This is a genomic window from Corynebacterium sp. HMSC27B11 (assembly GCF_001815985.1).
Taxonomy (GTDB): Bacteria; Actinomycetota; Actinomycetes; order Mycobacteriales; family Mycobacteriaceae; genus Corynebacterium.
The window spans coordinates 57672-114727 of record NZ_KV823552.1 but is presented as its reverse complement, the minus strand read 5'-3'; the positions used below and the strand labels follow the sequence as shown (position 1 = coordinate 114727).

46 protein-coding genes, 4 tRNA genes and 1 pseudogene (2 of these 51 cut by a window edge) are annotated in these 57056 nt (G+C 66.5%); 39 read left to right on the top strand and 12 right to left on the bottom strand.

Annotated elements, in window-relative coordinates:
• From HMPREF3097_RS04130 to rfbB, 13 genes are all read left to right on the top strand, one after another.
• Positions 1–1631 carry the 3' portion of a bifunctional uroporphyrinogen-III C-methyltransferase/uroporphyrinogen-III synthase gene (locus HMPREF3097_RS04130; RefSeq protein ID WP_070761135.1) on the top strand. Its footprint begins 154 nt before the window's first position, so the window shows 1631 of its 1785 coding nt (coding positions 155–1785); its start codon lies off the left edge, out of view; the stop codon is at positions 1629–1631.
• A gap of 89 nt (positions 1632–1720) precedes the next feature.
• On the top strand, positions 1721–4480 hold the full coding sequence (locus tag HMPREF3097_RS04125; RefSeq protein ID WP_246821268.1) for a multicopper oxidase domain-containing protein: 2760 nt from the start codon (positions 1721–1723) through the stop codon (positions 4478–4480).
• A 5-nt stretch (positions 4481–4485) separates the two neighbouring features.
• The gene (locus HMPREF3097_RS04120) at positions 4486–5028 is read left to right on the top strand and encodes a hypothetical protein (RefSeq protein ID WP_070761131.1); all 543 of its coding nucleotides are present in this window, start codon (positions 4486–4488) and stop codon (positions 5026–5028) included.
• Positions 5029–5153: 125 nt separating this feature from the next.
• On the top strand, positions 5154–6179 hold the full coding sequence (gene hemB / locus HMPREF3097_RS04115) for a porphobilinogen synthase (RefSeq protein WP_210398524.1): 1026 nt from the start codon (positions 5154–5156) through the stop codon (positions 6177–6179).
• A 73-nt stretch (positions 6180–6252) separates the two neighbouring features.
• Entirely contained in the window at positions 6253–7176 is a 924-nt protein-coding gene (locus tag HMPREF3097_RS04110; protein ID WP_070761125.1) for an MFS transporter, read from the top strand.
• 9 nt (positions 7177–7185) lie between these two features.
• Entirely contained in the window at positions 7186–9993 is a 2808-nt protein-coding gene (locus tag HMPREF3097_RS10035) for a heavy metal translocating P-type ATPase (protein ID WP_070761124.1), read from the top strand.
• 181 nt (positions 9994–10174) lie between these two features.
• Positions 10175–11518, top strand: a complete 1344-nt coding sequence (gene hemL, locus HMPREF3097_RS04100) for a glutamate-1-semialdehyde 2,1-aminomutase (protein ID WP_070761123.1) — start codon at positions 10175–10177, stop codon at positions 11516–11518.
• Between the two features lie 34 nt (positions 11519–11552).
• Positions 11553–12158, top strand: a complete 606-nt coding sequence (locus tag HMPREF3097_RS04095; protein ID WP_070758566.1) for a histidine phosphatase family protein — start codon at positions 11553–11555, stop codon at positions 12156–12158.
• 46 nt (positions 12159–12204) lie between these two features.
• A complete protein-coding gene (locus HMPREF3097_RS04090) occupies positions 12205–12885 on the top strand; it encodes a TlpA family protein disulfide reductase (RefSeq protein WP_070761121.1) in 681 nt (226 codons plus the stop codon).
• A complete protein-coding gene (locus HMPREF3097_RS04085; protein ID WP_070761120.1) occupies positions 12886–13710 on the top strand; it encodes a cytochrome c biogenesis CcdA family protein in 825 nt (274 codons plus the stop codon).
• A gap of 45 nt (positions 13711–13755) precedes the next feature.
• Entirely contained in the window at positions 13756–15468 is a 1713-nt protein-coding gene (locus tag HMPREF3097_RS04080) for a cytochrome c biogenesis protein ResB (RefSeq protein ID WP_070761118.1), read from the top strand.
• Positions 15469–15607: 139 nt separating this feature from the next.
• Positions 15608–16723, top strand: coding sequence for a c-type cytochrome biogenesis protein CcsB (ccsB, locus tag HMPREF3097_RS04075; RefSeq protein WP_070761116.1), 1116 nt, complete (start codon positions 15608–15610; stop codon positions 16721–16723).
• Between the two features lie 41 nt (positions 16724–16764).
• A complete protein-coding gene (gene rfbB, locus HMPREF3097_RS04070) occupies positions 16765–17868 on the top strand; it encodes a dTDP-glucose 4,6-dehydratase (protein ID WP_070761114.1) in 1104 nt (367 codons plus the stop codon).
• Between the two features lie 47 nt (positions 17869–17915).
• Here rfbB and HMPREF3097_RS04065 read toward each other — a convergent pair whose 3' ends face one another.
• On the bottom strand, positions 17916–19295 hold the full coding sequence (locus HMPREF3097_RS04065; protein WP_070761113.1) for an MFS transporter: 1380 nt from the start codon (positions 19293–19295) through the stop codon (positions 17916–17918).
• Between the two features lie 42 nt (positions 19296–19337).
• Here HMPREF3097_RS04065 and rfbC point away from each other — a divergent pair, with 42 nt between their 5' ends.
• Genes rfbC through HMPREF3097_RS04050 form a run of 3 tightly spaced genes read left to right on the top strand, consistent with a single transcriptional unit; the run spans position 19338 to position 22116 of the window.
• Complete coding sequence (rfbC, locus tag HMPREF3097_RS04060; RefSeq protein ID WP_070761111.1) at positions 19338–20042, top strand: dTDP-4-dehydrorhamnose 3,5-epimerase; 705 nt, start codon at positions 19338–19340, stop codon at positions 20040–20042.
• Between the two features lie 6 nt (positions 20043–20048).
• A complete protein-coding gene (gene rfbA, locus HMPREF3097_RS04055) occupies positions 20049–20927 on the top strand; it encodes a glucose-1-phosphate thymidylyltransferase RfbA (protein ID WP_070761109.1) in 879 nt (292 codons plus the stop codon).
• A 10-nt stretch (positions 20928–20937) separates the two neighbouring features.
• On the top strand, positions 20938–22116 hold the full coding sequence (locus tag HMPREF3097_RS04050; RefSeq protein WP_070761107.1) for a phosphotransferase family protein: 1179 nt from the start codon (positions 20938–20940) through the stop codon (positions 22114–22116).
• An 11-nt stretch (positions 22117–22127) separates the two neighbouring features.
• Here HMPREF3097_RS04050 and HMPREF3097_RS04045 read toward each other — a convergent pair whose 3' ends face one another.
• Positions 22128–22439, bottom strand: a complete 312-nt coding sequence (locus HMPREF3097_RS04045; RefSeq protein ID WP_070761105.1) for a hypothetical protein — start codon at positions 22437–22439, stop codon at positions 22128–22130.
• 178 nt (positions 22440–22617) lie between these two features.
• Between HMPREF3097_RS04045 and HMPREF3097_RS04040 the strand changes: the two genes are divergently transcribed.
• Positions 22618–22986 (top strand): DUF4229 domain-containing protein, encoded by a 369-nt coding sequence (locus tag HMPREF3097_RS04040; RefSeq protein ID WP_083317941.1) that lies wholly within the window; start codon positions 22618–22620, stop codon positions 22984–22986.
• Positions 22987–23085: 99 nt separating this feature from the next.
• Here HMPREF3097_RS04040 and HMPREF3097_RS04035 read toward each other — a convergent pair whose 3' ends face one another.
• Entirely contained in the window at positions 23086–23967 is an 882-nt protein-coding gene (locus HMPREF3097_RS04035; protein ID WP_070761104.1) for a 1,4-dihydroxy-2-naphthoate polyprenyltransferase, read from the bottom strand.
• Positions 23968–24080: 113 nt separating this feature from the next.
• Here HMPREF3097_RS04035 and HMPREF3097_RS04030 point away from each other — a divergent pair, with 113 nt between their 5' ends.
• Positions 24081–26072 (top strand): FAD/NAD(P)-binding protein, encoded by a 1992-nt coding sequence (locus HMPREF3097_RS04030; protein ID WP_070761102.1) that lies wholly within the window; start codon positions 24081–24083, stop codon positions 26070–26072.
• Here the strand turns inward: HMPREF3097_RS04030 and HMPREF3097_RS04025 are convergent.
• The 4 genes from HMPREF3097_RS04025 to HMPREF3097_RS04010 are packed head-to-tail and all read right to left on the bottom strand — an operon-like array spanning position 26069 to position 31379.
• A complete protein-coding gene (locus HMPREF3097_RS04025; protein ID WP_070761100.1) occupies positions 26069–27805 on the bottom strand; it encodes a dipeptide ABC transporter ATP-binding protein in 1737 nt (578 codons plus the stop codon). The two genes, HMPREF3097_RS04030 and HMPREF3097_RS04025, sit on opposite strands and share 4 nt — an antisense overlap.
• Positions 27802–28707 carry an ABC transporter permease gene (locus HMPREF3097_RS04020; protein ID WP_070761098.1) on the bottom strand — a complete coding sequence of 302 codons (906 nt, stop codon included), beginning with the start codon at positions 28705–28707 and terminating at the stop codon, positions 27802–27804. Before HMPREF3097_RS04020 ends, HMPREF3097_RS04025 begins: the two co-directional genes overlap by 4 nt.
• A 3-nt stretch (positions 28708–28710) precedes the next feature.
• Positions 28711–29688, bottom strand: a complete 978-nt coding sequence (locus HMPREF3097_RS04015; RefSeq protein ID WP_070761096.1) for an ABC transporter permease — start codon at positions 29686–29688, stop codon at positions 28711–28713.
• The gene (locus tag HMPREF3097_RS04010) at positions 29685–31379 is read right to left on the bottom strand and encodes a TIGR04028 family ABC transporter substrate-binding protein (RefSeq protein ID WP_070761094.1); all 1695 of its coding nucleotides are present in this window, start codon (positions 31377–31379) and stop codon (positions 29685–29687) included. The genes HMPREF3097_RS04015 and HMPREF3097_RS04010 overlap by 4 nt, the downstream gene beginning before the upstream one ends.
• A 113-nt stretch (positions 31380–31492) precedes the next feature.
• Between HMPREF3097_RS04010 and HMPREF3097_RS04005 the strand changes: the two genes are divergently transcribed.
• Positions 31493–33649, top strand: a complete 2157-nt coding sequence (locus HMPREF3097_RS04005; protein ID WP_246821267.1) for an FAD/NAD(P)-binding protein — start codon at positions 31493–31495, stop codon at positions 33647–33649.
• On the opposite strand, the gene HMPREF3097_RS04000 is transcribed toward HMPREF3097_RS04005, so the two are convergent.
• Positions 33646–34992 (bottom strand): AMP-binding protein, encoded by a 1347-nt coding sequence (locus HMPREF3097_RS04000; protein ID WP_070761090.1) that lies wholly within the window; start codon positions 34990–34992, stop codon positions 33646–33648. The two genes, HMPREF3097_RS04005 and HMPREF3097_RS04000, sit on opposite strands and share 4 nt — an antisense overlap.
• 108 nt (positions 34993–35100) lie before the next feature.
• On the opposite strand from HMPREF3097_RS04000, the gene HMPREF3097_RS03995 reads away from it, so the two are divergent.
• Together HMPREF3097_RS03995 and HMPREF3097_RS03990 are read left to right on the top strand one after the other, a co-directional pair.
• Positions 35101–36465 carry a cutinase family protein gene (locus HMPREF3097_RS03995; RefSeq protein ID WP_083317940.1) on the top strand — a complete coding sequence of 455 codons (1365 nt, stop codon included), beginning with the start codon at positions 35101–35103 and terminating at the stop codon, positions 36463–36465.
• Between the two features lie 86 nt (positions 36466–36551).
• Positions 36552–37493 carry an RluA family pseudouridine synthase gene (locus tag HMPREF3097_RS03990; protein ID WP_070761086.1) on the top strand — a complete coding sequence of 314 codons (942 nt, stop codon included), beginning with the start codon at positions 36552–36554 and terminating at the stop codon, positions 37491–37493.
• A gap of 19 nt (positions 37494–37512) precedes the next feature.
• On the opposite strand, the gene HMPREF3097_RS03985 is transcribed toward HMPREF3097_RS03990, so the two are convergent.
• Positions 37513–38469, bottom strand: coding sequence for a 1,4-dihydroxy-2-naphthoyl-CoA synthase (locus HMPREF3097_RS03985; protein ID WP_041628443.1), 957 nt, complete (start codon positions 38467–38469; stop codon positions 37513–37515).
• 45 nt (positions 38470–38514) lie between these two features.
• Here HMPREF3097_RS03985 and HMPREF3097_RS03980 point away from each other — a divergent pair, with 45 nt between their 5' ends.
• On the top strand, positions 38515–39687 hold the full coding sequence (locus HMPREF3097_RS03980) for an o-succinylbenzoate synthase (RefSeq protein ID WP_070761217.1): 1173 nt from the start codon (positions 38515–38517) through the stop codon (positions 39685–39687).
• Between the two features lie 206 nt (positions 39688–39893).
• A complete protein-coding gene (locus tag HMPREF3097_RS03975; RefSeq protein ID WP_168167011.1) occupies positions 39894–41648 on the top strand; it encodes an ATP-binding protein in 1755 nt (584 codons plus the stop codon).
• 239 nt (positions 41649–41887) lie between these two features.
• Here the strand turns inward: HMPREF3097_RS03975 and HMPREF3097_RS03970 are convergent.
• Positions 41888–42351: pseudogene (locus HMPREF3097_RS03970) on the bottom strand (NAD(P)/FAD-dependent oxidoreductase); the annotation flags it as partial.
• 232 nt (positions 42352–42583) lie between these two features.
• On the opposite strand from HMPREF3097_RS03970, the gene HMPREF3097_RS10070 reads away from it, so the two are divergent.
• The 6 genes from HMPREF3097_RS10070 to HMPREF3097_RS03940 all read left to right on the top strand — a co-directional run bounded on the left by HMPREF3097_RS10070 (position 42584) and on the right by HMPREF3097_RS03940 (position 48944).
• Complete coding sequence (locus HMPREF3097_RS10070) at positions 42584–43726, top strand: type IV toxin-antitoxin system AbiEi family antitoxin (RefSeq protein WP_083317397.1); 1143 nt, start codon at positions 42584–42586, stop codon at positions 43724–43726.
• A gap of 19 nt (positions 43727–43745) precedes the next feature.
• On the top strand, positions 43746–44264 hold the full coding sequence (locus HMPREF3097_RS03960) for a hypothetical protein (RefSeq protein WP_070761078.1): 519 nt from the start codon (positions 43746–43748) through the stop codon (positions 44262–44264).
• 192 nt (positions 44265–44456) lie between these two features.
• Entirely contained in the window at positions 44457–46436 is a 1980-nt protein-coding gene (gene menD / locus HMPREF3097_RS03955) for a 2-succinyl-5-enolpyruvyl-6-hydroxy-3-cyclohexene-1-carboxylate synthase (RefSeq protein ID WP_070761076.1), read from the top strand.
• On the top strand, positions 46429–47013 hold the full coding sequence (locus HMPREF3097_RS03950; protein ID WP_070761074.1) for a hypothetical protein: 585 nt from the start codon (positions 46429–46431) through the stop codon (positions 47011–47013). The genes menD and HMPREF3097_RS03950 overlap by 8 nt, the downstream gene beginning before the upstream one ends.
• Positions 47010–48215, top strand: a complete 1206-nt coding sequence (locus HMPREF3097_RS03945; protein WP_070761072.1) for a glycosyltransferase family 4 protein — start codon at positions 47010–47012, stop codon at positions 48213–48215. The genes HMPREF3097_RS03950 and HMPREF3097_RS03945 overlap by 4 nt, the downstream gene beginning before the upstream one ends.
• A gap of 36 nt (positions 48216–48251) precedes the next feature.
• Entirely contained in the window at positions 48252–48944 is a 693-nt protein-coding gene (locus HMPREF3097_RS03940; RefSeq protein ID WP_012359529.1) for a demethylmenaquinone methyltransferase, read from the top strand.
• A 146-nt stretch (positions 48945–49090) separates the two neighbouring features.
• Here HMPREF3097_RS03940 and HMPREF3097_RS03935 read toward each other — a convergent pair whose 3' ends face one another.
• Positions 49091–50527 carry a geranylgeranyl reductase family protein gene (locus HMPREF3097_RS03935; RefSeq protein WP_070761070.1) on the bottom strand — a complete coding sequence of 479 codons (1437 nt, stop codon included), beginning with the start codon at positions 50525–50527 and terminating at the stop codon, positions 49091–49093.
• A gap of 211 nt (positions 50528–50738) precedes the next feature.
• Here HMPREF3097_RS03935 and HMPREF3097_RS03930 point away from each other — a divergent pair, with 211 nt between their 5' ends.
• From HMPREF3097_RS03930 to HMPREF3097_RS03920, 3 genes are all read left to right on the top strand, one after another.
• Positions 50739–51749 (top strand): polyprenyl synthetase family protein, encoded by a 1011-nt coding sequence (locus HMPREF3097_RS03930; protein ID WP_070761068.1) that lies wholly within the window; start codon positions 50739–50741, stop codon positions 51747–51749.
• A 140-nt stretch (positions 51750–51889) separates the two neighbouring features.
• Positions 51890–51972 (top strand) — tRNA-Tyr (locus HMPREF3097_RS03925).
• Positions 51973–52124: 152 nt separating this feature from the next.
• Entirely contained in the window at positions 52125–52658 is a 534-nt protein-coding gene (locus tag HMPREF3097_RS03920; RefSeq protein ID WP_070761066.1) for a type 1 glutamine amidotransferase domain-containing protein, read from the top strand.
• Between the two features lie 117 nt (positions 52659–52775).
• Here HMPREF3097_RS03920 and HMPREF3097_RS03915 read toward each other — a convergent pair whose 3' ends face one another.
• Positions 52776–53552 (bottom strand): SPFH domain-containing protein, encoded by a 777-nt coding sequence (locus HMPREF3097_RS03915; RefSeq protein ID WP_070759798.1) that lies wholly within the window; start codon positions 53550–53552, stop codon positions 52776–52778.
• A gap of 507 nt (positions 53553–54059) precedes the next feature.
• On the opposite strand from HMPREF3097_RS03915, the gene HMPREF3097_RS03910 reads away from it, so the two are divergent.
• From HMPREF3097_RS03910 to rplA, 7 genes are all read left to right on the top strand, one after another.
• A tRNA-Thr gene (locus HMPREF3097_RS03910) sits at positions 54060–54132 on the top strand.
• Positions 54133–54199: 67 nt separating this feature from the next.
• Positions 54200–54273, top strand: a tRNA-Met gene (locus HMPREF3097_RS03905).
• 347 nt (positions 54274–54620) lie between these two features.
• Positions 54621–54693: transfer RNA gene (locus HMPREF3097_RS03900), tRNA-Trp, on the top strand.
• A 42-nt stretch (positions 54694–54735) separates the two neighbouring features.
• Complete coding sequence (gene secE, locus HMPREF3097_RS03895; protein ID WP_256374215.1) at positions 54736–55080, top strand: preprotein translocase subunit SecE; 345 nt, start codon at positions 54736–54738, stop codon at positions 55078–55080.
• Between the two features lie 225 nt (positions 55081–55305).
• Positions 55306–56190 carry a transcription termination/antitermination protein NusG gene (gene nusG / locus HMPREF3097_RS03890; RefSeq protein WP_070761064.1) on the top strand — a complete coding sequence of 295 codons (885 nt, stop codon included), beginning with the start codon at positions 55306–55308 and terminating at the stop codon, positions 56188–56190.
• Positions 56191–56333: 143 nt separating this feature from the next.
• On the top strand, positions 56334–56774 hold the full coding sequence (gene rplK, locus HMPREF3097_RS03885) for a 50S ribosomal protein L11 (RefSeq protein WP_070759796.1): 441 nt from the start codon (positions 56334–56336) through the stop codon (positions 56772–56774).
• A gap of 106 nt (positions 56775–56880) precedes the next feature.
• A protein-coding gene (gene rplA, locus HMPREF3097_RS03880) for a 50S ribosomal protein L1 (protein WP_070759795.1) crosses the window boundary here: on the top strand, positions 56881–57056 show its 5' portion. 541 nt of this gene lie beyond the right edge of the window; the window shows 176 of its 717 coding nt (coding positions 1–176); it begins with the start codon at positions 56881–56883; its stop codon lies off the right edge, out of view.

Genomic DNA, 57056 nt, shown 5'->3' with positions numbered 1-57056 from the left:
TCCTGGAAGGTGTGCGTGCCCTGGTTGGGGCCCAGGTGCCCGTCCCGCAGCACAAGATCGATGCCGCTGAGGCCGAGTGGCAGGCCAGGGTCGCCGCGGCGAAGGAGGCGGGAGCCCGCCGGAAGCCGCCCCGTCCCGCGCCGCCGACCGCCGCTGAGATCCGGATCGCCGCGCCCTTCGTCGGGGAAGGCGCAGTGGCAGAAGGGGAGGCCGAGCCCGTCCAGCAGCTGACCGCGAGCCAGATCGCCGAGGAGATGGTAGCGCTGGCCCGCGAGGGCGAGGACGTCATCCGCCTGGTGGCTGGCAACCCGCTGTCCAACCAGGCCGTGATGTTGGAGCTCCAGGAGGTCGCGAACCTGGGTGTGGACTTCCAGGTCGTCCCTGGCATGACGGGGTCTGTCGCGGTGCCCGCGTTCACGGGCATCGGCGTCGGTTCGGACTTCACGGAGGCCGACGTGCGTGGCGGGGCGGACTGGGACCAGCTAGCCTCCGCGGGGCTGCCTCTGATCCTCACCGCCGCGCCGAGCGACCTGGCCACCATCGCCACCGAGCTGAAGGAACGCAACATCCCGGGCTCGACCGCGGCCACCGTCACCCTGCACGGCACGACCCGTAAGCAGCGCAGCTACGACGTCACCCTGGACACCCTGAAGTCTGTTGCAGCGGCCTCCGGGCCTGCGGCGAAGGAAGGCGAGCTGCCGGAGCAGCTGCTGGTCACGATCGGCTCCCAGGCCGGCAACCGCAGCAAGTACTCCTGGTGGGAGAACCGCGCCCTCTACGGTTGGACCGTGCTGGTGCCGCGCCCGAAGGCGCAGGCCGCCCCGATGAGCACGCGCCTGGCGAGTCATGGCGCGATTCCCGTGGAGGTGCCGACGATCTCCGTCGAGCCGCCGCGCACCCCGGCGCAGATGGAACGCGCCATCAAGAACCTCGTGGATGGTCACTACCACTGGGTGGTCTTCACCTCCGTCAATGCGGTGAAGGCGACCTGGGAGAAGCTCCAGGACTTCGGCCTGGACGCCCGCGCTCTGGCTGGTGTGCGGGTGGCCGCGGTGGGTCCGAAGACGGCCAGCGCGGTGCAGGCCCTGGGCATCACCCCGGAGCTGTTGCCCAAGGACGACGCCCGCAATGCCTCCGGTATCGTCGACGTGTTCCCGGCCCGCGATCCGGACCTGGACCTGGTCGACCGGGTGCTGCTGCCGCGCGCGGATATTGCGACGGAGGTGCTGGTCGAGGGGCTGTTGAAGCTGGGTTGGAAGGTTGACGACGTCGTCGCCTACCGCACCGTCCGCGCCGCCCCGCCGGCACCGGAGATCCGAGACATGATCAAGTCCGGCGGCTTCGACGCGGTGTGCTTCACCTCCTCTTCGACCGTGAAGAACCTGGTGGGCATCGCTGGTAAGCCACACTCGCGCACCATCATCGCCTGCATCGGCCCGATGGCTGCCCAGACCGCCCGGGAACACGGGCTGCGGGTGGACGTCATGCCGGAGGTCGCCGGCGTTCCGGAGCTGGTGGATGCCCTGGCCGCCCACGTGGCGGACCTGCGAGCGAAGGGGCAGCTGCCACCGCCGCGCAAGCGTCGTCGCCGTCGGAAGAAGACGAGCGAGCAGAACGCAACGGCGAAGTAGGGGGAGAAGCCATGACACCCGTCGGCACGTGATGCCGGCGGGTTTGCGCGTCCCAGTAAGCTAGAAACATGGGAAAAGGAGTATCTGGGATGCATGATAGTCGGCGGTCGTGGCACCGGCGGGCCGGGCGCCCGGTCAACATTTGGCTGAGTCTCCTGCTGGTCGCCGGGTTCGTGCACCCCGCTTTGCCCGAATACCGCTGGGTGCTCATCCACCTGCTGACCTTGGGTGCGGTGACCAACTCCATCGTCGTGTGGTCCCAACGCTTCACCGAACAGCTGCTAGACCAGCGATGCCCGGATTCCGCTCGGCCGCGCCAGCTGAGGCGCATCTGGGTGCTCAACACAGGTATTGCGTTGACGATGATCGGTCAGCTCGGCAAGGGGGCCGAAGGTGCTTTCGATGCCGCGTTAACGATCGCGCACAGCATCACCGTCGCTGGTGCTGCGATCGTGGGGCTGAGCTTGTGCTCGCACGCACTAAGCCTGCTGCGGCAGGCTCGCACAGCCCGGGCACACATGGAGCACAGCCTGCCGCTGGTGCCCGTCAGCGCATATATTCTTGCAGCCCTGTTCCTACCGATTGGCGCGATCGCGGGCGCACTCCTGGCAGTGGGCATGTCCTCACCGTGGCAAGAACGCCTCCTGCTGGCACACACCGCGGTGAACGTGCTGGGCTTTTTGGGCTTTGCTGCGTCCGCCAGCCTGACATTCCTCGCCCCGCAACTGCAGAGCGCGCTGGACAGCGACAAGACACGCGACGGACGTCCTGGGGTGGGGCATGCGGCTCGGCGGCTGTGGGGCGTGATCATCCTGCAGGGGATTGGAGTCCTCAGCATCGGCGGTGGCGCGCTCCTTGACCAGCGCTTCGTGGTCCTTGGCGGGCTTGTCGCTTATGTGGCCGCCTGGGGGATCCTGTTGTCTACCTATGCCCCAGCGGTTCTGCAGGGGATCTTTAATGGGAACGCACCGGTGTTTGCGGGCGTAGCCATGGTGGCTGCCCCGCTGTGGCTCATCGGCGGCCTGCTGTGGCTCGCAGGTCAGATCGCCATCGGCACCCCGGCCAGCGAGGCCACGCTGCCAACGCTGGCGTTGACCGTGGGCTTTGCGGCCCAGCTGTTGCTGGGGGTGATGAGCTATCTGCTGCCGACCACGATTGGTGGCCCACGCCCCGCCGTTACCGCGGGGCTGAAGGCTTTGGATTGGGCTGGACCATTCCGCACGGTGCTGCTGAACCTGGGTTTGGCGGTGTGGCTGCTGCCGATCAGTAGCTGGCTGAAGGTTGCCGTGTCGGTGCTGACCCTCCTGCCACTCGCTCTCGTGGTGCCCCTGATTCCTAGGGCGGTTAAGGCTCAAGGCGCACGCCTGGCGGCCATCGCGCGTGGGCGCCGAGAGACAGTGGCCGAGCGCCCCGAGAACGAGCCCGCAGAGCAACCCGACGAGGCAACCACAGGGGTGTCAGAAAACCGCGAGAACCCGGTGGGCAGCACACGGCGCGGTGGCGTCGCCGAAGTAGCCGCTGCCATCGCGACGATTGCCCTGGTGCTCGCCAGCGGGGCAGCTCTTGGGGGATCCGGTGGTGCCACGAACACGACCGCCGACTCGCAGATCGTCCCCACGGGCAACACCGTGCGGGTGGAGGTGTCCGCCAAGGGCATGGCCTTCCACCCCGACAGTGTCACCGTAGAACCCGGCGACAAACTCGAACTCGTGCTCACCAACGATGACAAGCAGGACCACGACCTGAAACTCGCAACCGGGGCCGAAACGGGGCGCGTGTCCCCGGGCGACACTCGTGTGCTCGACGCCGGAATCATCAGCGCGGACGTGGAAGGGTGGTGCACCATTGCGGGGCACCGCATGCAGGGCATGACCTTCATGGTCCACACCAGCGGCGATGGCGATGCGTCACAGACTTCCGGCGGAGGAACCCGGTCGGGACACACTGCTCATGGTGCCGGCTCCGGGAGCCCAGGCGAGGAAATCCCCGATACACCGCTCGACCCGGCCTGGATGCGGGACCCGGAACTCGCACCGGCGAGCGCGAACCGCACCCACCGGATCACGATCGACGTCCAGCAGGTCCAGGGAACCCCGCACGAAGGCGGAGCCACCCGCGGTTGGTGGACCTTCAACGGCAAACCGATGGGACCAACCCTGCGTGGCAAGGTCGGGGATACCTTCGAAATCGTGCTGAAGAACTCCGGCACGATGAACCACTCCATCGACTTCCACGCGGGCATCGTCTCCCCGGATGAACCCATGCGAGACATCGCCCCGGGGGAGCAGCTGACTTACCGTTTCACTGCAGATAACGCCGGGATTTGGATGTACCACTGCGCGACAATGCCGATGAGCTTGCACGTGGCGGCCGGCATGTTCGGCGCAGTGATCATCGATCCGCCGGACTTGGATCCGGTGGACAAGGAGTTCCTGCTGGTGCAGTCGGAGGTCTACGGCCTGGACTCAGACTCGGAGCAGCCGGTAGACGAGGAGCTCCTGCAGGCCGCCCAACCGAGCGCGGTGGTGTTTAACGGGCTGGAGAACCAGTACGTTCAGTCCCCGTTGCGCCTGGAGCCAGGGCAGCGGGCACGGTTCTGGTTGCTCAACGCTGGCCCGAATATCGCCGAGAGTTTCCATATCGTGGGGACGCAATTCCCGGTGATGTACAAGGAGGGCGCCTACACAGTGCGTAATCAGCCTTCCGGTGCTGGGCAGGCGCTCGACCTTCAGCCCGCACAGGGTGGATTCGTGGAGGCGGAATTCCCGGAGGCGGGGACGTACACCTTCGTCAACCACCGTTTTGTGGACGCCGAACGCGGCGCGACGGGGCATGTTGTGGTGAAGTAGGGGCCATGGCAGCAAAGAAGAAGCACGGCGGTTCCAGCCCAGCTGGCGGCACACCGCCGCAGGACACCCGCAACGTGGTCCCAGTGCGAGCTCTTACGGACTTCGACGGTCTTCCGGAGGCTTTCGCCCAGGGTGAGGACGCCCCGATCCTCGCGACGAGCGCGTGGGGCGGAGCCAAGGGGCAGAAACAGCAGATCGGACTGGTGGCCTGGGGTGAGCTGCCCGCGGTGAACGCGGCGGACCCGTTTGTGATCGCCAGCCCGCACGTGCCCAGCGAGGTTCGGCTGTACGTCCGCGGCGAGGTGGGCACCCCGGACTTCAAGGAGCCGCGCGAGCCACTGCTCATCGCGGAGGCCGGCGAGGCGCGCGCCGGGGCCGAGGTGCGGCGCACGCTGCTCGGAACGATGATCCATCCGCCGGCGGAGCTGCTCGCTGAGGTGGAAGGTTCGGCGGGGCTGCGGGCCACCGTCGAGGCCCTGTGGATCACGGAGGACGGCGACGAGACCGTGACCTGGGCCGTGCGCCTATCCGAGGACACAGCCGAATAAAAACCCGTCCAGGAGGCTCAGCCGGCACCGGGAATCCCTGCGCAGCCGTCGGCGCCGCACAGCCTGCCAGAGCGCGATGGGCAGAGGCAACGGTGGTGTCTGCCCCGTGGCGTACCATCGGTGCTATGTCTGAATCCGCACAGAATTCCCAGCTGCAGTTCAATATTCCCCGCCGCCCGCGCCGCCTGCGCACCAACCCGGTGATGCGCGATTTCACGGCGGAGACCAGCCTGAACCCGAGCCAGCTCGTCCTGCCGATGTTCGTTGCGGACGGCCTGACCGAGGCCAAGCCAATCAGCTCCCTGCCTGGGGTCTACCAGCACACCACCGACTCTCTGCTGCGTGCCGTGGAGGAAGCCGCGGAGGCGGGAGTGGGCTCCATCGACCTCTTCGGTGTCCCGCTGGACGAGGATAAGGACGCCACCGGCTCAGTGGGGGTGGACCCGGAGGGGATCTTGAACAAAAACCTCCGTGCGATCCGTAAGGAATTCGGCAACGACATCCTCGTCATGGCCGATACCTGCCTCGATGAATTCACCGACCACGGCCACTGCGGGGTGCAGGGCGAGGACGCTTTTGGCCAGCAGATCGTGGACAACGACGCCACCCTGGAGCAGTACGCCGCCCTCGCGGTCGCCCAGGCGGACGCCGGCGCTCACATCGTTAGCCCGTCCGGAATGATGGATGGCCAGGTCGCGGTCATCCGCGCGGCCCTGGACGCCTCCGGCCACGAGGACGTCTCCATCATGGCCTACTCCGCGAAGTACGCCTCCGCCTTCTACGGCCCGTTCCGCGAGGCCGTCGGCTCCAGCCTGACCGGCGACCGCCGCACCTATCAGCAGGACCCCCGCAACCGCCGGGAATCCCTGCTGGAGACCCAGATGGATATCGACGAGGGCGCGGACATGGTGATGGTCAAGCCCGCGATGCCGTACCTGGACGTGCTGCGGGAGGTCGCGGACATGTCCCCGGTTCCGGTGGCCGCTTATCAGGTGTCCGGTGAATATGCGATGATCAGTGCAGCAGCCCAGAACGGTTGGATCGATCTGGAGCCGGCGATCATGGAGTCCCTGACGGGGATTCGCCGCGCCGGTGCGGACATCATCCTGACCTATTGGGCAACGACCGTCGCGAAGATGCTGCGCGGCTAGCCGAAGGATGTGCCGACAATCCCGCTGATTGTCGGCATGTATTTTCTCCCCACGACCCCTTGATCTGCGATTTATGAGCAATTCTTCTTCTCCCACTCCCTCCGGGCAGTCCCGTCCGCCGCGGCCGCGCGGCCAGCAGGGCCGGCAATGGGAGGCCAGCCCCGATAACGGGCACATCCCCGGCTACCCCAAGCCGGAGGACGGCGGCCCGGTCGGGCCCGGTTGGAACAACCCTCAGGGGCGGGACAATCAGTGGCAGTCTGGCAATGGCTCTAAGAATCAGGGAAGCCCGAACCCGGGCATGCCCCCGGAGCTGCCGAAGCCACCGAAGGTGGGCCGCCCGGATGGCCTGGCGCCGAGCCTCAAGGGGGCCCCGGAGAACGTCCGCCTGGGCGTGCGCGCCTGGCTGGCGGTCAGCGGCCTGCAGATCTTCTACGCCCTGGTCCAGTTCGCCGCGAACTTGAGCGACGACCGCGACCTGCGCCGCACCGTCACCAAGACGATTGAGGAGGGGGCCGGTGTTCCCGACGAGGTGACGGAGAACGTCTCCATCGACACCCTCGTCCTGGGGACGAATGCCCTGACGACCGCCTGGCTCATCATCGCGGCCCTGATCTGCGCGTGGCTCACGCTGCGCGCCGGGCGAGGCGCGGTGTATTCCCGCATGTTCCTCAACGTGGGCTCGGTCTACCTCATGCTCACCGCGGTGCTGATGAGCCTGTCCTCCGGGCCATCGACGATGGCGGTCGGCTTCGTCCTCGCCCTCGGCGTGCTCAGCATCCTGGCCGGCGTGACCGCGGGCGTGGGCATGTGGTTCATGTCCCGCCCCGGTAACGAGGAGTGGTTCGGCATCCCGAGCCGCGAAGAGGTCGAGCGCTATGCCGAGGAATACGAGCAGGCCCGCCGCGAGCGCGATAAGCACAAGAGTGGAAAGAAGCGTCGCATCCCCTGGGGGAAGTCCCAGGATGAGAGTGCCGATAGCGAAGATAAGGCCTAAGCTGAGCCGATGGCGGGAAAATTCTCCACACCCCAACCCGGGCGGGGCGACGACATCCAGGAACTCGACCTGGCGATCGCGCAGGCCCGCAGCGCGGCCGAAGCGGCCGGCGTGGACGTCGAAAAGTACGACGCCGAAGAACACAGCAACGTGCTCAGCACGGGCAACGGACTTTCGTCCTACGCCTTCCACCTGGAAAACCTGGAGTCGGCGGCGCAGGCGACCTCCCTGGAGTACGAGCTCAACGCCATCGACGGGGTCGAGGCAGTGGTCGTGTACTCCGCCAACATGGTGTGGATCTCCGCGCTGGATAGCGTGCGGCCCGACGAGGTGCAGCGCCACCTCGAGGACGCCGGGATCCGCGGGCATCTCACCGCCTCCTCGCTGCGCCGCCGCGCCACGCGACTGACGAAGCAGGACCCGCGCATCCGGTCCCGCCGCGAATCCGCCCGCGAGCGTGCCATCATGGCCGCCCGGCGCCGCAAGGAGGGTGCGGGGGCGCGCCGCCGTGGGGAGGCCCGCGCCGGTGAGGTGCTGCACACCGCCCGCGAGCTGGTGACCGCCTGGCGGCTCATCATCGCGGTCGTCTTCGGCCTGCCTGTCGTGGCGATGCAGATGATCCCCTCCCTGCAGTTCGACTGGTGGCAGTGGGTCTGCCTGGCGCTGTCCACGGTCGTCGTCGGCTGGTCGGCCTGGCCCTTCCACCGCGCGATGGTCGCCGGTGTGCGCCGCAGCATGTCCGCCCTCGACGGGGCGAGCAGCCTAGCGATCCTGCTGGCCTACGGCTTCTCCGTGCTCTCCCTGATCACGACCTCCGCCTCCGACCCGACGTGGCGGGCCAACACCGTGTGGCTGGCCCGCACCTGGTCGGATCCGAGTTTCGAGGGTGCGATCTTTTTCGACGTCGCGTGCGGCGTGACGATCCTGCTGCTCTTCGGTCGCCTCCTTTCCCGGCGGAACCAGATCCGCACCCGGGCCGTGCTGGCGGTGCTGCAACCGCCGAAGAACGAGCCGATCACCGTCATTCGGAAGAACAAGTCGGAGAAGAAGGTCATCTCCACCGCGGAGATCAGGCGCGGCGACGACGTCCTGCTGGAAACGGGAATGACGTGCCCGGTGGACGGCGAGGTTATCAGCGGCCGCGGCGTCGTGGACATGGGGCCGGTCGGGGGAGTGGACCGCAAGAAGGAGCTCGTGGTCGGCGACCGGATTTACGCCGGGGCGACGAATCACGGGCAGACGCTCAAGGTGCGCGCCTACGCCACTGGCTCGCACACCCGCCTGGCCGCGATGGGGCGCTGGTTCACCCACGCCGCGCAGGACGAGAACCGGATGGCGCAGATCACCAACCGCTCGGCCGGCCTGCTGGTGCCGTGGGCTTTTGCCATCGCGGTGGTGAACTTCTGCATGTGGCTGATCTTCAACGGCTCCCTAGACGCGGCCGTGGCGACCAGCCTCTCCGTCCTCGCGGCGGTGGGCCCGGTGGCGCTGGCACTCTCCGCGCCTCTGGCCCTGCGCCTGGGCCTGGCTCGGGCGGCGAATTACGGCATGTTGCTGCGCGATAGCGCGACGATCCATCGGCTCTCCGGCGTGGACTCGATCATCTTCAACCGGCTGGGCACGCTCACCCGGGCACCGATGAACGTGGTGAACCTGACGGTCGCGCACGGGGAGCACCCGGAGCTGGTGCTGCGCGTCGCGGCCTCGCTGATGATGGAGTCCGAGCACGCGGTCTCCAAGGCGATCGTCCGCGCGGACCGCGAGACCCGCGACGCGAACTCCGGCTTCGACACCATCCCCGTGTGGCTGGAAACCGGCGAGGTGAAGGTGAACGCCGAGGGCACGTTTGTGGGTTCCATCGACGTCCCGGTCCCGCCGAAGGGGAAGGACTATAAGGACGTGGTGCGCCGCGACCGGCACGAGCTGCCGGCCTCCCCGGAGCTGACGGATGACGAGAACGTCCGTCGCGTCACCGCCCGGGTCTGGCGACCAAAGGACCTGGGCGAGGTGCGCGACCCGCACCTGGCCTCCGCGGCGCTGTCCGGTGGCAGCCCCGTCGTCGTGTCCTGGAAGGGTAAGGACCGCGGCGTCATCAACGTCGCCGATGCTTTTAAGGACGACGCCGCCCTCGCGATCGAGGAGCTGGAATCGATGGGTGTGGAGACGCTGATGATGTCCCGCGACATGTACCCGGTTGCCCGCCACCTGGCGGATTCCATCGGGGCGTCTACCGTGCTGGCCGGCGTGGTGCCGGGCAAGAAGGCCAAGGCCGTGCGCGGCGTGCATGCCCGCGGGCACCGGGTAGCGATGGTGGGCGATCAGGATTCGATCGGCGCGCTGCGGGTGGCGGATGTCGGCATCCTCATGGGGTCCCCGAGCCGGACGGAGGCCGATAGCGCGGACGTGGTCCTGCTTCGGGACGACGTCATGGCGATCCCCACCCTGATTAACTTCGTCCGCCACGTGCGCAACACCGTGGACTGGAATGTGTGGCTGGCCTGGGCGTATAACGCTATCGCGATCACCCTGGCTGTGGCGGGCGTGATGAACCCGATGGCCGCCACGGTGGTCATGCTGCTGAGCTCCACCATGATCGAGTGGCGCAGCTCCCGCATCCTGCGGCACAACTACAACGCCGCCACGATGCGGCACACGCACACCTGGCAGGGCTGGGTCGAGCGGCTGCGCAGCCGCCGGGAGCGCCGCCGTCGCGCGGAGCAGCGCGAGCAGTTCGTGGAGAGCGCACGCCTGAACGCCACGGAGGATGGCCGGGAGCTGCAGGAGCACATCACCGGCCCCGGCGTCGCCGGTCGCTAGGGGTCGAGATATTCGCGCACCGGGGTGAACAGCCGCGCCCGGCGCAGTCGGCTTGCTAGGCCAGAAGCCTGCTCACCAGGCGGGCCCACGGGCCGGCAGGGGTGTCCGGGGCCATCGGTAGGATGAGAGCGTAGTGCATTAAACCGACGATGAATCTTCACAAGAAAGGGCGATGTAGGCGATGGCTTCGACCAACACCAACGTCAACGCGGCAGCCGAGGAGCGCCACCACGAGAGTGCGGCGGCGATGGAGCGGGCACGCCGCTTCATCCCAGGGGGTGTGAACTCCCCGGTGCGCGCCTTCGGCTCGGTCGGTGGAACCTCCCCCTTCATCACCTCCGCCTCCGGCTCCCAGCTGCAGGATGCCGATGGCCTCAGCTACGTGGACCTGGTGTGCTCCTGGGGGCCGATGATCCACGGGCACGCCCACCCGGAGATCGTCGAGGCCGTGAAGTCGACCGCCTCCCGCGGCCTGTCCTTCGGCGCCCCGACCTCCCTGGAGGTCGACCTGGCTGAGGAGATCGTCAACCGCACGAGCGTGGAGAAGGTCCGCCTGGTCAACTCCGGCACCGAGGCCACCATGTCCGCCGTGCGCCTGGCCCGTGGCTTCACCGGTCGCGACAAGATCCTGAAGTTCGAGGGCTGCTACCACGGCCACGTGGACTCCCTGCTCGTCGCCGCCGGCTCTGGCGTGGCCACCTTCGGCCTGCCGGACTCCCCGGGCATCACCAAGGCCGCCGCCAGCGACACCGTCGTGGTGCCGTACCGCGACATCGAGGCCGTCAAGAAGGCATTTGCGGAGAACGAGGGCCAGATCGCCGCCATCATCACCGAGGCCACCCCGGGCAACATGGGCACCGTTTCCTCCATCACCGCGGACGGCACCAGCTTCAACGCCCAGCTCAAGGAGATTGCGCACGCCAACGGCGCGCTGCTCATCGTCGACGAGGTCATGACCGGCTTCCGCGTGGGCTACCAGGGCTGGTTCGGCAAGGACGGCGTGGCCGGCGACCTCACGACCTTCGGCAAGGTCGTCTCCGGTGGTCTGCCCGCCGCCGCCTTCGGTGGCCGCGCCGAGATCATGGACCACCTGGCCCCGGTCGGCCCGGTGTACCAGGCCGGCACCCTCTCCGGTAACCCGGTCGCGATGGCCAGCGGGCTGGCGTCGTTGAAGCTGGCGGACGAGGAGGCCTACCGCACCCTGGACGCCAACGCCGAGCGCCTGATCGGGCTGATCACCGAGGCGCTGGACCGCGAGTCCGTGGAGCACCACATCCAGCGCGCTGGGACGATGTTCTCCGTGCGCTTCGCGGACGGCGAGGGCACCAACTTCGAGGAGATGAAGGCCGCGGAGACTTTCCGCTACCCGGCCTTCTTCCACGAGCTGCTGGACAACGGCATCTTCGCCCCGCCGAGCGTGTTCGAGACCTGGTTCGTCTCCACCGCGCTGACGGACGCGGACTTCGAGCGTTTCGAGGCCGCCCTCGTGCCAGCCGCGAAGGCAGCCGCCGCCGCGGAGGCTTAGGCGCAGGCCGGGTCGGCCGGTAAGCTCGACAAGCATGACAACCATCGTGCATTTGGTTCGCCACGGCGAGGTCCACAACCCAGATCGGATCCTCTACGGTCGCCTCCCCGGCTACCGGCTTTCCGCCCGGGGCGAGAACATGGCTCATGCCACGGCCGCCGACCTGGCCGACCACCACGTCACCCACCTGGTGGCCTCCCCGCTGCAGCGCGCACAGGAGACGGCCCGGCCCTTCGCCGAGAAACTCGGCCTGGAGATCCAGACCGATGAGCGGGTCATCGAGGCGGGTAACGACCTCGAAGGTCTGCATATCAAGGGGGTGCGCTCCGCGCTGTGGAATCCCAAGCGCTGGCACATGCTGCGCCGCCCGGCCGAGCCGAGTTGGGGTGAGCCCTATACCGAGATCCGCGACCGCATGTGGGAGGCCGTGGAATCCGCCCGCGCTGCCGCCCGTGGCTCCGAGGCCGTGATCGTGAGCCACCAGCTGCCGATCGTGATGATCCAGCGCGATGTGCGCGGCCAGAAGCTGGCCCACAACCCGGCCGCCCGCCAGTGCAACCTCGCCAGCGTGACCTCCCTGATCTTCGAGGGCAAGGAGCTGGTGGACATGATCTATTCCGAGCCCGCAGCCGATATTTAACGGGTCGCAACCCGAGCGAATAGCAGCAGAAAGGTAGGTAGGTCCCATGTCGCGACGAGGCGCCCATCTGAGGAGCACCCGTCCCAATCTCCGCTCGCGCAGCCGCGCCGCACTGGCCGCGCTGCTCACCGCCGCCATCTCCCTCGGCGGGCTCACCGCCTGCGGGGAGGGCGCCACCGGCGACGATGCCGTCGCGGTCGGTGGCACCTTCGAATTCGTCTCCCCAGGGGGGCAGACCTCCATCAGTTACCCGCAGGAGGAGCGCAAGGAAGTCGCCAACCTCACCGGCGAGTCCCTGATGGAGGAAGGCGAGCAGATCAACCTGGAGGACTATGCCGGCAAGGCCGTCGTCCTGAACACCTGGGGCCAGTGGTGCGGGCCGTGCCGCTCCGAGGCGGATGACCTGGAGCGCGTCCACGAGAAGCTGGAAAAGCGCGGCGACGGCACCGTCTTGGGCATCAACGTCCGCGACTCGTCGCGGGAGAAGCCGAAGAACTTTGTGCGCACCTACGGCATCACCTACCCCTCCATCTACGACCCACCGTTCAAGTCCGCGCTGCGGCTGGGCGGTATCCCGGCGTCCGTCGTCCCGACGACCATCGTGCTGGATAAGCAGCACCGTCCGGCCCACATCTTCCTCAAGGAAATCACCGACGATGAACTGTGGAAGGTCCTGGAGCCGATCCTCGACGAGGATGACGGCGCCGGGGCCGGGGAGGGTGCTTAAGTGCTGAGCCCGGAGCAGGCTGTGTTGACCCTCGCTGCGGGGGATATCGGCCAGCGTTTCGCGGATACGGTCTCCGCCGGTCCGCTCGTTCTTGCGATGCTGGCAGCCGCGCTGGCGGGCCTGGTCTCCTTCGCCTCGCCGTGTGTGATCCCGCTGGTGCCGGGCTATATCTCTTATCTCGCGGGCGTGGTCGGCGCGGATACCGAGTTCACCGAGCAGGGCACGAAGGTCGCGAATAAAAGGGGACGCGTGGGCGCTGCGGCGCTGCTGTTCGTCGCCGGTTTCACCGTGATCTTCCTGCTCGCCACGGTCACGGTCTTCGGCCTGATCAGCACCCTGAGGATCAACCAGCAGCTGCTCATGCGCATCGGTGGCGCGGTGACGATCCTCATGGGCGTGGTCTTCATGGGCTTCATCACCCCGCTGCAGGCCGATACCCGGATGGCGCCGAAGCGCTGGACGACCCTGGCGGGAGCCCCGCTGCTCGGCGGGATCTTCGCGTTGGGCTGGACGCCCTGCCTGGGCCCCACACTCGCGGCGATCATCTCCGTCTCCGCGGGCACCGAGGGCACGACCGCCGCGCGCGGGGTGCTGCTGATCATCGCCTACTGCATCGGCCTGGGCCTGCCGTTCATCCTGCTGGCCTTGGGCTCGCGCCGGGCGCTGGCGGGTGTTGGCTTCCTGCGCCGCCATTCCCGCCGCATCCAGGTGGCCGGCGGCATCCTCCTGGTGATTGTTGGAATTTTGCTGCTCACCGGGCAGTGGGCAATATTTGTGGAGTGGGTTCGGGACGCGTTCATCAGTGATGCAACGTTGCCGATCTAACGGGTGCGTAGAGCGTGTGCGAAAACAACGTGAAAGGGCATTCTCATGACTGAGCGCAAGGCCGGTACGAAGCCGGGCGGGAATAACGTGGCCCGGCTGATTCTGGGCCTGCCCAAGCGCGGCTGGCAGTGGCTCACCAAGATGAAGACGGCCCTGGTGCTGCTCTTCCTGCTGGCCCTCGCCGCGATTCCCGGCGCCCTGCTGCCGCAACGCTCGCTGAACCAGGACAAGGTGGCCGATTACATCGCCGCCAATGGCAAGACCGCCGAGGTCTTCGACAAGCTGGGCCTGTTCGATGTTTTCAGCTCCTCGTGGTTCATGGCGATCTACGTACTGCTGTTCATCTCGCTGGTGGGCTGCATCCTGCCACGCAGCTGGGATCACTACCAGGCGCTGCGCTCCACCCCGCCGCGGGCCCCGAAGGTGCTCAAGCGGATGCCGAATCACATCTCCGGCACCGTGGACACCGAGCCGGAGGCGATGAAGGAGCTGCTGCGCCGCGAGTTCAAGGGCTGGCACATCGCGGAGACGTCCGCTGAGGACGACCGCGCGGGGCGTTGGTCCATCTCCGCGGAGCGTGGCTACCTGCGTGAGTTCGCGAACCTCGTCTTTCACCTCGCCCTGGTGGGCATCCTCGTGGCTGTGGGAGTCGGCCGTCTCACCTACTACGAGGGCCAGGCGATCATCATCGCCGATACGGAGAACTCCGAGTTCTGTAACTCCGCGGTCGGTAACTTCGACTCCTTCCGCCACGGGCAGCTCTTCGACGGCACCGGCCTGCACCCGTTCTGCATCAACGTCAAGAACTTTAAGGCGGAGTACCTGCCGAACGGGCAGGCAGTGGACTTCGAATCGGACATCGACTACGCCGTCGGCGATGCCGCCTACGAGCCGCACGAGAAGTGGGAAAAGACCACCCTGAAGGTTAACCACCCGCTGCGCCTGGAGGGCGACCGCATTTACCTGCAGGGCCACGGTTACGCGCCGACGTTCACCATCAAGTGGCCGAACGGCGAGACGGTGACGGAAACCACCCAGTTCCGTCCGGACGATCAGATCAACTTCCTCTCCTCCGGCGCGATGCGCTGGGACCCGCCGGCGGACATGTTCGACACGGAGCTGGAGCGGCGCAATAACCAGGTCGCCATCCAGGGGCTATTCGCCCCCACCGCGGAGTTCACCGGTGAGAAGGGTGCGCTGCTGACCTCCCGCTACCCGGCGATGACGGACCCGGCGGTGGCCATCGACGTCTACCGCGGCCAGACGGGGCTGGACGCCGGCACCGCGCAGTCCATCTTCTCCCTGCACCCGGAGCAGATGCATAACGGCCTGCTGGAGAAGCTGGATCGCGTGAACCTACGCGTCGGCGAGAAGGTCACGCTGGACGACGGCACCGAGATCACCTTCGACGGTGCCAAGGAGTTCATCAACATCCAGATTGGCCACGACCCGAGCCTGTACTGGGTCTTCATCTTCTCGATGCTGATGCTGGTATCCCTGGTGGTGTCCTTGGCGATTAAGCGCCGCCGCCTGTGGGTGCGCCTGGCACCGCGGGAGGACGGCCAGCCGGGGACCGTGGTCGAGATCGCGGGCCTGGCGCGCACGGACGCTGCCGGCTGGGGTGCGGAGTTCAACCGCACCGCGGAGCGGATCCTGGGCCTCGAGGAGGAGGACCTGGACGAGGAGCACCACGTATCCAGCGGTAGCTGGGAAGAGGATTTCGGCGACGGGCTTGACGAGCAGCTCCGCGATCGCTAATCCGTTTTTGCTGGTCGCTGCCACTATCCGGCGCCGCTGGAGTGTTGGATTTCCCGCTAGGCGGGGATAATCTTAGATGTGCAAGAGATGCGCCTTAGTCGGCGTATGCCTTTAGTCCGTTGAGGAATCGAAATAATCCATGCAGATTAATCAAGATCTCGCGCAGTTTTCTGACCTGGCGTACAAGACCACGGTGGTGCTGTACCTGCTCGCCCTGGCGGTGTCCCTGTTCTACTACGGGCTGGTCCGCCTGGCGAACGACGCCCGCCGCGAGCGCGCCCGGGTGCTGAAGAACGAGGCCACCCCGCAGGAGGCGAAGCGTCGCCAGAAGGTGGCGGTTGGTGCTGGCGCATCCGGTGCAGGCTCCACCGACGTCGCTGCCGATGAGGTCGGGGACGACGGCGCGGCCGACGTTTCCGGTATCGCGACCTCCTCCCTGGACGAGGCCGACCTGCCGGCGGGGCTGCGCACCGAAACGATCCTGCAGCGCGTGAAGCGCGCGGATACCTTCGGCGGGATTACTCAGGCGCTGGTGTGGCTGGCCATCGCCGTGCACGCCGCTTTCCTGGTGCTGCGCGGCATGTCCGCGAACCGCTTCCCGTGGGGCAACCTCTTCGAGTACGTCGCGGTGGTGACCCTGTTCGCCATGGTGGCCGCGGCTGTGGTGATCAACCGCCGCTCGATGCGCGTGATGTGGCCGTGGGTGCTGACCCCGGTGACCCTGCTGCTGTTCTACGGCGGTACGAAGCTCTACGCGGAGACCGCCCCGGTCGTCCCGGCCCTGCAGTCCAACTGGTTCGTCATCCACGTCTCCACCGTCTCCATCGGTGGCGGCATCGGCCTGCTCTCCGGCATGGCTTCCCTGATGTACCTGCTGCGCCGCTGGCACCCGAAGGGGCAGGAAAAGGGCTTCTTCGGAGCCATCGCCTCCCCGCTGCCGGATGCCTCCAAGCTGGACGCCCTGGCCTACCGCAGCGCGATCTGGACCCTGCCGATCTTCGGCCTGGGCATCATCTTCGGCGCGATCTGGGCGGACGCCGCCTGGGGCCGCTTCTGGGGCTGGGACCCGAAGGAGACGGTGTCCTTCATCACCTGGATCCTCTACGCCGCCTACCTGCACGCCCGCGCAACCCCGGGTTGGCGTGGCACCAAGGCTGCCTGGATCAACGTCATCGCTTTCGCGACGATGGTCTTCAACCTCTTCTTCATCAACATGGTGGTCTCCGGTCTGCACTCCTACGCTGGCCTGAACTAAACCACCGACTAGAACCCACGCTTGGAGTGTGACGCTTCCTCGTGACCGCTCAAACCGCTGACCAAGCGGCAGCGCCCCACCGCCGGTTGACCCACGTGCTGGTCACCGGCGGTGCCGGTTTTATTGGGGCGAACTTCGTCCACCGCACGCTGGCCACCCGCCCGGATGTGCACGTGCACGTCGTGGACGCGATGACCTATGCCGCCAATCCGCTGAACCTGCGCTCTACGGACGGTACCCCGTTGGAGGATGCCTATCCGGGGCGGTTCCGATTCACGCAGCTGGACCTCGCGGACCGGGATGCGGTGCTCGCCCTGGTCGACGAGGTCGCCGCCGAGGTTCCGGACGTCGACGGGCTGGCCATCGTCCACTTCGCGGCGGAGTCGCACAACGATAATTCGCTGCTGGACCCGGCGCTGTTCGTTCGCAGCAACGTGGATGGGACGGTGCACCTCGCCGAGGCGGCGGTGCGTCACGGTGTCTACCTGCACCACGTCTCTACGGACGAGGTCTTCGGGGACCTGGCACTGGACGAACCGCAACGCTTCACCCCGACGACCCCCTACCAGCCCTCCTCTCCCTACTCGGCGTCCAAGGCGGCGGCTGACCACATGGTGCGCGCCTTCGTCCGCAGCCTGGGGCTGAAGGCCACGATCAGTAACTGTTCGAATAACTATGGGCCGCGCCAACACCCGGAGAAATTCATCCCGCGTCAGATCACCGGCCTGTTGCAGGGGCAGCGGCCGCGGCTGTATGGCAAGGGGGATAACGTCCGCGACTGGATCCACGTCGACGACCACAACGACGCGGTCTGGGCGATTATGGACCGCGGCGAGCTGGGGCAGACGTACCTCATCGGCGCGGACGGGGAGCGAAATAACCTGCAGGTCGTGCGGGACCTTTTGGCGGCCTTCGGCCGGGAGCCGGATGACTTCGACTGGGTGAGCGACCGCCCCGGGCACGACCGCCGCTATGCGATCGACCCGTCCTCGATGCAAGCCCTGGGCTGGCAGCCGCGGTATACCGACTTCGCCGCGGGCCTGGCGGCGACGATCGATTGGTACCGCGAGAACCAGCAGTGGTGGGAGGACACCCGCGCGGCGGCGGAACGCCGCTACGGGCAAACGGAAAAGCTGCTGGGATAGAAAAACCCCGCAAGCCACGAGCTTGCGGGGCAGGTAGCCGGTGCGCTTTAGAGCTCGGCGTCCGCGAGGTTACGGGGGGTGCGCAGCAGCGCGATCACGGAGATCAGGCAGATCACCATCAGGTAGATGCCGACCGTCCAGATCATCCCGGTGCGGTTGAAGAGCATCTGGGAGATCATCGGTGCGAAGGCACCACCCAGGATGGAGCCCAGGGCATAGGCCACGGACACACCGGAGAAGCGCACTTCGCGGGGGAACATTTCCGCGTAGAGGGCGGACTGCGGGCCGTAGGAGAGGGCCAGGCCCGGGATGAACAGCAGCATGCCGATGCCGAAGATCCACAGCGAGCCGGAGTCGATGAGGAACCACACCGGCACCGCGATCACGATGAGCATGCCGTAGCCCCAGAGGAAGGTCTGCACCCGGCCGATGCGGTCGGAGAGCCCGCCGGAGTACATCGTCAGCACGATCCACGCCAGGGCGGCGACGACCACCCAGAGGAACACGCTGACCTGATCGTGGCCTAGCTCCTTCGTGGCATAGGAGCCCATGAAGGCGATGATCATATAGCCGGAGGCGTTGTTACCGGAGAAGATCAGCGCCGCGCGGATCACGAGACGCCAGTGGTCGCGCAGCAGCACACCCAACGGGGCGCTGGACTCGGCGGCACGCTCCCGCATTTCCTGGAACACCGGGGATTCGGCGACCTTGGCGCGCACGATGACGCCCACGATGACCAGCACGAAGCTCAGCAGGAATGGAATACGCCAACCCCAGTCGAGGTAGGCCTCCTGCCCAATGATCGCGGTGATGGCCAGCAGCACCACGGTGGACAGTGCCAGGCCGGTGGGCACGCCGATCTGCGGATAGGAGCCGAAGTGCCCGCGGCGGCCCTTCGGTGCGTGCTCCACGGCGAGTAGAGCGGCCCCGCCCCACTCGCCGCCCGCGGACAGTCCCTGCAGGATGCGCAGGAAGACAAGCAGCAGGGGAGCGGCGATGCCGATGGCGGCGTAGGTCGGCAGCACGCCGATCAGGGTGGTGGCCATACCCATGAGGATCAGGGTGCCCGCGAGCACCTTCTTGCGCCCGATGCGATCGCCCAGGTGGCCCGCGATGGCGGCGCCGAGCGGGCGGAAGAGGAAGCTGATGCCCAGCGATGCCCAGGCGAAAACCTGCGCGAGGCTGGGGTTATCGCTGCTCGCGGGGGCGAAGAACTGCGTACCGAACACGAGGCCGGCGGCTTGAGCGTAGATGAAGAAGTCGTACCACTCGATGGTCGTGCCGACGAGGGTGGCGCCAAGAATGCGCCGGTCTTCTGAACGGTTGGGAGAATCCATGCGCTGAAAGTTAGCAAAGGCTAAACACTTCGGAGAGGTTATGGAAAAATTCGCGCGTGCGACAACACGGGGGCGCTGCCTGGCGCGCACCGCACCGGCTGTCTGTCCGGGCTGGGCGCTAAAGTATGGGCTATGAGTACCGCAGAGCTGCCTGTTGACTTGCGTCCCCTGGACTCGGCCACCGAGCCAGCCATCGTCGACCTTCCGATCGCCGGCGCCTGGCTCTTCGCCCCGCGGGTTTTCGGGGACGCTCGCGGCAGTTTCCACGAGGGCTTCCGCGCCGCCCAGTTCACCGAGCACCTGGGCTACCCCTTCGACGTCGCGCAGGCGAATGTCTCCCGCAGCAGCCGGGACGTGGTGCGGGGCATCCACCTGGCCGAGGTGCCACCGGGGCAGGCGAAGTTCGTCAGCTGCCTGGCCGGGGAGGTTGTGGACGTGCTGGTGGACCTGCGGGTCGGTTCCCCGACCTTCGGCAAGCACGTCAAGATCACCCTCAGCGAGAAGAATAACTACGCGGTGCACGTGCCGATCGGGGTGGGTCACGGCTTCGCCGCCCGCTCCGAGACCGCGGTGCTGAATTACCTGGTCACCGAGGCCTATAACCCGGATCGGGAGTTCGGGGTGGATCCCTTCGACCCGGAGTTGGGCATCGACTGGGGCGTGGAGCGTGCCGATGCGGTTCTTTCCGATAAGGACGCCGCCGCCCCGGCCCTCGCAGAGGTTCACGCGCGCCTGGCTGATTGGCAGGAGGCACGTGGCTGGGAGCAGCAGCTGCGCCGGGAGTGGTCCGAGGCTCTCGACTTCGCCGATAGCTACGGCGAGCACGGGGAGGGCTAGATAATCATGCGCGGAATCATTCTGGCCGGTGGCACCGGTTCGCGGCTGTGGCCCATCACCTTCAGTGTGTCGAAGCAGCTGGTGCCGGTCTACGACAAGCCGATGATCTACTATCCGCTGTCCACCCTGATCCTTGCGGGGATCACCGAGATTCTCGTGATCACCACGGAGCGCGACGAGCGGGCCTTCCAGGAGCTGCTGGGGGATGGCAGCCGCTTCGGCGTGAGTATCGAGTACGCCACGCAGGAAGCCCCACGCGGGTTGGCGGAAGCCTTCATCATCGGTGAGGAGTTCATCGGCGACGAACCGGTCGCGCTGGTGCTGGGCGACAATATCTTCTACGGCTCCGGCCTGGGCACCCAGCTGCGCCGCTTTAACGAGCCGGATGGCGGCGTGATCTTCGGCTACGCCGTCGCCGATCCAACCGCCTACGGGGTGGTGGATTTCGACGAGACCGGGAAGGCGATCTCCATCGAGGAGAAGCCGGCGAAGCCGCGCTCCCCATACGCGGTGCCGGGGCTGTATTTCTATGGCCCGGACGTGGTGGAGATCGCCAAGCAACTTCAGCCCTCCGAGCGCGGTGAGTTGGAGATCACCGGCATCAACCAGGCCTATCTGGAGCAAGGCCGCCTGCACGTGGAGGTGCTGCCCCGCGGCACGGCCTGGCTGGACACCGGCACGATCGACGACCTCAACGGCGCCAGCGACTTCGTCGGCGCGATCGAGAAGCGGCAGGGCCTGAAAGTCGGCTGCCCAGAGGAGGTCGCGTGGCGCATGGGGCTGATCAGCGACGAGCAGTTGCGGGATAACGCCGACGCGCATGGGGCCAGCCCCTATGGTCAATACCTGAGGCAATTGTGCGCTCAGGCGGAATGGGAAAAGTGAGGCAACGAGAGTGACAGAGCAGCAGGACGGCTTTTCTTCTGGGAACTTCCAGCCCATCGGCAAGCTGAGCGCGAAGGACATCCGCACCGGCAACATCGACCGGGCGGACGTGGCGCACGACTACAGCCGCGAGGACCTGCGCCCGGAGACCCTGCCGATCTTCATCAAGCTGATCTGGCAGGACCTGGCCTGGGAGAACATCCTCCTGCCGAAGCAGGGCATGGACCACGCCGTCATCTTGCTGGAGGGGGTACGCAGCGACGAGGGAGAGTTCGCGGACATGGTCCCGAACCGCGTCATCGTCCGCGCACCCTACACCGAGGCCTACCGCCTGCAGGCCTCCCGGGAGTCCGGGGTGATCGCGGCGCTGGGGCACCGCTCCAACGCCCGCCTGCCGCAGACGGTGCGCCAGGCCCACGTGCCGCGCCGCTTCACTGGCAACCAGCGGCGTATCCGGGTGACTCTGCTCTCCGTCATCGACGGCACCCCGTTGGACGCGAATGTCTGGCAGCAGATGAACGCGGAGCAGCAGGAACTCGTTATCGAACAGCTGGGCAGCCTGCTGGCGGCGATGCACACGATGAACTCCAGCCTCCCGCCGGCCAGCAACCTGGAGAGCTGGTGGGCCGACGGCCCGGGGCAGAGTGACGCGACGGGCGTCCACGAGGTCGGCGGGGTGCCGATCAGCCCGGCCACCGAGGGGGCGCAGCACGGGCTGAACTACACGGAGCGAACCCTGCCGGGCAAGCACGAGGTGATGCGCCACCGCATGGTCGAGGTGCTGAAACCCGAGCTCTCCGCGGCGGAGTACGCCCGCGCCGAAGGCATCATGGCCGAGGTGGACGACATGCTAGCCCGCACGGACCTGCGGCGCTGCTTGACCCACGGTGACCTCTCGCGGGAACACCTGCTGTGGCTACCCGACCAGGGCGTGGGCGTGTTGGACTTCTCCGATATGACGGTGGGCGATCCGGCGCTGGACTACGCCCACTTCGAGACGATCGCGCCGGGGCTGACGAAGCGGATCTTCGACCACGCCGGGGTGGCCGCGGAGGACGTGGCAGACCCGCAGGTGGTCTTCGAGGATGAGGACCTGCTGGAGCGGGCGAAGCTCTACAAGCGCTGGGATAACCTGTTCCTGCTCATCGACCACTACCGCACGGGGCGCTCCCCGCGGGTGGAGATTTAACGCGGCCGGGCCTAGTCCTGGGCGGGCGGGTCCTGCTGGTCCTCGTCCCGCTGGCGGCGGAGGCGCTCCCGCTTTTCGCGCTCGGCCTCTTCCTCGGCTAGGCGTTCCTGCTCACGGCGCTTCTTGAAGCGTTCCTTCTCGATATTCCACAGGAAGTCCGGGTCGTCGTCCGGGCCCTTCGCTCGCGGCTGCTGATCGAGCTGCTTATTCTGCCGGCGGCCTAGCTGGCCCACTGAGGAAGAATTGCCGCTGCCCGGCCCGAAGGCCTTCCACAACATCACGAGCGTGATGATGACCAGGATCAGGATAATGAGGCGACCCAAGGGTGCGATTCTCCTTCAAGGCATAAAAATCGGCGTAGTTTCTCCCCTCGACTCTAGCCACCTCACGGGCTCGGTGGGTAGGAGAAAAGCGGCGGGAATACGGTGGCGGACCGGGGTGACGTCCTAAAAATAAAGCGCAATTGGTGCCCAGCGAAGCAGTGACCGTAGGCTGGACGGCGTGACTAATAAGCAGAATCCGCAAGACCCATCCCAGGTTGAACCAGCGCTGCCGGGGCCGCCCGGGCAGAAGCCGAAGCTCGGCTCGAAGGCCTGGCGGGATGTTTTGCTATACGGATTCCTGCGGCTGGTGCTGTTCCTGGTGCTGACGTTCGTGATCCACTCGATCGTGATCCTGCTGGGGATGGCGAACTTCTTCCCGCTGCTGATGAGCGCGCTGCTGGCGCTCATCCTCGCGCTGCCGCTGTCCATGATGATGTTTAAGAATCTGCGGCTGCGCGTGACCGCGCAGATGGCGGAGTGGGATTCCGCGCGGCGCGAGCACAAGCGCCAGCTGCAGGAGCAGCTGCAGGACCGCCTGCACGACTAGAGCAGCGAGGATCAGCGGGGGCCAGCGGGGCGGACAGTGCGGCTGGAGCTGCGCAGGTGAGTGCGCAGCGGGGGAGCAGCGTCGGAGTGAACTAGATGGCTAGATAAACGCTGCGACCAGCATCATCACCGACCACAGCAACATGCCGCGGCCAGTGAGCCCCAGTACCGGGATCAGGCCCTTGCCCTGCGCGCCCTTGCGCACCGGACCGGAGGCCAGCACCCACAGCGGCACTGCCAGCAGGCCCAGCAGGGCAGCGAGCTGACCGAAGGCCAGCGCGATGGTGAGCACCACGGAACCGCCGACCAGGCTCAGCCACAGCGCGCGGGTGCCCGCATCGCCCAGGCGCACGGCGAGGGTGATCTTGCCGGTGACCGAGTCGGTCGGGATGTCGCGGAGGTTATTGGCCAGGTTCACGGACGAGGAGAGCGCGCCGATCGTCACCGCGAGGCCGAGCCCGCGCCAGGTGACCTGCCCGGACTGCGTGAACTCCGTGCCCAGCACTGCGACGAGGCCGAAGAAGATGAAGACCGCGACCTCGCCCAGGCCCCGGTAGCCATAGGGGTTTTCGCCGCCGGTGTAGAACCAGGCTCCGGCGATGCAGACCGCGCCGATGAGGATCAGCCACCAGGCGCTCAGCAGGCTCAGCGCGATTCCGGCGACCCCAGCCACCCCGAAGCAGGCGAAGGCGGCGTACTTGACGAGCTTGGGCTCCACCAGCCCGGAGCCGGTGAGGCGCAGCGGGCCGGAGCGGTCGTCGTCGGTGCCGCGGATGCCGTCGGAGTAATCGTTCGCGTAGTTCACGCCGATGATCAGCGCGAGCGCGACCACGAGGGCGAGTAGTGCCCGTGGGAAGGATGCCCCGCCGGTGGTCACCGCGGCTGCTGTTCCGGCCAGCACCGGGGCGATGGCATTAGCCCAGGTGTGTGGGCGGGCGCCTTCAAGCCAGTCGGCGGCGGTGGCGGTGTTGGTGGCAGACATACGCGACGGTCAACCTTCCTTCGGGCATGGGCGGATGCAAACTGTTTACTCTACTCGCTTGGGCGCAGGACTGAGCAGCCAGGCTTGTCCGGGTTAATCCGTAGGGTGGGGCCATGAGCAGTGTTGAGCGCAGGATCGCGATCATTGGCGCGGGGCCACGGGGGATCTCTGTGCTGGAGCGGATCGTGGCTACCTACCGGGAGCTGGCGGAGCAGGGTGCGGCACCCGAGCGCCTGGCCGTGGCCGTGGTGGACGACGTCCAGCCCGGTGCGGGACGCGTCTGGCGCACCGACCAGAACTTCGACCTGTGCATGAACACGCTGGCCGACGCGGTGACCCTGTTCCCGGAGCCCGGCTCCAGCGTGCACTCCCCGTTCCTCGAAGGCCCCACCATGTACGAGTGGATCATGCTGGTTCGTGGCGAGGAGCTGGGCGAGCAGCGCGATCCGCGCGGGGCGAAGGCGGCGCTGTTTTCCCGGCAACCGGTCCAGCCGCTGAGTCACCGGGCAAAGGACATAGACCAGGCCGAACCGAATACGCACCCGCCGCGGGGCCTATACGGCGAGTACCTTCGCTGGGCCTTCTCCGCGGTGCTGGGCATGGTCCCGGAGGCCATCGAGGTGACGGTGCACCGCTCGAAGGCGGTGGGGATCGAAGCGGCGGCAGACGGCACGGACACCATCGAACTTGCGGACGGCACCCGCCTGCGCGCACACGCGACCGTGCTCGCGCTGGGCTGGCTGGATACTGAGCTGGCCCCGGAGGAGCGGGAGCTCGCCGCAGCTGCGAGCACCCACGAGCAGCTGGAGTGGATCGCGCCGAATAACCCAGCTGATCAGGACTTCTCCACTGTTCCCAGCTGGGCGGAATCCGGTCAGGAGATCCTGATCCGCGGTTTGGGCATGGGGTTTTTCGACGCTATGTCCATGCTCACGGTCGGCCGGGGCGGAGCCTTCATCCCCGACGTCACCGCGCTGGCGGGATTGCGCTATCAACCATCTGGGCGGGAACCGCGGATCCTGGCGATGGCGGGCCGTGGCTACCCACATCAGCCCCGCCCGGAGTTTTCGGGCATGCCGCCGCGCGCGGAGCTACGCCGCCTGGGCCGGGCGATCGCCCAGCTCGATACTCCGCTGGACCCCAATAGCCTGGACTTCGGGGAAACGCTGTGGCCAGCACTGCTGCGCGACGCACAAGAGGCCTACTACCGGGTTCTGCTGGCGGCCGAACCTGACGTCCTAAAAAAGGTCGGTGAGATCATCGACGACCCGGCCACCGACCCGCTGAACATGCACGAGGACACCCGCCTGGACGGGCTGGTGGACCCGGAAAAACGATTCAACATCCCCTGGGAGAACAACCCGGTCTCTCATCTGGAGGACAAGGCGGAGGAAGCGGGCGAGGAGTTGACCATCGACTCCTTTACCCGGACCCTGTTCGACCACCTCCTTGCAGACTGGCAGGAGGCGCAGCGCGGCGAAAAGTCCCCGGTGAAGATGGGGCTCTTCAGCTTCGGCGCGGCGATGAAACGGATCGCCCTGGTCGACGAGCCGGGGCGGTTTACGCAGGCGTCCCGCGAGGAGGAATACGCGTTTTTCGGCAGCATCGCCCAGATGGTGAGCGTCGGCCCGCCCGCCTTCCGCACCGCCGAGCTGCTCGCTCTCATCGACGCTGGGCTGGTGCGCTTCCTTGGCGCGAAACCGGAGCTCACCGTGGACGAGGAGACCCCGGCGTTTCGGGTCCGTTCCGCGACGACGGGGGAGGAAGTGTGCGCGTCTGTGCTGATCGAGGCGCTGATCCATGACCCGGATGTGCGGCACACGGCCTGCCCGCTGAGCAGGCAGTTGCTGGCACAGTCCCGGATGCGGGCTTGGGCCTGGGGCGATGGCTCCCTGTCTGGCGCCCCGGAGGTGGACCGGGAAACGGGCCTGCTTATTGGCCAGTCGGGTCAGCGCGACCCCCGGGTGCACATGCTGGGTGTGCCGTTGCGGGAGGTGCGGGCAGATATGACGAACTCACCGAAGGTGGGGGAGGACCCGGTGATCTTCCAGGAGACGGACGCCGCCGCCCGCTCTGCACTGCGGATCTCCATGTCCCGACCCTAAAGCCCCAGGTTGAACACGCCTTCGCGGTAACGCTGGCCCGGGATGGCCCGCAGCAGCTGACGGGTGAAATCGTGCTGCGGATCGTTGAAGATCTCCTCGGTGAAGCCCAGCTCCACCTGGCGGCCCTTGCTCATCACGCTGACCGTGTCGCTGATCTCCCGGACGACGGCGAGGTCGTGGGAGATGAACAGGTAGGTCAGGCCCAGCTCCTCCTGCAGCTCGTTGAGCAGCTCCAGGATGCGGGCCTGGACGGTGACGTCCAGCGCGGATACGGCCTCGTCGAGAACCAACAGCTCCGGCTCCAGGACCAGTGCGCGGGCGATGGCCACGCGCTGGCGTTGCCCGCCGGAGAGCTCCCCGGCACGCCGGTTGGCCAGTGCCTCGGGGAGGCTGACCTGATCCAAGACCTCGGTGACCTTTGCGCGGATCTGTGTCCGCGTCAGCGAGCTGAGGTTTCGCAGTGGCTCGGCGATCGCCGAACCGATGGACTGGCGCGGGTCCAGCGAGCCATAGGGGTTTTGGTAGACCATCTGCAGCCGACGGCGCAGTTGGCGCGGGTCCTTGTCCGCGAGCTCGTTGATGGCAGCGCCCTCGAGGTAGGCGGCGCCCGTGCTGGGCTCCTCGAAGGCGCAGATCATGCGGGCGAGGGTGGATTTGCCGGAACCCGATTGCCCGACGATCGCGTGCGTGGTGCCGCGGGCGACGGAGAAGCTCACGCCGTCGACTGCGGTGAATGCTTCTTGGCCGCGCGCGGGCTGGAACTGTTTGCTCATCGAGCTGACGCGCAGCAGCGGGGGAGTGGACTCCTCGGAGTCGCGTGCCGCCGGGGTAGCGGGGGTCTTCTCTTCGGGGTTCACCTCGCCGCCAGGAGCGTCGGCCGCCGGGGCACTGGCTGCCTTATGCTTCCGGGCGCGCTCCGGTTGGCGCACCGGGTTGGTGAGGCCAGGCGCATCATCGAGCAGCCGTCGGGTGTAGGGGTGCCGCGGATCGCCGAGGATGCGGCCGGTGAGCCCGGCCTCCTTGACCTGGCCGGATTGCATGACCACCAGCTCGTCGGCCCGGTCGCTGGCCACGGCGAGGTCGTGCGTGATGAGCAGCACGCCGATGCCGCGGTCTTCCCGCAGTTGGTCGATGAGGTCCAGGATTGTCTGCTGCACCGTTACGTCCAACGCACTGGTGGGCTCGTCGGCGATGATGAGGTCCGGTTCGGTGGCCAGCGCGGCGGCGATGAGGGCACGCTGCCGCATACCGCCGGAGAGCTCGTGCGGATACTGGTCATAGCGCAGCTCGGGGTTGTCGATGCCCACGGCCTCCAGGAGCTCGATGACGGTTGCCCGGCGCTCCTGTGTGCTGGGATTGCCCAGCACCTGGCGGTGAATGCGCAGCACCTCGCCCACCGAGTCGCCGATGGTCTTCACGGGGTTCAGCGAGGTTCCGGGGTCCTGCGGGATGAGCCCGATCTTCAGGCCGCGGACGCCGCGCCACTGCTGCTGCGTGATGCGGTTCAGGTCCTGCCCATTGAGCTCGATTTTTCCGGACGCCGACGCGTTGGCAGGCAGCAGCCCCATCGTCGCCATGGCGGAGGTGGATTTTCCGGAACCGGATTCTCCCACGATGGCGGTGACCCGACCGGGGGCGACGGAGAAGGACACATCCGTCACCGCGTGCACGGGGCCGTGGGCGGAATTGTACGTGACCGCGAGGTCGGTGACCTTCAGCAATGGGGTGGTCATGAGCGGGCTCCTTCCCGGTCGCGGAGGACGGTGCTGAGGTGGTTGGTCGCCAGGACGACGAGGACGATGGCTAGGCCCGGTAGGACGGTCAGCCACCAGGACGTGGCGATGAAGTCCCGGCCCTCGGCGATGATCAGGCCCCACTCGGGCGTCGGTGGCGGAGCACCGTAGCCCAGGAAGCTCAGGGTGGACAGCTGCAGGATGGCGCTGCCGAACTGGAGGGCCGCCAGCGCGAGCACCGGGGTCAGCGAGTTCGGCAGGACGTGCCGCCACAGCACGGAGGCACGGGTGCCGCCGGAGGCGTAGGCGGCCTCGACATAATCGGAGGACGCCACGCCCAGCACCTCGGAGCGGGCGAGCCGGGCGAACATCGCGACGTTGGTGATACCCACGGCGATGGCCGCGTTGATCGAGCCGTAACCCAGCACGATGATCACCGAGAGGCTGAGCAGCAGGGCCGGGATGGCGAGCAGGACGTCCACGATGCGCATGATCAGCGTGTCCACCCAGCTGCCCTTACCACCTGTGCTGGAGCCGCGCCGGGCGCGGGAGGACCCGGCGATGACACCCAGCAGGGTGCCGATGATCATGCCGAGCAGAACCGCGATGAGCGCCCCGAGCAGGGACTGCCGGGTGCCCCACACCACGCGGGTGTAGAGGTCGCGGCCGACGGCGTCGGTGCCGAACCAGTGCTCGGTGCTCGGCGGCAGCAGCGGGGCGGTGCTACCGGAGTTCACGGGGTCGCCCGAGGCGAACAGCCCCGGCACGAGTGCCCAGGCCAGTGCGATGACAACGATGAGCCCGGAGACGACCGCGCCCCAGCCCGCTTTCCGCGGGCGGGGAAGGTTGCGACCGGTTAGCCGGGAGCGCAGCGAGGGCCGAGAGGTCAGTGTGGTGGTCATGGTTTAGCCCCTCCCATTCGTGGTGGCGGGTTGTGCGCCCCGGCTGCGCAGCCGGGGGTCGAGCACCGGGTACAGCAGATCGACGGCCAGGTTGACCAGCACGTAGACCGCGGCGCTGATGACGACGACGGCCATGAGCACCGGGGTATCGCGGTTAGATACGGCGTCCACGGTCATCGCGCCGATGCCAGCGCGGCTGAACACGGCCTCGGTGACCACAGCGCCGCCGATGAGCTCACCGAAGGTCAGCCCGGCGATGGTCAGTGCGGGAAGCATCGCGTTGCGCAGGACGTTGCGCCACAGCACCCAGTGGTGGCTGGCCCCACGGGCCCGCACCACGGTGACGAAGGGCTGGGCCGAGGCGTCCTGAATCCCGCGGAGCAACACCTGGGCCATCGGCGCGGACAGCGGCAGGGCGATGGCGATGGCGGGCAGGATGATCGACTGGGTCGGGGAGGCGTCGATGACGGGGATCCACCCCAGCGTGAAGCTGAACACCTGGATCAGGATGATGCCCAGCCAGAACGGGGGCAGTGCGATCAGCAGGGAGGGGACGCTCGCCAGAGTATTGGCCAGCCAGCGGCTGAACCGGTTGTTGCGGCCTGGGGCGGCGAGCGTGGCCAGGGCCAGAGCGATCACGCTGGCGAGCAGAAAAGCCACGAGCGCCAGGGCGAGCGTGTTTGGCAGAGCAGCGCCCAAAGCGCTGGTCACGGACTCGCCGTTCATCAGGGAGTTTCCGAAGTCCCCGCGCAGCGCGCCGGTGAGAGAGCTGATGTAGCGCACGAGGGTGGGCTCGTCGGCGCCGTACACGTCGCGCATCTGCTGGATCTGCGCCGGGGAGAGCCCAAGCTCGGGGTCGGCGTAGCGGGTGGCCACCGCATCCCCGGGCAGTGCGGTGAGCAGGATGAATGCGAGGGTGAAGGTGGCCCACAACACGAGGATCGCCTGGCCGATGCGGGCGAGGATCTGGCGGCCGGTCATGGCTGGGCCTCCTTTCGGGTCAGGTAGAACCAGGGTCGGCCGATGCTCTCGGCGCGGAAGCCGTGGACGTGTGGGTGCACGCCGAAGACCTGCGGTTCCTCGAAGAAGGGCAGGACGTAGGCGTTATCGGTCAGGTGCTTCTGCACTGCCTTGGAGGCTCGCGCGCGAGCCTCCTCGGTGGGGGACTGCGCGACGTCGAGCAGGAGCTGCTGGAGTTTCTCATCGCCGATGGATTCGTCGGGGTGCATGTTCAGCAGCGCGTTGCGGTTCTCGGAGTAGTACTGGCTTTTAATGACGTCGTAGTCGGCGCGGCCCACCATCGTGAGGTTGAGCTGCACCTGATTCTCGTCCGTCTGGGCTGCCTTTTGGGCGGCGACGTCGCCGGGGTGCAGCTGCGCGTCGATGCCGACGGCGCGCAGTTGTTGCTGCAGCATCGTGACGACCTCCCGGGTGCGGGGTTGCTGTGGGGCGTCGTTGACGACGAGGCGCAGGCGCTTGCCGTCCTTGGTGCGGATACCGTCGTGCCCGACGGTCCAGCCGGCCTCGTCGAGGAGCGCGCGGGCCTTATCCGGGTTGAACTCGTAGGCACCCTTCTGCTCCTCGTAGCCCTGCGCGGTGTGGGCGAGGGTGGAGGTGGCCAGCGGGTAGGAGTCGGAGAACAGGGTGCGCAGGATCTTCTCGCGATCCACGCCGGCGATGATCGCCTGGCGCACCCGGATGTCCTGCAGCAGCGGGTGGCGGAAGCGGAAGGCCAGGCCGTTGTTCACGCCGTTGGTCGGTGCTGCGTGGATGTTGATTCCGGCCTTGGCGAGGTGCTTTTCCTCCGGGGCCTCGATTTGGCGGGCGATGTCCGCCTGCCCGGCCTTGAGTCCACCGACGCGGACGCTGTCCTCCTTGGCGACGACGACGCGCACGGTGTCCAGCTCCGGACGCCCGGTGTTCAGGCCGCGCTCGGCGAAGACCGGTGGCGCCCAGTCGTAGTCCTCCCGGGCGCTCAAGGTCAGTTCGCGGTTCCGCTTCTCGCCGGTGATGACGAAGGGGCCGGAGCCAATGACCTTGCGGGCAGAACCAGGGGCGAAACCCTCGTCTGTCATGTCCAGGGAGGCGTTGGCCAGCAGCCCGGCGTTGATGGAGCTGGCAGCCTGGGGGAAGCCGGGCTCGGGCTCGCTGAAGTGGAAGCGGACGGTGGAATCGTCGATAACCTCGCCGCGCTCGTAGGAGCTGATCTGTTCGGAGGCGGTGAGCTTGTTCTCCGTGTTCCCGAGGCCGAAGAGGTCGAAGTTCTTGACGACGTTCTCCGCGTCCAGCGGGGTGCCGTCGGAGTAGGTGACCCCGTCGCGCAGGCGGAAGGTGAACTCGGTGGCGTCCTCGTTGACCTCCGGCAGGTCGGTGGCGATCCACGGGTGGAGCTCGAGGGTGTCCGGGTCCTGCCACAGCAGCCGGTCGGTGATGTTGTTGACGACCCCGCCGTTGGGGTAGAAGCCCGCGGTCGGCGGGTAGAGGTTATTGAAGGGGAGGGAGTCGAGGTAGGTCAGCTCGGCGGGGTTGTCCTCGGAACCACCGGCGCTGCTGCAGGCGGTGAGTCCGCCGAGACCGAGGACGACGGCGGTGAGCAGGGTGATCACCGATCTGATGGGGCGCCGGGTACGGCGCCTGGACGTGCCCTCGGTGCGGGGCAAGCCGGGGGACATAAGTATTCCCTCCTATGGATAAAAATGAACAGATCTGTCTATAAGGGGTGAGGGCAAGGGTACCACGGAAAAACCTGCACGATAAGATGGCCTACATGACCAGCCCAAGGACCATGACCGATTCAACGCCCACCATCGCGATCATCGGAGGTGGCCCGCGAGGTATTTCCATCCTGGAGCGCCTCGCCGCCGAATACCGCCAGCTCGATCCGAGTAAAACCACCACTCACCTGGACATTCATGTGGTTGACGAGGTGCGGCCGGGGGAGGGGAAAGTCTGGCGCACCGACCAGACCAAGACCCTGTGCATGAACACTCTGGCCGATGCGGTCACCCTCTTCACCGAGCCCGGAGCTACCGTCACCGCGCCCGTGCTGGAGGGGCCGACCATGCACGAGTGGATCATGCTCATTCGCGGCGAAGAGCTGGGCCCAGAGCGGGATCCGCGCGGAAAAAAGACAGATCTGTTCACTCGCCTCCCACTGAGCGTCGGGGGCGAACACGCCTCGCTGACCTCGAATAACGATGGAGCCCAGGCTGCGGAGCGCCTGTCGGACGGGACGGCAGGGACCGGAGAATCCGCCCCCACCGTGGGTACGGGGTGGTCCCTGGCGGAATACGCCGCGGAGATCGCCGATACCCGGCCCGAATCGCACCCCAGCCGTGCGCTCTACGGCGAGTACCTGCGCTGGGTGTTCAGCGTGGTGCTGGGCTTGCTCCCGGAGGGGATTTCAGTGCATCAGCACCTCGCCCGCGCCACCGAGATCGAGGAGGTGCCGGCGGGCTCCGCAACCGGGGCAGGCGCCGGGAACGGCGACGCCGAAGGCCAATCAGCCCGCGACCGCATCACTCTGGACAACGGCACCACGATCCTCGCGGACGCCACCGTGCTGGCCATCGGCTGGGCCGACACCACCCCCGATGCGATGGAGAGCTTCACCGCATCCGCCGTGGATATGCACCCAGCCCTCACCTGGGTTCGCCCCGGCAATCCCGCCGACCAGCAGATCAGCCAGATCCCCTCCTGGGAAGAATCCCAGGAGGAGGTGCTGGTCCGCGGCCTGGGCATGGGCTTCTTCGACCTCATGGCCATGCTCACCATCGACCGCGGTGGGCGCTTTATCCCGGACGCCGAGGCCCGCTCGGGGCTGCGCTATGAGCCCTCCGGCCGGGAGCCGAAGCTCGTGGTGACCTCCCACCACGGCTACCCGTACCAGCCGAAGCCGGTCTTCGGCTCGCTGCCCCCCGCGGCCTGGCTGCCCCGCTTCAAGGCTGCTGTTGCGGAGCTGGATCTCGCACAGATCCCGGCGAACAGCCTGGACTTCGGCGAGACCCTGTGGCCGGCGATCCTGCGGGACGCACAAGAGGCCTACTACCGGGTCCTGCTGGCAGCCGAGCCTGACGTCCTAAAGAAGGTCGGCGAGCTCATCGACGACCCGGACACCGACCCGTGGCGGCTGCACGAGGACGCCCGCCTGGACGGTCTGGTGCTCAAGGAAAACCGCTTTGACCTGCCGTATCACGCCGATCCCGTTGCGCGTTTCGCGGAGCAGGCCGGGGAGGCGGGCCAGAGCATCGACGAGCTCACCGCGCGCATTGCCGATGGCTTGGCCGCGGACCTCGCCGAGGCACAGTCCGCTCGCGATTCGGCGGTGAAGATGGGCCTGCAGGCCATCGGTGCGGCCCGCAAGCCCGCCGCCGTCGTGGACGAGCCCAGCCGGTTCACCACCGAGTCCCGCCGGGGTGCCTATGCGGAGCTCAAGCGTGTGGGCCAGATGGTGGGCTCCGGGCCGCCGGCCTTCCGCACCGCCGAGCTGCTGTGCCTGGTGGACGCCGGTTACGTTCGCTTCCTGGGCGCGCACCCGACGATGGTGATCGACCCCGAAACACCCGCGTTCGTCATGACCTCCCCGGTGACCCGGGAGGAGCCAGTGGAGTCCCGCACCCTGGTGGATGCGTGGCTGCACAAGCCGGACGTGCGCAGCACCGCCGATCCGCTGAGCCAGCAACTCAAGGATGCCGGCCGCATGCGCACCTGGCTGCGAGGTGATGGCTCTACCTCCCGTGCCCCGGAGGTCGAGCTGGCAACAAGCCGCTTGATCCACGAGGACGGGCAGGTTGATCCGCGGGTGCACATGGTTGGCATCCCGCTGCAGGACATGCGCGCGGATATGACGATTTCCCCCATGCCACGCACCGACCCGCTGATGCTGCAGGAGACGGACGGTGCGGCCGTCTCCGCGCTGCGGGTGGTGACGGAGAACCTCTAGTTCGCGGCGACGGCCTGGCGGGCGAGCTCCGCGATCGCGATGCGATCCAGCTTGCCCGGGCCGGTCTTCGGCAGCTCCGCGACGGCGAAGGCGCGGCGCGGGATGAGGTAATCCGCGCAACCGGCCTCCCGCATGGAGGAGCGCACGGCGTCGGTGACCTCCACCGGCTCGCCGGAAGCTTCAGCACCAGCGGTGCGCAGCACGGCGACCACGGCCTCGCCCCAGTGCTCGTCGGAAACACCAGAAACACAGACCTCGGAGACCGCCTCGCCGTCCACGACCGCGTGGGAGCGGGTGGCGTTCTCCGACTGCTCGGGAAGCACCTTCACGCCACCGGTGTTGATCGCGCCGTCGGCGCGGCCCAGCACCCGCAGCGTGTCCCCGTCCAGGGCGCCGATGTCGCTGGTGCGGTACACCCCGAGCTCGGGGAAGCAGTCCTCGTCCTTATTGCGGTAACCGCGGGCGACCATCGGGCCTTCCAGGACGATGCGGCCGGCGCCGTTGGCGTCCGCGTCCTCGATGCGCACGGTCGCGCCCGGCAGCGCCTGGCCGTCGTAGACCATCCCCCCGCTGGTCTCGCTGGAACCGTAGGTGAGGACGTAGTTCACACCCGCCTCGTCCAGCTGCTGGCGGGCCTTATCGCCCAGCGCCGCACCACCGATGAGGACCGCGCCGAAGAGCTTCAGCGCCTCGATGCCTTCCTCGGACTCCAGCAGGGAGTGAACCTGCGGCGGGACCAGGGAGGTGTGCAGGTCCTCGTGCGGGAAGCGCTTCTTCAGCGCGGCGGCATCGGCTGCGAAACCGGACACGCTAAAGCCCGTGCCCTCGATCAACGCGGTGGTCGCGACCGGGGTGAAACCGGCCATCATGCCACGCAGAATCACCTGCAGACCCGCGATGTGGTGGGCCGGCAGGGCCAGCAGCCACGGGCCCGGCTCCACCTTCAACTTCTTGCGCAGCACCTGCTCGGTGGCGCGGGCGGAGGAGCGCAGGTTCGCGGCGGAGAGCAGCGCGCCCTTCGGGGTGCCCGTGGACCCGGAGGTGGTGGCCACGAGGGTGCCGGCCTCGACCGGCTCGCCTGCCCGCATGACCTTCTTCAGCTCGTCGCTGGCACCCGCGTCCGGGGAGTCGGCGGCGGGGACGGGCAGGATCGAGCTGCGCCCGTCCAGCACCTGGGAGAGCATGCCGCGGGCAGCCTTGAGGTTCTTCGCGGAGACCTCGAAGGCCTCGAGCGTTGCCATGCCGGTGCCGTCGTCGATCTTCGCGGGGTAAATGAACTTCGAGTGTCCGTCCCCGCGGTCGCCGAAGCGGCCTAGTTCTTGCGTCTCATTATTAGTACTCACCTGTCCGACTCTACTTGGCTGGGTGGCGCGGGCGTCGCCTGGCCGAGCAGGCGAGCATCGTTGGGGCTATCAACCGAGCGGTGGAGCGTGCGCAATACACTATTGCCCATGCGTCGCCTTGTGTCTTGCCTTGTTTCCCTCCCGCTCGTCGCCGCTGCTGTTGGGGTCCCGCAGGCTGATGCGAGCCCTATTCAGGACGTCAACCCCACGCCGAGCGCGCCTTGCCCAGCCGTGGAGGTCATTAGTGCTTCTGGGTCCGGGGACGCCCACCCGGATGATGACCCGAACTTCCCGCGGGGCTTCGTGGTGGGCACGAATTTCAGCAAGCTCGCCGAGCAGCGCTTTGAGGGCGTTCGAAGCTGGCAGCTGCCCTATTACGGCAGCGCGGGCATCGTGGGCAGCAACGAGAAGATCGGCCTGCCGAGGTTCCCGAACTACGCGGCCTCTGCGGCGGATGGCGTCGAGAAAGTGCGCGCGCGGATCGACGAGGTCTCGGCCGCATGCCCGGAGACCGCGTTCGCGCTCGCGGGTTTCTCGCAGGGCGCGCACGTGACCGGCGACGTGTTGATGGAGCTCTCCCCGGAGCAGGCGGAGAAGGTGATCGCGGCGTACCTGCTGGCGGACCCGCGCCGGGGCAGCAAGGATGGCGCCACCCTCATCACCACGAATCACGGGCCGATCCCGGAGCAGCACACAGGCCTGTTGGGTTCCCGCCCGGCGGGGACCTTTGACCGCTACGAGGGAAAGGTCCGCAGCATCTGCAGCCAGGGGGACCCGGCGTGTGACATCCCACCGGGCGGGCTGCTCGCAGCGGTCGGGCAGTGGGCGCAGCAGGCAGACCCGGAGCCCTACGAGGTCACCCCGGTGGTGGCGATGGACTCCATGCTCACCGACGGCAGTTTCCTCCTCGCGGTCGCCCCGGTGGCCCCGCGGCTGGCGGTAGCTTTGGGCCACGGCGACCCACGCGGCGTCGGCGATGCGCTGCGGGCAGCGGCGGGCAACCCCCGGCTGAACCAGGCGCAGCGCAATACGATGAGTCTGGCCGCCCACGAGGTGCAGGACATGCTGAGCTACCTGAAGGCGAAGGGCTTCGCTACCCACGAGCCGGGGGCGACGGGCAGCACTGCCATGGACACCACCATCGGGCTGGTTCGCCTGGCACTCGACCCCGCCGTCGCGGCGGCCGTCCCCCAGGCGTTGGGGATGTTCGACCGCCACTTCGTCTACCGCGGTGAGTCCCGGACGTTCACCACCATCGACGGGGTGCGGGTGGATGACTGGATCACCGCGGACCTGACCCGCGAGATCGGTAATTACCTGGGGCAACCCGACCAGGCGGTGCGCCCGGTTTCGGCCAGCGAGCGCCGGGGTCTGGTTAAGCTCTTCGGGCACGGTTTGTGGAAGCTGCTCGACAAGGTGCTGGGGAACCGCGATTCGGCCTCGCAGCGCGTGTGGGAGCGCTTCGAGCTCTAGCCACGAGCCGTGAGCAGGCGTTGCGAGCGTGAACAGCCGGGCGGGCCTGTTGGCCCGATCTGCTACAGATAGAGCCCAGAGCCACCATGAAGCATTCCGAACCTCAGACCCTGATCGTGAGCGACTCCCAGGCGGATCGCCGCCTGGACAAATACATCCGTTCGCAGGTCAAGGGCGTGCCCGCCACGGTGCTGTTCCGCATGATGCGCACCAAGCAGATCACGGTCAACGGTGCGAAGTGCAAGCCGGACCAGCGCACCGTCGCCGGCGATAAGGTCCACCTGCCTGCCCTCGAGGTCGCTGAGGCGAAGCCGAAGCCCGCGGGGGATCGTAAGGCTGCGGAGCAGCTGGCCCGCAGGCTGTCCCGGCACATTGTTTTTGAGGACGATGATCTGCTCATCGTGAATAAGCCCGCCAACATCGCTGTGCACGTGGGCAGTGGAGTCAAGGCCGGGGTGATCGAGGCGCTGCGCGTGTTGCGGCCGGAGGATAAGGAGCTGGAGCTGGCGCACCGGCTGGACAAGGAGACCTCCGGCCTGCTGATCGTGGCGAAGAATTCGAAGATGCTGCGCCACCTGCAGTCCCTGCTGCGCGAGGGTGGGGAGGACATCCAGCGCTATTACCTGGCGGTGGTCAGTGGCGCTGTGAAAAAGTCGGGCAAGCAGCCGCGACGGATTGATGCCCCGCTGCGGAAGACGGGGGCGGCCACGGTGGTGGATCGCCGCGCCGGGCAAGCCGCGGAGACGAAGCTGTGGGTGAAGAAGCCCTGGGGGCGTGCGGGAACCCTCGTGGAGGCCCAACTACTGACCGGCCGGAAGCACCAGATCCGCGTGCATCTGCAGCACTTGGGCCACCCGATCATTGGGGATTCCCGCTACGGGGATAAGGCCACGAACCAGGCGGCCGCGGAGAAAGGCGTGCGGATGCTGATGCTGCACGCCTCCCGACTGGTGATCCCGCTGTCGAGTGGCGAGGAGCTGGACGTGCAGGCCCCGATGCCCCCGGCGTGGAATAAGCTGCGCGGCTAGCGCCGACCGGCCACAAGACCTAGTAGTAGTACGGGAACTCGTCCCAGTTCGGCTCGCGCTTCTCCAGGAAGGAGTCGCGGCCCTCCACGGCCTCGTCGGTCATGTAGGCCAGGCGGGTGGCCTCCCCAGCGAAGACCTGCTGGCCCATCAGACCATCGTCGGTCAGGTTGAAGGCGAACTTCAGCATGCGCTGCGCCGTCGGGGACTTGGTGTTGATCTTCCGCGCCCACTCGATCGCGGTGGTCTCCAGGTCGGCGTGGTCCACCACGCGGTTCACGGCACCCATCTGGTGCATCGTCTCGGCGTCGATGGCCTCGCCGAGGAAGAAGATCTCGCGGGCGAACTTCTGGCCCACCTGCTTGGCCAGGTACGCGGAACCATAACCGGCGTCGAAGGAGCCCACGTCCGCGTCCGTCTGCTTGAACTTCGCGTGCTCGCGGGAAGCCAGGGTCAGGTCGCAGACCACGTGCAGGCTGTGCCCGCCACCGGCGGCCCAGCCGTTGACCAGGCAGATCACGACCTTCGGCATGGTGCGGATCAGCCGCTGGACCTCCAGGATGTGCAGGCGGCCACCCTCGACCTTCGCGCGAGCTTCGTCCACGCCCTCGGCACCAGCGGCGGCGACGTCCGAATCGTGGCTGGTGGCGTACTGATAACCGGAACGGCCGCGGATGCGCTGGTCACCGCCGGAGCAGAATGCCCAGCCACCGTCCTTCGGGGACGGGCCGTTTCCGGTCAGCAGGATGGTGCCGACGTCCGGGGTGCGGCGCGCGTGGTCGAGCGCGCGGTATAGCTCGTCGACGGTGTGCGGGCGGAAGGCATTGCGCACCTCCGGCCGGTCGAAGGCGATGCGGACGATGCCGTTGGCGCGGCCCTCGCCGGTGTGGCGGTGGTAGGTGATGTCGGTGAAGTCGAATCCCTCAACCTCGCGCCAGGCGGTGGGGTCGAAGATCTCGGAAACCTTGTTTTCGCTCATGCCTGCCCATATTAGGTGTCCGCCCGCTCGCCTAGGGTGGGTGGCGTGAATATCACTCAGCAGCAGCTCGACCAGTTCCTCCGCCACGCCCGCGAGCACGCGCACGTGGTGGCCCTGCCGATGCGCACGCGTTTCCGCGGCATCGATACCCGCGAGGCGATGCTCGTGCCCACGCCCGGCGGGTGGGCGGAGTTCGCACCCTTCCTGGAATACGGTCCCGCGGAATCTTCCCGCTGGTTGCGCAGTGCGGTGGTCCATTCCCTTCTTCTTGACGACGACGCCACCGCCCGGCCGCAGGGTGCCTTAGCGGATCATGCCGCGTTGCAGGTCCCGGCGGGGGTCGCGGTGCCGGTGAACGCCACGATGCCCGCGGTGGATGCGCAGGCGAATCCGCAGCAGGTGGGGGAGCTGATGGCCCGTTACCCGGGGTGCACGACGGTGAAGGTGAAGGTCGCTGAGCCGGCCGTGCTGCGGGAGCAGGGCTTTGATGTTGCTCTGGCTCAGGATGTGGCGCGCGTGCGAGCCGTGCGGGCCTGGTTCGCCGAGCACGGGGTCGCCCGGCCCCGGATCAGAGTGGATGCGAACGCGGGCTGGTCGGTGGAACAGGCGCTGGCGGTGATCTCGCAGTTGGCGGCCGAAGATGTGGCGGGGGAGGACCTGGATTACGTGGAGCAGCCCTGCGCGACGGTGGCGGAGCTCGCGGAACTTCGGCAGCGGTTGGCCGATGAGGGGATCGCGCCGGGTGGTTCCCCGGTGCGGATCGCCGCCGACGAGCTGATCCGCAAGGCATCGGACCCGCTGGCCGTGGTGGAGGCCGGGGCGTGCGATGTGGCCGTGGTGAAGGTCGCCCCGCTGGGCGGCATCGACCAGGTCGTGGCGGTCGCGCGCCAGGTGGCGGCCCACGGGGTGAGTCTGACGCTTAGCTCCGCGCTGGATACCGCCGTGGGCATTGGTGCGGGCCTGCAGGCTGCTGCCCTGGTGGCGCAGGTGGGGAAGGGCGCCGGGGTGTTCGGCCAGGCTGGGCCGAATGCGGCGGGCTTGGCGACGGGCTCGCTGTTCACTGCGGACGTGGGGGCGCGGGAGATCAGGGATGGCGCGATGCTCACGGGCGCGACCCAGCCGGACTCAGCGGTGCTGGAGCGCTACGCGGTGGACGCGGAGCGTCGGCAGTGGTGGATCCGCAGGATGGAGGCTGCAGCCGTTCAACTGGGATCGTGACGCCCGCTAGGGGAGCATCCCAAAACAACTAGAAACAACTTTGAAACAACCGCCGGAGGCTTCTTGACCTGGGGGAATAATGAGATGAAGGGTCGGGCTGGCCACAATAGTTGTTCGTAAGTTGTTTCAAAGTTGTTTCGCTGGGGTGGGTGGCGTCTCTAAAACAACTTCCTGGGGAAATGTATACTTCACATATGGAATCCCCCATGATTGACGATGCGACACCGTGGCTGCCTGAGGATGTTGCAGAGGCTCTAGAAGCTATTTGGAACGGAGATTCGGCTGGCAATGTCGAATCGGAGACCCTAGAGATCAAAGAGGACCCTGCCCGGGTTCAGTATGCGCCTTCGAAGGCCGATAAGCATCGGGCACAACTTGTAGAAAAGCTCATTGATGAGGCGGTGTGCCTGGCTAATGGGGAGTCCGCTATGGGGCACATCATCGTGGGTATCAGTGACAAGCTGACCGGACCTGAAGCGTTTACGGGGACGGACTTGGATACCTTAACCATTGAGAGAAAGATTCTTCATGGTACGCAGCAGCAACTGAGGGTTGAAGCATCTGAACTTGAGTATCACGGTAGTCGCCTTGTTGTGATCCGTATCCCAGAAGCATTGACCATGTATACCCGCACCCAAGGCCAGGCGAAGCGGCGGCGGGGCACGAGTTGTGAGCCGCTGCTGGAGGCAGAACGGCAAGCGTTGGTTCGGGAAAGGGCGAACCCCGATTATTCAAACGGGAGCTCGAGGCTCCAGGTTCAGGACATCGAGCTGCCAGTCCTGGAAGAGGCTCGCCGACTGTTGAGGGGGAAACGGTCCAGGGAAGACGGGTCGGATTATGTGCCGAAAGGTGCCAACGGACTCCTTCGCGAACTGGGGCTCGTGGGCCATGATGGTTCGCTCAAGAGGGCGGCAGAGATCCTCATGCTGCCACCGGACAAGCCCGCCCTGACGGTTCAGTATTTCTGGAGACCCATCGTGGGGGCCGATCCTGAAGTGAGCGAGATCAGTGAACCGCTGTTGACTGCGCTTCCCCGGCTGCGCCGCCTAATCAGGGAGCGCGCAAGTCAAGAAATTGAAAGAGTGCAGTTTGATGATGGGCAGGAAACCGCGATCCCACGCTTCCCTGCCCAGGCGATTGACGAGGCCGTCACGAATGCCTTCATTCATAGGGACTGGCAAATCAGCCGCCCCGTGGTTGTTGACCAGACGCCTCGTACTCTGAAGATTTGGTCCCCGGGTCCTCTGCCGCCGGGGGTTGATCGGGATCACTTGCTGACGACTCAATCGGTGCCGCGGAATAGTCGCCTTATGGCGGTAATGCGTGGGCTCGGCCTGGCTGAGGAATCGTCGCGCGGTTTTGACCGCATGTGGTCTGCAATGATTGGAACAGGTCGGGAAGTTCCGGAAGTGCGTGCTGAGGAAACCTTCGTTGAGGTGATTCTTTCAGCAGGTAAGCCCGATGTGGGTTTTATCAAGATGCTTCATGAACTGGAGAAGCTACCTGATGGCGAGGCCGTGAGGAGCGTGGGCACTCTCATTGTCTTAAAGCAGCTGTGGAGCGCGCCCCGGATCACGAAGAATCAGGTTGAACGGCTTGCACAAATTTCTTCAATGGAAGCCGCCGAACTGATGGAGTCGCTCCAAGACATTGGGGTGGTAGTGCGGCTCCAGGGGGCGGATGAATGGGTTTTGGGAAGGGCGGTCCAGCAGGGGACCGCTTCTTCGGGTGGTGCCCAGCCCCAGTTTGCTGGTGCTGCGACGATGCCTACAGAAGAATGGTTGGAGGAGCAGCTGCGAACTGGCACGGTACGCGCAGCAGAAGCCGCCGAGATTTTGGGTATAGAGCGCTCCGAGGTGACCAAGATCTTGCGGAAACTGCGGGAGCGCGGGGTGGCGCGTATTGACCCGACCGGCCCGCAGCGTGGGTCAAACACACGCTGGATTGGGGCGTCGGAGTAAATAGCTTGGCAACAATCCTGGAACAACAAAAACAACTTTGAAACAACCACCGAAAGCTTCGTGAACTGCGGAAACAGCGTGATCAGGGGTTGGGTAGGAAGCAAGAGTTGTTTATGAGTTGTTTCAAAGTTGTTTCGGTGCGCCGGAAAACAACTCCGGAACAACCAGTAACAACCCGGCAACACCTCGCAGCAATGCCAATCGCAGCATCAGGTTGACGTCCTGAAGCGAACGCCGGGCTACCGGGACTCGAGATAGCGGACGGCGGCCTGACCGGCGCGCCTGCCGGCGCGAGTCGCGCCCACCGTCGAGGCGGTGGAGCCATAGCCGACCAGCAGCACCCGCGGGTCCTTGGCTACGCGCACTTCGCCGTCCATGAGGATTCCTCCGCCCGGTCCCCGCAGCTTCAGTGGGGCGAGGTGGCGCAGGGAGTGACGGAATCCGGTGTTCCAGAAGATGACGTCGGCATCCACCTCGGTGCCCGGGGGTTGGCCCAGATGGTTTCGCTCACTTCCTGGAGCTCCAGGAGGAACTGAACGGCCGACAGTCCGCCACCGACGACGAGGGTGCGCAGACCCGCGAAGTCCTCCTTGCGGGTGTAATCCTTCGTGTGCAGCTGGCGGCCGCGGAAGGTTTCGATGCCAGGGATGTGTGGCACGTGCGGGTTGTTCCAGGTGCCGGTGGCGTTGAGGAGGACGTCCGTGGTGATCGTGGTGCTCGTGGCGTCCGGCCCGGTAGCGGTGACGGCGAGCCCGGCCTGGCCTGCACCGATAATGAGCGCGCGGAAGTGGCCCCGATCCAGGGAAGATAGCTCCATAACCCCATCCTAACGATACTGATGTTTTCGGCCGGAGGCCGACAAGTGCGTTCACTAAAAATGAACGTTCAGTATTAATGAACGTTCATTATTGCTGAACATCAGCTAGAGTGGCGGTATGAACGGGGAAGAAATCAGTCGCTGGAACGACATATTCAACCTTGTAGAGGTGCCTCTCGAGTTCGTGGAGCTAGGTCAGGAGGGCGTCGGGGATGGGGGACTGTTCGTGCGTCACGGTGACGCCTCCGCGAAGTGTATGGCCCGCCAAGTTGAGACGAATGATCCACAAGGGTTACGGGCTTTGGTGGCGGAAAAAACTGCCGACGAGAGCGACCTCCCAACGCTGCTTCTCGCTCCGAGGGTTACGCCTAAGGTGGCTGATTTCCTACGGGGGGCGGGGGTTATGTTCGCAGATGAGCGAGGAAATTGTTTTATCTCCTTTCCCGGGATGTACCTAGATATCCGTGGCAGGGTGAAGGGTTCTCCGGTTGAACAAGGCGGTAGCGTTTCGCTGAAAAGAGGGGAGCAAGCAACTTCGGCAAGTCCACAGGATAAAGCTGCTCGGCGATTACGAAAGCCAGCAAGGGGTGCTGCATCGCAAGTTAAGGCGCCTACCGGTTCCTTGTTTACGCCACGCCGAGCGCAGGTGAGCGCGGTTATTTTGGATCGCCCGGAACTGCTTGACTCTCCTGTCCGAGAGGTTGCGAGACAGGCGGGGGTCTCCGTTGGTAGCGCTGCGCAGACGCTAGAACTGCTGACGCAAGCTGGGTACCTCAATAAGTCGGGCTTCGGGGGAAGGTATTACTTCGAGCGACCGAAGGCGCTCCTGGATGCGTGGGCGCAGTCCTATGCCACTGGGCTTGGTGCTGATCTGGAAATCTTCCGAGGAGAGGCGGATCTGGACAGATTTGGGGCCATGGACCCCATGGGCTGGGTAAGCGGCGAGCAGGCTGTGCCGCACTTGGTCCGAGGCGGAACTACCGTTCATCTTTATTTGCGCGACTCGGCTGAACTTAGAGAGTTGTTGAGGAGCGGTCGGATTCGCCGATCAGACAATGGCAATGTCATCGTGCGCACGGCGTTTTGGGGCGCTGGCCAAGGAAGCCGTGATGCGAATCAGACGGATCAGAGTGATCATGCGACCGTGCTTGGCGAATGGCCATGTGCGCCGTGGCCAGTAATCTATGCGGATCTCGTGGGCACTCACGAACCCCGCCTGCTGGGAGTCGCGCAAGAGCTAAGATCGACAATCAATTTCTAGAACTTCTGGGGGTGGGGTAATGAAATGGTCGGAGAGCAATGAGGATATTGCTGAGGTTCTTGCTGCGCTTGGACGGTATATCGACCTAGATCAGATCATGCTGGTGGGGGCGCGGTGTAGGGATATTCATCAAGAAAAATACCGGCCAGGCCCGCCAGCTCGGGCGACGCGGGACATCGATTTTGCGGTAGCGCTTCGCAGCTGGGCGGATTTCGATCGCCTCAAGGAGCATTTCGCTTATCCGGGGAGAGCTTGGCAAGCGATCAAGGTCAGTGGCTTTGACATTGACTTGGTGCCGTTTGGGGCAGTTGAAAACCCGCCAGATGAAGTTGAGCGCGAAGGCCTAATTCTTAGCATGGCTGCCCAGCTACTCGGCAGCGATGTCGCTCAGGTGCTCGGGATAAGAGAAGCGAGCGTATTGGTTAATCGTTTCGCTGAAGAGGGTGATAGGGGGATTGGTCTTGCAGAGCATCTTATTGCCGAGGGGAGCACCCGACTCCGTTTGAAGCGCGAAAGGAGCAGGTCGAAGCCCTCTTGAAGGGAATATGCGAGGCCTTCGATGGTTAAGTCGCGTGTTCTCCATGTTTTTGGATGGACGTGGGCCCTTCTGAGGCTAAAGGGGGTTGGAAACACGTGTTCACTAAAACTGAACGTTCAGCATTAATGAACAATGATTAGGCTGAGCCAGGCTCGTCGCCCCGCCGGGGCAGGGTCACGTAGGTTATGGGGTGTGAAAAACAGCATCTCCCAGAGCACGCCCGAGACCCTTGATCAGCCCTCACCCGCAGTACTGCTTGGCGCGGTACTGGTTGACGAGCTGATTCGCAACGGGGTTCGGGAGGCCGTGGTGTGCCCGGGCTCGCGCTCGGCTCCGCTGGCCTTGGCGTTTGCGGAGGCTAGCCGCGCCGGGCGGCTGCGGCTGCACGTGCGCACCGACGAGCGCTCCGCGGCCTTCCTGGCCCTGGGCCTGGCGAAGTACTCGGACACTCCGGTGCCGGTCGTGATGACCTCCGGCACGGCGGTGGCCAATTGCCTGCCCGCCATGGTGGAGGCCACGGCGACGAACGTCCCGCTGCTGATCCTTTCTGCCAACCGGCCATGGTCGATGGTGGGGACCGGGGCTAATCAGACCATCCAGCAGCGCGAGATCTTCGGCGCCCACGCGGTCGCCACCCTGGAGTTGGACGCCGCGATCGACGCCGTGACCGCAGGCGCCGCTGCGCCGTCCGCCAGCGCCAAGACCGCGGCCGGTGCCGACGAGGCAGGCCCAGCCGCCGCCCTGGACACCACGAACCCGCTGGTCCGCCGCGTCCGGGTTAAGGTCGACGAGCTGGTCCGCGCCGCCACCCACCCCACCCGGGGCGGTGGGGCGCACCTCGACATCCCGCTGCGGGAACCACTGGTCCCGGAGTCCAGCACCCAGCTGACCCTCCTGGCCCGCCAGCTCGCCGAGGGGCCCGCCCGCGCAACGGCGGCCGAGCAGCCGACCGCGCCGGCCCGAACCTACGTCCTACCGAAGCAGGCCGCGCGCCTGCCCTACGGTGAGGCGACGGTGGACGCGTCCAAGCGGACCCTCGTCATCGCGGGTTCGGTCAGCGATCGGGCGTGGGCCCGCGAGCAGCTGGAGGAGCTCGGCGACCTGCCCGTTCTGGCCGAGCCCACCAGCCCCGCCCCGGACTTCCCGGTGCACCCGGCGGCGGCCGCGATGTTCACCACCGGCCTGGTTTCCCACGGGGAGTATTCCGCGGCCACGCGCCCGGAGCAGGTCATCGTGCTTGGCCGGCCGACCCTGCACCGCCCGGTGACCCAGCTGCTGGCCAGTGAAGACATTTCCATCACCGTGCTCACCGAGGTCGAACAGCCCACCGACGTGGCGCTGACCGCCGATCAGATCGCGAGCACGGTGCGCGTGACCGGTGAGTCGCCGCAGTCCTGGCTGCAGGTCTGCCGCGGTGTCTCCGAGCTGGGTGCAGAGGCGGTGCGCGACGGCATCGCTCAGGCCACCGAGGACGGGGCGTTCACCGGGCTGCACGTGGCCGCGGTGCTGGCGGATTCCCTGCGCGACGGGGACGCGCTGTTCGTCGGCGCTTCTTCGCCGATTCGCGATATCGCCCGGGTGGGCCTGCCCTTCGACGGGGTGCGCACGGTCGCGAACCGTGGTGCCGCGGGCATCGACGGCCTGGTGTCCACCGCGGTGGGTACGGCCCTGGCGCATGCCTCCGCCGATCCGACGACGATTCGCGCCCCGCGGACGTTTGCCCTGCTGGGGGACCTTTCCTTTCTTCATGACGTCAACGGCCTGCACTTTGGTCCGGACGAGCCCAGCCCGGAAAACCTGGTGATTGTGGTCGCCAACGACGACGGCGGCGCGATCTTCGAGACCCTCGAGCCCGGTGGGGATAGCCTGCGGAGCTTCGACGACGGCACCCCGGCCTTCGAGCGGGTCTTCGGCACCGGCACGGGCGCGAAGCTGGCTGGGCTGTGCGAGTCCGCTGGCGTGGACTGGGTGGGGGTGCACAACCCGGCGGAGCTCGCCGAGGCGTTGGATGCGCTGGAACACGGCGACCTGGAGGGCGAAGCCGGCGAGAAGCTGGGCCTGGTGCCGGGCCGCCGGGGCGGCGGGGTGCTGGTTGTGGAGGCCTTCGTGGACCGGGGTGCGCGCGTGGCGCTGGAGAAGTCGATCCGGGGCAAGGTGACCCCGGGTGAGTAAGCCGGTGGACCGCGAGCAGGAGGCCGCGCCAACGGGCGCGGCGGGTCCGGCGAACGTAGAGCAGCCCGTGGCCGCCGAGCAGGCCACCGAGCAGGCCACGGAACAGTCAGCGGTGGGGAAGGAACCGGCCGCTGAGCAGCCGACCCCGACCCGCTTCCGGCGCGGCAAACAACTCGTCGCGGCCTTTACGGCCTTCGCCGCGGCCGTCTGCCTGGGGATGGTGGCGACCGCCGCGCTGAACGACTACCGCATCGGTAGGGACCAGGCGTTCGCCACGGCGGACGTCGTTAACGTCGGGGTACTGCGGACCACCGTGCGCTTCCCGGACGAGTACGGGGTCTACCACCAGCCGGACCGGGGCTTGCTGTACCCGATCGGGCTGGAGGCGGGCCAGCGGGTGCGGGTGGAGTATCAGAAGTCCGAGCCCCGCAATGTGAAGGTGCAAGGCCGTGGCTGGACCTTGGCCTGGATACCTGCGCTCTCCTCGCTCGTCGTGGCGATGGTGCTGAGCGGGGGTCTGTGGCTGCTGGTTCGGTGGCGAGAAAACTCATGGAAGGCGCAGCAGGGAGAACAATGAGGGTTGCGATCATCGCGGAGAGCTTCATCCCCATCGTCAATGGGGTTTCCAATTCGGTGTTGCGGGTGCTGGAGCACCTACGGCGGGAAGGGCACGACGCGATGGTCATCGCGCCGCGCCCGCCGGGCTGGCAACCGCCGGCCGGGGATACTCCTGCCGGGGACAGTCCCGCAGCGAGCACCAGCGAACCGGGCCTCGGCGATACCTACGCGGGCTTTCCGATCCACCGAGTGCCCGCGGTCAACCTCCCACCGATCAACTCCCTACCCATCGGCGTGCCCCTGCCGAGGGTCTATAGGCTGCTCAAGCAGTTCCAACCGGATGTGGTGCACCTGGCCAGCCCATTCGTCCTCGGCGGGGCTGGCGTATTCGCCGCGAAGGCACTGAAGGTGCCGTGCGTGGCGGTCTATCAGACGGACGTCCCCGGCTTCACGGAGCACTACAAGCTCACCTTTCTGTTGAATATGTCCTGGCGCTGGGTGCGCGCGATGCATAACAACTCCGCACTGACCCTCGCGCCGAGCTCGCCGACGATCGAGCAGCTGCGCGACCACGGCGTGCAGCGGGTGCAGCACTGGGGCCGGGGCGTGGATACGCAGCGCTTCCATCCTGCTAAGCGCAGCGCGGAGCTGCGGGGCCAGTGGTGGGAGGAAGGCCAGGCCAAGCGCAACACCGCCGCCCCGGCCGGGCCACGCAAGCTGGTGGGCTTCGTGGGCCGCCTGGCCGCGGAGAAGGATGTGGCGAACCTGACGTCCTTAAACGACCGCGAAGACGTGCAGCTGGTGATCGTCGGCGACGGGCCGGAACGCGAGGAGCTGGAAAAGCTCATGCCGACCGCGGTGTTCACCGGCGCGCTCTATGGGGAGGAGCTGGGCGTGGCCTTCGCGTCCCTGGACGTGTTCGTCCATCCCGGGCGCTTCGAGACCTTCTGCCAGGCGATCCAGGAGGCGCAGGCCTCGGGGTTGCCGGTGGTCGCGCCACGGACGGGTGGGCCGGTGGACCTCGTCGAGGACGGGGTGAGCGGCTTCCTGCTCGACCCGGAACGCTTCGCCGAGCAGCTGCCCGGGGCCGTGGGGAAGATCATCGCGGACGGCGCGCTCGAACAGTTCGCCGCCGCAGCGCTGACCCGCGTGCAGGGCAAGACCTGGCCTGCGCTGTGCGAGCAGCTGATGGGCTACTACCAGCAGGCCATTACTGCGTGATGGTGCTGGCCGGTGCGCCGGGTAGCATGAGAATTTATGTCTAGGGCAAGTCTGGAAAAAGATCCGCGCGAAGTGGCCACGATGTTCGATGCCGTGGGGAAGAACTACGACATCACGAATACGGTGCTGAGCTTCGGTCAGGACCGGCTGTGGCGTAAGCGCACGCGCCGCCGCCTGGATCTCGCGCCGGGGGATAAGGTGCTGGACCTTGCCGCGGGCACGGGCGTGTCCACCGAGGAGCTGGCGGAGTCCGGCGCGTACTGCGTGGCCGCGGACTTCTCGCTGGGGATGCTGCGGGCGGGTTCCCACCGGGACGTGCCGATGATCTGCGCCGATGGCCTAAATCTGCCGTTCGCGGATAATACTTTCGACGCCGTGACGATCAGTTACGGTCTGCGTAATCTGGTGGACTTCCGCGCCGGGTTGCGGGAGATGGCCCGGGTGACGAAGCCGGGTGGCAAGCTCGCGATCGCGGAGTTTTCGACGCCGGTCATCCCCGGTTTCGCGACCGTGTACAAGGAGTACCTGATGCGCGCGCTGCCCGCGGTCGCGAAGGTGGTCAGCTCCAATCCGGAGTCTTATGTCTACCTCGCGGAGTCCATCCGCGCGTGGCCGGATCAGGAGGAGCTGGCCCGCGAGATCCGCGCCAATGGTTGGGAGAATGTCGGCTGGCAGAACCTCACCGGTGGCATCGTTGCGCTGCACAGTGGAACGAAGCCGCTGGACTAGCCCACTGGACTAGCCCGCTGGACTAGTTCAGTGACGTAGCTCAGGGCGCGTCGTTTCAGTCGTTCGGATTGGGATGGCCCCCGCGCTATTCGGGTCAATAACGCCGAAAGCCCACGGGAAACCGTGGGCTTTCGTGCTCTCCGGGTTTATTGGCGCCCGAAGAGAGGGCGGGAGTCCGCGGCGAGGAGCTTATCCACGCCGCGGGATAGCTTGCCGGCGCCGAGCCACAGCTTCGCCGTGAGGTCCCGGTCCTGCGGGGTGACGAGGTTGCCCATCAGGCGGGCCGCGGAGTTCATCACCGTGTGCGCCAAAGGTCCGCGCATGCCCACCGGGCCGATGGCGGCCAGCAGGCCCGGCATGGTGAGCAGCATGCCCAGGCGGCGGGCCAGGGCGAAGGCGTCACCGTACTCCTGGCGCAGCCGGGCGGGCCAGGCATAGCGCAGTCCGTCGGGGTTGCGGCGGGCGTCGCCCAGCAGTTCGACGAGGAAGCGGGCGGACTCCAGCCCGTAGTCGATGCCCTCGCCGTTCAGCGGGTTGACCAGGGCTGCGGAGTCGCCGATCACCGCCCAGTTCCGGCCCGCCACCCGTGTGACGGCCCCACCCATCGGCAACAGGGCGCTGGTGATGCGCTGCGGGGTGCCGAGCTCCCACTCCTCGCGCACCTGGTCGGCGTAATGGGTCAGCAGCTTCTTGGTGTTCACCTTCGCTGGCCGCTGCGTGGTGGTCAGCGCCCCACAGCCCAGGTTCACCTGCGGGGTGGGGTCGGCATCCGCCCCGTTGCCCGCCTGCCCGCCGGCCGTGGGGGTGCCGAGGGGGAAGATCCAGCCGTAGCCGGGCTGCGCGGTGCCTTCGTGGTCCCGCAGCTCCAGGTGGGAGTGGATCCACGGCTCATCGGCGTGCGGGGTTTCCACGTAGCTGCGGGCGGCGATGCCGTGGACGATGTCGCGTTCCCACTGCACGCCCAGCTGCCGGGCGATGGTGGAGCGCACACCCTCGGCGAGGACGAGGAACTCCGTGCGGATCTCCGTGGTCTGTACCTCGCGGTTGGTTCCCGCCGCCTTCCCAGCCCGCGAACCGACGGCCTGGCAGGTCACGGTCTGCCCGTCTTCCGAGACACCCACGGCCTTCAGCCCGCCGTGGAAGCGGGCCCCGGCGTCGATGGCGTGGCGCAGCAGGGCGGCGTCGAAATCGCTGCGGGGGATCGCGGACCCACGGGCGGGGAACTTCTCGTGCTCCGGCCACGGCGCGGTGATCGACCCGCCGAAGCCGTGCAGCTTCAGGCCTTTGATCCGCGGGTGGCCATCCAGCAGGTGGCCTGCCCCCATCGCCTCCAGGGCGCCGACGGCGCGTGGGGTCAGGCCGTCCCCACAGGTCTTATCGCGCGGCTGGGTGGCGTGGTCCGCCATATCGATCACCAGGGTGTCCCACCCCGCCCGGGCGGCGTGGTACGCCGCCGCAGCACCCGCCGGGCCGCCGCCGATGATCAGCACCTCGGCGCGCAGCTGATCTTGCGGTACCCGTTGCGGGGCGGCGGACTCGCCTCGCGTCGCCGAATCGTGCGTGGTGGAAGAAGAGGGGCTCATGAGGCTCAAGGCTAGCCGGGGTGACGTCCTAAAAAGAACCGGAGGACCCACCGCGAGTAACGCGGCGACCGGAAAACCTGCACCGCGGAAGCAATCCCGCGCGGCGAGGGGTGAATCCATTACTACGCGCCCGAGTAGATCGGCTAACCTATCGAATGGCTAGCTATAGCTCACGCACAATCACAATCTAGATCGAGGCAGACGCAGGGACATGGCAGTACGCGACAACGCCAGGCCGGTAGCTCCGGACTTGGGGAATGCCGAGCTCAACGACCGCATCACGGCGGGGCTGCAGGAGGCGGAGGACTTCCTGCGCTGGCGCCTCAACCAGGGCGAGAGCTTCATCACCGATAAGATCAGCCACCTCGCGCTGGCTGGCGGCAAGCGCTTTCGCGTGGTGTTTGCGCTGCTCGCCGCGCAGTACGGCAAGAACCCGACGGCCCGCGAGGTGCGCGACGCCGCCGTGGTCGTGGAACTGACGCATCTCGCGACGCTCTACCACGACGACGTCATGGACGAGGCCGACCGCCGCCGTGGCGCGGAGTCCGCGAATGCGCGCTGGGGCAACTCGATGGCGATCCTCGCCGGCGATTACCTGTTCGCGGTGGCCTCGGAGATCCTCTCCGGGCTGGGTTCCCAGACGGTTCGCCACTTCGCGGACACCTTCGGCGAGCTGGTCACCGGCCAGATGCGCGAGACCGTGGGTGCGGCTGATGGCGAGGATGCGATCGAGCACTACATGAAGGTCATCCAGGAGAAGACCGGCGTGCTGATCGCCTCCGCGGGCTACCTGGGCGCGCTGCATTCCGGCGCGGAGCAGGAGCATGTGGACGCGCTGGCGCAGTTTGGCCGCCACATGGGGCAGATCTTCCAGATCGTGGACGACATCATCGACATCTGGGCCGATCCGGAGGAGTCCGGCAAGACGCCGGGCACGGATCTGCGGGAGGGCGTGTTCACCCTGCCGGTGCTGCACGCGATGCGTCAGGAGGACGAGGTCGGCGCGCGCCTGCGCGAGCTGCTGACCGGCCCGGTGACCGACGATGCGGTGGTTGAGGAGTGCCTGGAGCTTATCCAGCGTTCCAACGGCCGTGAGCTCGCGGAGCGGGACGTGGAGCACTACCGCGGCTTGGCTGAGGCTGAGCTGGCGAAGCTGCCGGCCAACGAGGTCACGGAGGCGCTGCGCCACCTGCTGGCCTTCTCTCTGGACCGGCTGGGCTAGTTCGGTTGCGGTTGGGCGGTTACCCACCGTTTCCCGGTTGTTCCGCCTCCCTTTTAAGGACGTCAATACCTGGCCTGAGCAGCGCGTTTAGGGAATTTTCGAGGCGCGTAGTAGGGTATTGAGCGCACCAGATGGTGTACGCCAGATTGTCCGAGCGGCCAAAGGAAGCGGACTGTAAATCCGCCGGCTTATGCCTTCGTTGGTTCAAATCCAACATCTGGCACAGACGAACTCCGTCAGGGAAAACCCTGGCGGAGTTTTTGCGTTGCAGGGGCGAGGCGATGCGTCACGGGTTAAGTAAAGAAAAGTGTGGGTGTTGATGGCCGGGTTTTGGTGGCACCATGGAGGTCTACGTTCTTTAGAAAGGAGCGACACATGGCAAAGCTAGATGGCAAGCGCATTGGTGTTCTCGCGACGAATGGGTTCGAGGACAGTGAGTTCAGCTCCCCGATTGAGGCTGTCCGCCAGGCAGGCGGCGCAGTGACTGTCCTCAGCCCTGGTGGCGAGAAGATTGAGGGCAAGAACGGTTCTACCGCCGAGGCAGATGCCTCGACCGAGAACTCCCGTGACGCTGAGTTCGACGGGATTGTCCTTCCGGGCGGTACCGGAAACGCCGACCAGCTGCGCATGGACGAGGCAGCGGTCGAGATCGTGAAGAAGCACGTCGAGGCTGGAAAGCCGCTGGCGGTGATCTGCCACGGTGCGTGGATTCTGACCGACGCGGACGTCCTCCGCGGCCGCACCTTGACCTCGTACCCGTCGTTGAAGACTGACCTCCAGAACGCTGGGGCAACGTGGGTCGACGAGGAGGTCCACGTGGACAAGGGCCTGGTCTCTTCCCGCACTCCGGCCGACCTTGAGGCCTTCAACGCGAAGCTGGTGGAGGAGTTCGCCGAGGGGCAGCAATAAAACCTGCTGAATCGGCAGCCGGGTCCCACATGGGGCTCGGCTCCTCTTTCTTTTGGGGCGAGAAAAATCACCGGGATACGGGATAGCGGGGCGGTCCCCGCGAGCAGCTAGGGGCAGCTAGCTGTCGAGTTCGCCCCGGTCCCGCGGTTCCTGTAGCTGATCCGGCGACTCCAGCGACCGGTCGCGCAGCTCCAGGGTGGTGCCCGGCGGCAGGGCCTCCAGCAGGCGGATCTTCGCCAGCAGCGGGTTCTGCTCCAGCACCTTCGCCGTGCCCATGCGAGCGCGGGTGATCTTCACCTCGGTGCGCGCCCGCTCCAGCTCGCTGGCAGCGGTGAGCTTATCCACCTCCGCCTGGCTCAGTGCCTCGGCCACGCCGTGCGGCAGGGAGAGATCCTTGAGGTGAACATCTCCCAGCACCTCGACGCCGACCGCCGCGCCGGCCTCCCGCGCAGCCTCCGCGACGGGGGAGAGGTCGATGCGCTGCCCGATGAACTCGGCTAGGGGTTTCGTCGCCACCAGTTCTCGCAGGGCGATTTGGGCGGCCAGGTAGACCTCCCGATCCGGCTCGTCAGCGGCGGTGAGGAAAGCCACCGGATCACTGACCCGCACGGTCAGCACGAAGGTCAGGGTGACGTCCTGCCCCTCGGCGGTGGGGATCCGCTGCGGGGCGAAAGAAAGCTGGCGGCGGCGCTGATCGACCTGCACGAAACGGTCGGTGGGCAGCGCAAACCCCGGACGGGACAGCGCGGTCACCTCGCCGTCGCGGGAGCGCAGCACAACGTGCCCGGGCAGCGGGATCGGGCTGCGCGGGAAGGATGGGCGCCACGACAGCGGCGTGTCGGTCTCGACGTACTCCATCCAGGAGCCAAAGTCGCGGTTGCGGTTGAAAAACATGTGTCACCACCTGAATCGCCAGCATGCAAGGTGCAGGCGAACGTGAAGTTGAAAATTCCGCGCCGCGTGGGATTCGCAGACGGCGGGGCGTCGGCGCGTCGGAACGCTCGCAGGCGCTCGTCGGGGCCGGGCCACAGGCCGCAAGCGAAGGGCTCCCGGGCGGCGCGGAATAAAAGATTGAGAGGACTCGAACCTCCTTGCCCCGTGAGGGGTGTGCCATGCGCCGCCGGTGCATCATCCGGAAAGCGCCTGAATTAAAACCCCAGGACACCCCTTAACACCCGATAACGGCGCAACTAGAAACTATAAAACAGCTGGCCCGCCCAGCGGAAGAGGCAATCGCGCGATCCACCGCCTAATGCCACCCAAGACGCACCCATACCGACCTCGGAAACCGGCTACGACGTGCAGATTTGTGCTTCTCATTGGAAACTGGTTATGCTACTTCAGGCTTCGATCAACGGGCCACAGCGAATTACTTCGCTAGGTTCGGTCGATTTAAGTTGCGCCCCCTTAGCTCAGTCGGCAGAGCGTTTCCATGGTAAGGAAAAGGTCGACGGTTCGATTCCGTCAGGGGGCTCTGTCATTTTATATGGCCGTCACGTGACCTGTTTACGCTGGCCGTGGCTGGTCGTGTAAGTGGCTGTGGCGGTGTAGCTCAGCTGGTTAGAGCGCACGACTCATAATCGTGAGGTCCCGGGATCGAGTCCCGGCACCGCTACTAATTTCGGACCCCGTGGTTTTTCCGCGGGGTCCATTTTTTATTGACGCCACCGCCCTCACCGCCGCCTTGGCTCGCCGCGTCCCACAGGGGAGTGGGCTCGCCGGGTGGTTCTGCCGCAAGTCATGCCAGCCCTGAGCGTGTCCCACCGGGGAGCGAGGCCACCGGGTGGGGCTATTGCGCGCCCAACCTCCCAGGTTCACCCCACTTCGAGTGGTGGAGTGCTGCGGAAAACGTGGCAAGTTGTCTAACTGAATGGAAAGTTGCTAGGCTACTCCCGTGTTGCACGCATGGTGCGTTGTCTGCGGGTAAAATCGCGGCCATCAACCCGGCGTTGCCACAGTTTTAGGGGTGTAGCTCAATTGGTAGAGCAACGGTCTCCAAAACCGTAGGTTGCGGGTTCAAGTCCTGTCACCCCTGCAAAGTACGCCCGCCCCCGCGGGCGCCCGAAGGAGTAACCACGTGAGCGAAGATAGCAACAGGGCCGAAGGCTCCGGAGCGAACGCTTCCGGAGGCTCCATGCGCCCCAGCGGTAAGCGCCAGGTCGCTGGCCAGGCCACCACGGCTCGCGCGACCAGCGCTTCGACCACCCCCGAGGTTGTCGAAACCCGGAGCAACCCCTTCACTGCCATCGCGGACTACATCCGCGGCGTGATCTCCGAGATGCGCAAGGTCATCTGGCCGACCGGCCGCGAGATGGTGACCTACTCCATCGTCGTGCTGGTCTTCCTCGTCCTGATGACCGCTCTGGTTGCTGGCGTGGACTACGTCACTGGCCTCGGTGTTCGCTGGGTCTTCGGCGTCTAGCTTTAGCTGGTTCCCCCAAGCGCAGCGATATGCTCCAAGCCCTCCCTCGTGGAGGGCTTTTTTGCGTCTCCTCTCGCCGCACCGGCCTGCTCATGGCCATAAATCCTGCCCGCGTGCTAAACTCGTCAACAGAAAACGTCCCGCCTCGCCGACCAACGGTAGGGGCGGATTTTTATTGCCGATCGTGCCTAAAACGACCCAGGCTCACCCGACAAGGAGCATCACATGAGCGCAGATAAGAATCTCAGCGCAGCGGACCTCGCTGCCGCGGCACAGGAGGACATCCACCAGGAAGTCGCAGCCCACAAGGAGTCCGAGGCCGACCAGGCCGCGGCAGCCCTGGGCGACGCGGCAGAGGACACCGCCGCAGAGCCGGCGGAGGGTACCGAGACCACCCCGGAGGCTTCCGAGGCTGAACAGCCGGAGAAGACCGCCGAAGAGGCCGCGATGGAGGCCTACAAGACCCGCCTGCGCGAGTTCATGCGCGCCCTGAAGAAGCTGCCGGGCGAGTGGTACATTATCCAGTGCTACTCCGGCTACGAGAACAAGGTGAAGACCAACCTCGAGATGCGCGCCCAGACCCTGGGCGTGGACGAGCAGATCCACGAGGTCGTCGTCCCGATCGAGGAAGTCACCGAGCTGAAGGACGGCAAGCGCAAGCAGGTCAAGCGCAAGCTGCTGCCGGGCTACGTCCTCGTCCGCATCGAGCTCGACGACGCCTCCTGGTCCGTCGTCCGTGACACCCCGGGTGTCACCTCCTTCGTGGGCAACGAGGGCAAGCCGACCCCGGTGAAGATCCGCGAGGTCGCGAAGTTCCTGCTGCCACCGGAGACCGCAACCGCCGCGGCGGAGGACCAGGGCCAGGACGCCGCCGACGTCGACGTCTCCGCGACCGGCGTGGCCGTCCCGCCGAAGCCGGCATCCGAGACCGTCGAGGTGGACTACGAGGTGGGCGAGTCCGTCACCATCCTCTCCGGCCCGTTCGCATCTGTTGCAGCGACCATCTCCGAGATCGATACCGTTCAGAACCGACTCAAGGCGATGGTCTCCATCTTCGGCCGTGAGACCCCGGTTGAGCTGGAATTTGATCAGGTTGCGAAGCTCGATTAATGTAACTCTGTCTGCTATTTAGTGGCGCGCCTTCGGCGTGCCCGGGTGGCAGTGGAACTATTCATCTCCGGTGGCTGGCTAAGAACCGGCATCCGGTCGGGGAGCGGTACGCCCGCTTCCTGATAACAGAAAGAGGTATAGCGATGGCCAAGAAGAAGGTCCAGGCGCTCATCAAGCTGCAGATCCAGGCTGGTGCAGCAACCCCAGCTCCGCCGGTTGGTCCGGCACTGGGTGCTCACGGCGTGAACATCGTTGAGTTCACCAAGGCCTACAACGCTGCAACCGAGTCCCAGCGCGGCAACATCGTGCCGGTCGAGATCACGGTCTACGAGGACCGCTCCTTCGACTTCAAGCTGAAGACCCCGCCGGCTTCCAAGCTGCTGCTGAAGGCCGCTGGCCTGCAGAAGGGCTCCGGCGTCCCGCACACCGACAAGGTCGGTAAGGTCACCTGGGATCAGTGCAAGGAAATTGCAAAGACCAAGGAGCCGGACCTGAACGCGAACGACATCGAGGCTGGTGCGGCCATCATCGCCGGTACCGCTCGCTCGATGGGTATCGACGTCGAGGGTCGCCCGTCTGCTTAAGTGCGCCACCCCGGTGGGTTCGCCGCCGGGGTTTCAGCGCGTGGCAGGGTCGCTTGCTGACCCACTAGACCACAACTCCAACACCTAAACCCAGATTGGAATTTTCATGAGCAAGGTTTCTAAGGCTTACCGCGAGGCGGCCGCTAAGGTCGACCGCGATAACAAGTACACCCCGCTGCAGGCTGCGAAGCTGGCCAAGGCGACGTCCTCCAAGAACTACGACGCAACCATCGACGTTGCGATCCGCCTGGGCGTCGACCCGCGCAAGGCTGACCAGCTGGT

What these genes read in the sequence shown, in the direction of transcription:
- HMPREF3097_RS03940 (WP_012359529.1), top strand. Translation starts at nt 48,252, where the DNA reads ATGTCTAGGGCAAGTCTGGAAAAAGATCCGCGCGAAGTGGCCACGATG.
- HMPREF3097_RS03920 (WP_070761066.1), top strand. Translation starts at nt 52,125, where the DNA reads ATGGCAAAGCTAGATGGCAAGCGCATTGGTGTTCTCGCGACGAATGGG.
- HMPREF3097_RS03975 (WP_168167011.1), top strand. Translation starts at nt 39,894, where the DNA reads ATGATTGACGATGCGACACCGTGGCTGCCTGAGGATGTTGCAGAGGCT.
- rfbC (WP_070761111.1), top strand. Translation starts at nt 19,338, where the DNA reads ATGAGTACCGCAGAGCTGCCTGTTGACTTGCGTCCCCTGGACTCGGCC.
- HMPREF3097_RS04010 (WP_070761094.1), bottom strand. Translation starts at nt 31,379, where the DNA reads ATGTCCCCCGGCTTGCCCCGCACCGAGGGCACGTCCAGGCGCCGTACC.
- HMPREF3097_RS04025 (WP_070761100.1), bottom strand. Translation starts at nt 27,805, where the DNA reads ATGACCACCCCATTGCTGAAGGTCACCGACCTCGCGGTCACGTACAAT.
- HMPREF3097_RS04090 (WP_070761121.1), top strand. Translation starts at nt 12,205, where the DNA reads ATGTCGCGACGAGGCGCCCATCTGAGGAGCACCCGTCCCAATCTCCGC.
- HMPREF3097_RS03995 (WP_083317940.1), top strand. Translation starts at nt 35,101, where the DNA reads ATGCGTCGCCTTGTGTCTTGCCTTGTTTCCCTCCCGCTCGTCGCCGCT.
- HMPREF3097_RS04030 (WP_070761102.1), top strand. Translation starts at nt 24,081, where the DNA reads ATGAGCAGTGTTGAGCGCAGGATCGCGATCATTGGCGCGGGGCCACGG.
- HMPREF3097_RS04080 (WP_070761118.1), top strand. Translation starts at nt 13,756, where the DNA reads ATGACTGAGCGCAAGGCCGGTACGAAGCCGGGCGGGAATAACGTGGCC.
- HMPREF3097_RS03935 (WP_070761070.1), bottom strand. Translation starts at nt 50,527, where the DNA reads ATGAGCCCCTCTTCTTCCACCACGCACGATTCGGCGACGCGAGGCGAG.
- nusG (WP_070761064.1), top strand. Translation starts at nt 55,306, where the DNA reads ATGAGCGCAGATAAGAATCTCAGCGCAGCGGACCTCGCTGCCGCGGCA.
- HMPREF3097_RS04120 (WP_070761131.1), top strand. Translation starts at nt 4,486, where the DNA reads ATGGCAGCAAAGAAGAAGCACGGCGGTTCCAGCCCAGCTGGCGGCACA.
- HMPREF3097_RS04020 (WP_070761098.1), bottom strand. Translation starts at nt 28,707, where the DNA reads ATGACCACCACACTGACCTCTCGGCCCTCGCTGCGCTCCCGGCTAACC.
- HMPREF3097_RS04110 (WP_070761125.1), top strand. Translation starts at nt 6,253, where the DNA reads ATGAGCAATTCTTCTTCTCCCACTCCCTCCGGGCAGTCCCGTCCGCCG.
- HMPREF3097_RS04015 (WP_070761096.1), bottom strand. Translation starts at nt 29,688, where the DNA reads ATGACCGGCCGCCAGATCCTCGCCCGCATCGGCCAGGCGATCCTCGTG.
- HMPREF3097_RS04095 (WP_070758566.1), top strand. Translation starts at nt 11,553, where the DNA reads ATGACAACCATCGTGCATTTGGTTCGCCACGGCGAGGTCCACAACCCA.
- rfbA (WP_070761109.1), top strand. Translation starts at nt 20,049, where the DNA reads ATGCGCGGAATCATTCTGGCCGGTGGCACCGGTTCGCGGCTGTGGCCC.
- HMPREF3097_RS03915 (WP_070759798.1), bottom strand. Translation starts at nt 53,552, where the DNA reads ATGTTTTTCAACCGCAACCGCGACTTTGGCTCCTGGATGGAGTACGTC.
- HMPREF3097_RS04125 (WP_246821268.1), top strand. Translation starts at nt 1,721, where the DNA reads ATGCATGATAGTCGGCGGTCGTGGCACCGGCGGGCCGGGCGCCCGGTC.
- hemL (WP_070761123.1), top strand. Translation starts at nt 10,175, where the DNA reads ATGGCTTCGACCAACACCAACGTCAACGCGGCAGCCGAGGAGCGCCAC.
- HMPREF3097_RS03960 (WP_070761078.1), top strand. Translation starts at nt 43,746, where the DNA reads ATGAAATGGTCGGAGAGCAATGAGGATATTGCTGAGGTTCTTGCTGCG.
- HMPREF3097_RS04005 (WP_246821267.1), top strand. Translation starts at nt 31,493, where the DNA reads ATGACCGATTCAACGCCCACCATCGCGATCATCGGAGGTGGCCCGCGA.
- HMPREF3097_RS10070 (WP_083317397.1), top strand. Translation starts at nt 42,584, where the DNA reads ATGAACGGGGAAGAAATCAGTCGCTGGAACGACATATTCAACCTTGTA.
- HMPREF3097_RS10035 (WP_070761124.1), top strand. Translation starts at nt 7,186, where the DNA reads ATGGCGGGAAAATTCTCCACACCCCAACCCGGGCGGGGCGACGACATC.
- HMPREF3097_RS03945 (WP_070761072.1), top strand. Translation starts at nt 47,010, where the DNA reads ATGAGGGTTGCGATCATCGCGGAGAGCTTCATCCCCATCGTCAATGGG.
- rplK (WP_070759796.1), top strand. Translation starts at nt 56,334, where the DNA reads ATGGCCAAGAAGAAGGTCCAGGCGCTCATCAAGCTGCAGATCCAGGCT.
- HMPREF3097_RS03990 (WP_070761086.1), top strand. Translation starts at nt 36,552, where the DNA reads ATGAAGCATTCCGAACCTCAGACCCTGATCGTGAGCGACTCCCAGGCG.
- hemB (WP_210398524.1), top strand. Translation starts at nt 5,154, where the DNA reads ATGTCTGAATCCGCACAGAATTCCCAGCTGCAGTTCAATATTCCCCGC.
- HMPREF3097_RS04035 (WP_070761104.1), bottom strand. Translation starts at nt 23,967, where the DNA reads ATGTCTGCCACCAACACCGCCACCGCCGCCGACTGGCTTGAAGGCGCC.
- HMPREF3097_RS03985 (WP_041628443.1), bottom strand. Translation starts at nt 38,469, where the DNA reads ATGAGCGAAAACAAGGTTTCCGAGATCTTCGACCCCACCGCCTGGCGC.
- ccsB (WP_070761116.1), top strand. Translation starts at nt 15,608, where the DNA reads ATGCAGATTAATCAAGATCTCGCGCAGTTTTCTGACCTGGCGTACAAG.
- HMPREF3097_RS03930 (WP_070761068.1), top strand. Translation starts at nt 50,739, where the DNA reads ATGGCAGTACGCGACAACGCCAGGCCGGTAGCTCCGGACTTGGGGAAT.